55 protein-coding genes are annotated in these 56,090 nt (G+C 65.5%); 29 read left to right on the top strand and 26 right to left on the bottom strand.

Annotation, left to right across the window (positions count from 1 at the left end):
* The first annotated feature begins 398 nt into the window (after window positions 1–398).
* Window positions 399–1,244: a DUF6456 domain-containing protein gene (locus RXV90_RS16620; RefSeq protein WP_316650009.1), complete on the top strand. Its 846-nt coding sequence runs from the start codon at window positions 399–401 to the stop codon at window positions 1,242–1,244.
* A gap of 34 nt (window positions 1,245–1,278) precedes the next feature.
* On the opposite strand, the gene RXV90_RS16615 is transcribed toward RXV90_RS16620, so the two are convergent.
* On the bottom strand, window positions 1,279–2,211 hold the full coding sequence (locus RXV90_RS16615; protein ID WP_316650008.1) for a beta-keto acid cleavage family enzyme: 933 nt from the start codon (window positions 2,209–2,211) through the stop codon (window positions 1,279–1,281).
* Between the two features lie 48 nt (window positions 2,212–2,259).
* Window positions 2,260–3,789, bottom strand: coding sequence for a choline-sulfatase (gene betC / locus RXV90_RS16610; protein WP_316650007.1), 1,530 nt, complete (start codon window positions 3,787–3,789; stop codon window positions 2,260–2,262).
* 281 nt (window positions 3,790–4,070) lie between these two features.
* Here betC and RXV90_RS16605 point away from each other — a divergent pair, with 281 nt between their 5' ends.
* The 4 genes from RXV90_RS16605 to aroQ all read left to right on the top strand — a co-directional run bounded on the left by RXV90_RS16605 (window position 4,071) and on the right by aroQ (window position 8,837).
* Complete coding sequence (locus RXV90_RS16605) at window positions 4,071–5,024, top strand: ABC transporter substrate-binding protein (RefSeq protein ID WP_316650006.1); 954 nt, start codon at window positions 4,071–4,073, stop codon at window positions 5,022–5,024.
* Window positions 5,025–5,039: 15 nt separating this feature from the next.
* On the top strand, window positions 5,040–6,101 hold the full coding sequence (locus RXV90_RS16600) for a quaternary amine ABC transporter ATP-binding protein (protein ID WP_316650005.1): 1,062 nt from the start codon (window positions 5,040–5,042) through the stop codon (window positions 6,099–6,101).
* Window positions 6,098–8,173 (top strand): ABC transporter permease, encoded by a 2,076-nt coding sequence (locus RXV90_RS16595; RefSeq protein WP_316650004.1) that lies wholly within the window; start codon window positions 6,098–6,100, stop codon window positions 8,171–8,173. Before RXV90_RS16600 ends, RXV90_RS16595 begins: the two co-directional genes overlap by 4 nt.
* Window positions 8,174–8,393: 220 nt before the next feature.
* Window positions 8,394–8,837: a type II 3-dehydroquinate dehydratase gene (aroQ, locus tag RXV90_RS16590; RefSeq protein ID WP_316650003.1), complete on the top strand. Its 444-nt coding sequence runs from the start codon at window positions 8,394–8,396 to the stop codon at window positions 8,835–8,837.
* A 15-nt stretch (window positions 8,838–8,852) separates the two neighbouring features.
* Here aroQ and RXV90_RS16585 read toward each other — a convergent pair whose 3' ends face one another.
* From RXV90_RS16585 to RXV90_RS16575, 3 genes are all read right to left on the bottom strand, one after another.
* Window positions 8,853–9,569: an RlmE family RNA methyltransferase gene (locus RXV90_RS16585; RefSeq protein ID WP_316650002.1), complete on the bottom strand. Its 717-nt coding sequence runs from the start codon at window positions 9,567–9,569 to the stop codon at window positions 8,853–8,855.
* Window positions 9,570–9,641: 72 nt separating this feature from the next.
* Window positions 9,642–10,049, bottom strand: a complete 408-nt coding sequence (locus RXV90_RS16580; RefSeq protein WP_316650001.1) for a hypothetical protein — start codon at window positions 10,047–10,049, stop codon at window positions 9,642–9,644.
* Between the two features lie 138 nt (window positions 10,050–10,187).
* A complete protein-coding gene (locus RXV90_RS16575; RefSeq protein ID WP_316650000.1) occupies window positions 10,188–11,294 on the bottom strand; it encodes a Ppx/GppA phosphatase family protein in 1,107 nt (368 codons plus the stop codon).
* A 173-nt stretch (window positions 11,295–11,467) separates the two neighbouring features.
* On the opposite strand from RXV90_RS16575, the gene RXV90_RS16570 reads away from it, so the two are divergent.
* The 10 genes from RXV90_RS16570 to glpK all read left to right on the top strand — a co-directional run bounded on the left by RXV90_RS16570 (window position 11,468) and on the right by glpK (window position 22,106).
* Entirely contained in the window at window positions 11,468–11,764 is a 297-nt protein-coding gene (locus tag RXV90_RS16570) for a virulence factor (protein WP_316649999.1), read from the top strand.
* Window positions 11,765–11,790: 26 nt separating this feature from the next.
* Complete coding sequence (locus RXV90_RS16565) at window positions 11,791–12,729, top strand: methylenetetrahydrofolate reductase (RefSeq protein WP_316650080.1); 939 nt, start codon at window positions 11,791–11,793, stop codon at window positions 12,727–12,729.
* 268 nt (window positions 12,730–12,997) lie between these two features.
* Window positions 12,998–13,204: a cold-shock protein gene (locus tag RXV90_RS16560; RefSeq protein WP_316649998.1), complete on the top strand. Its 207-nt coding sequence runs from the start codon at window positions 12,998–13,000 to the stop codon at window positions 13,202–13,204.
* A gap of 125 nt (window positions 13,205–13,329) precedes the next feature.
* The gene (locus tag RXV90_RS16555; RefSeq protein ID WP_316649997.1) at window positions 13,330–14,160 is read left to right on the top strand and encodes a hypothetical protein; all 831 of its coding nucleotides are present in this window, start codon (window positions 13,330–13,332) and stop codon (window positions 14,158–14,160) included.
* A 179-nt stretch (window positions 14,161–14,339) separates the two neighbouring features.
* Window positions 14,340–15,317: a methyltetrahydrofolate cobalamin methyltransferase gene (locus tag RXV90_RS16550; protein ID WP_316649996.1), complete on the top strand. Its 978-nt coding sequence runs from the start codon at window positions 14,340–14,342 to the stop codon at window positions 15,315–15,317.
* 302 nt (window positions 15,318–15,619) lie between these two features.
* On the top strand, window positions 15,620–17,032 hold the full coding sequence (locus RXV90_RS16545) for a circularly permuted type 2 ATP-grasp protein (RefSeq protein WP_316649995.1): 1,413 nt from the start codon (window positions 15,620–15,622) through the stop codon (window positions 17,030–17,032).
* A 7-nt stretch (window positions 17,033–17,039) separates the two neighbouring features.
* A complete protein-coding gene (locus tag RXV90_RS16540; RefSeq protein WP_316649994.1) occupies window positions 17,040–17,993 on the top strand; it encodes an alpha-E domain-containing protein in 954 nt (317 codons plus the stop codon).
* A complete protein-coding gene (locus RXV90_RS16535; protein ID WP_316649992.1) occupies window positions 17,990–18,820 on the top strand; it encodes a transglutaminase family protein in 831 nt (276 codons plus the stop codon). Before RXV90_RS16540 ends, RXV90_RS16535 begins: the two co-directional genes overlap by 4 nt.
* A 122-nt stretch (window positions 18,821–18,942) precedes the next feature.
* On the top strand, window positions 18,943–20,544 hold the full coding sequence (gene glpD, locus RXV90_RS16530; protein WP_316650079.1) for a glycerol-3-phosphate dehydrogenase: 1,602 nt from the start codon (window positions 18,943–18,945) through the stop codon (window positions 20,542–20,544).
* A gap of 71 nt (window positions 20,545–20,615) precedes the next feature.
* Complete coding sequence (glpK, locus tag RXV90_RS16525) at window positions 20,616–22,106, top strand: glycerol kinase GlpK (protein WP_316649991.1); 1,491 nt, start codon at window positions 20,616–20,618, stop codon at window positions 22,104–22,106.
* Here the strand turns inward: glpK and RXV90_RS16520 are convergent, their stop codons facing one another.
* The gene (locus RXV90_RS16520; RefSeq protein WP_316649990.1) at window positions 22,107–22,712 is read right to left on the bottom strand and encodes a TetR/AcrR family transcriptional regulator; all 606 of its coding nucleotides are present in this window, start codon (window positions 22,710–22,712) and stop codon (window positions 22,107–22,109) included.
* A 260-nt stretch (window positions 22,713–22,972) separates the two neighbouring features.
* On the opposite strand from RXV90_RS16520, the gene RXV90_RS16515 reads away from it, so the two are divergent.
* From RXV90_RS16515 to RXV90_RS16505, 3 genes are all read left to right on the top strand, one after another.
* On the top strand, window positions 22,973–24,127 hold the full coding sequence (locus tag RXV90_RS16515) for an efflux RND transporter periplasmic adaptor subunit (protein WP_316649989.1): 1,155 nt from the start codon (window positions 22,973–22,975) through the stop codon (window positions 24,125–24,127).
* Window positions 24,128–24,132: 5 nt separating this feature from the next.
* Window positions 24,133–27,255, top strand: a complete 3,123-nt coding sequence (locus RXV90_RS16510; protein ID WP_316649987.1) for an efflux RND transporter permease subunit — start codon at window positions 24,133–24,135, stop codon at window positions 27,253–27,255.
* A 71-nt stretch (window positions 27,256–27,326) separates the two neighbouring features.
* Window positions 27,327–27,506, top strand: a complete 180-nt coding sequence (locus tag RXV90_RS16505) for a hypothetical protein (protein ID WP_316649986.1) — start codon at window positions 27,327–27,329, stop codon at window positions 27,504–27,506.
* Window positions 27,507–27,575: 69 nt separating this feature from the next.
* Here RXV90_RS16505 and tsf read toward each other — a convergent pair whose 3' ends face one another.
* Window positions 27,576–28,451, bottom strand: a complete 876-nt coding sequence (tsf, locus tag RXV90_RS16500) for a translation elongation factor Ts (RefSeq protein WP_316649985.1) — start codon at window positions 28,449–28,451, stop codon at window positions 27,576–27,578.
* A gap of 69 nt (window positions 28,452–28,520) precedes the next feature.
* Complete coding sequence (gene rpsB / locus RXV90_RS16495) at window positions 28,521–29,393, bottom strand: 30S ribosomal protein S2 (RefSeq protein ID WP_316649984.1); 873 nt, start codon at window positions 29,391–29,393, stop codon at window positions 28,521–28,523.
* Window positions 29,394–29,616: 223 nt separating this feature from the next.
* Between rpsB and RXV90_RS16490 the strand changes: the two genes are divergently transcribed.
* The 7 genes from RXV90_RS16490 (at window position 29,617) to RXV90_RS16460 (ending at window position 35,190) form a co-directional block, all read left to right on the top strand.
* A complete protein-coding gene (locus RXV90_RS16490) occupies window positions 29,617–30,507 on the top strand; it encodes a PfkB family carbohydrate kinase (protein WP_316649983.1) in 891 nt (296 codons plus the stop codon).
* Entirely contained in the window at window positions 30,504–31,418 is a 915-nt protein-coding gene (locus tag RXV90_RS16485; protein ID WP_316649982.1) for a pseudouridine-5'-phosphate glycosidase, read from the top strand. Before RXV90_RS16490 ends, RXV90_RS16485 begins: the two co-directional genes overlap by 4 nt.
* A 78-nt stretch (window positions 31,419–31,496) precedes the next feature.
* On the top strand, window positions 31,497–32,207 hold the full coding sequence (locus tag RXV90_RS16480; protein ID WP_316649981.1) for a DUF502 domain-containing protein: 711 nt from the start codon (window positions 31,497–31,499) through the stop codon (window positions 32,205–32,207).
* 105 nt (window positions 32,208–32,312) lie between these two features.
* The gene (locus RXV90_RS16475; protein WP_316649980.1) at window positions 32,313–32,477 is read left to right on the top strand and encodes a hypothetical protein; all 165 of its coding nucleotides are present in this window, start codon (window positions 32,313–32,315) and stop codon (window positions 32,475–32,477) included.
* A gap of 77 nt (window positions 32,478–32,554) precedes the next feature.
* The gene (locus RXV90_RS16470; RefSeq protein WP_316649979.1) at window positions 32,555–33,088 is read left to right on the top strand and encodes a tetratricopeptide repeat protein; all 534 of its coding nucleotides are present in this window, start codon (window positions 32,555–32,557) and stop codon (window positions 33,086–33,088) included.
* A 68-nt stretch (window positions 33,089–33,156) separates the two neighbouring features.
* Window positions 33,157–34,239 (top strand): flagellar motor switch protein FliG, encoded by a 1,083-nt coding sequence (locus RXV90_RS16465; RefSeq protein WP_316649978.1) that lies wholly within the window; start codon window positions 33,157–33,159, stop codon window positions 34,237–34,239.
* Window positions 34,240–34,323: 84 nt separating this feature from the next.
* Entirely contained in the window at window positions 34,324–35,190 is an 867-nt protein-coding gene (locus RXV90_RS16460) for a lysophospholipid acyltransferase family protein (protein WP_316649977.1), read from the top strand.
* A 10-nt stretch (window positions 35,191–35,200) separates the two neighbouring features.
* Here the strand turns inward: RXV90_RS16460 and RXV90_RS16455 are convergent, their stop codons facing one another.
* The gene (locus RXV90_RS16455) at window positions 35,201–35,908 is read right to left on the bottom strand and encodes a DUF1223 domain-containing protein (protein ID WP_316649976.1); all 708 of its coding nucleotides are present in this window, start codon (window positions 35,906–35,908) and stop codon (window positions 35,201–35,203) included.
* Between the two features lie 215 nt (window positions 35,909–36,123).
* Here RXV90_RS16455 and acnA point away from each other — a divergent pair, with 215 nt between their 5' ends.
* A complete protein-coding gene (gene acnA / locus RXV90_RS16450; protein ID WP_316649975.1) occupies window positions 36,124–38,874 on the top strand; it encodes an aconitate hydratase AcnA in 2,751 nt (916 codons plus the stop codon).
* 246 nt (window positions 38,875–39,120) lie between these two features.
* On the opposite strand, the gene RXV90_RS16445 is transcribed toward acnA, so the two are convergent.
* The 4 genes from RXV90_RS16445 to RXV90_RS16430 all read right to left on the bottom strand — a co-directional run bounded on the left by RXV90_RS16445 (window position 39,121) and on the right by RXV90_RS16430 (window position 42,852).
* Window positions 39,121–39,381: a hypothetical protein gene (locus RXV90_RS16445; protein ID WP_316649974.1), complete on the bottom strand. Its 261-nt coding sequence runs from the start codon at window positions 39,379–39,381 to the stop codon at window positions 39,121–39,123.
* A 62-nt stretch (window positions 39,382–39,443) separates the two neighbouring features.
* The gene (locus RXV90_RS16440; protein ID WP_316649973.1) at window positions 39,444–40,916 is read right to left on the bottom strand and encodes a carboxypeptidase M32; all 1,473 of its coding nucleotides are present in this window, start codon (window positions 40,914–40,916) and stop codon (window positions 39,444–39,446) included.
* A 3-nt stretch (window positions 40,917–40,919) separates the two neighbouring features.
* Entirely contained in the window at window positions 40,920–42,059 is a 1,140-nt protein-coding gene (ctaA, locus tag RXV90_RS16435) for a heme A synthase (protein ID WP_316649972.1), read from the bottom strand.
* A gap of 31 nt (window positions 42,060–42,090) precedes the next feature.
* Window positions 42,091–42,852, bottom strand: a complete 762-nt coding sequence (locus RXV90_RS16430) for an RNA methyltransferase (RefSeq protein WP_316649971.1) — start codon at window positions 42,850–42,852, stop codon at window positions 42,091–42,093.
* A 75-nt stretch (window positions 42,853–42,927) separates the two neighbouring features.
* Between RXV90_RS16430 and RXV90_RS16425 the strand changes: the two genes are divergently transcribed.
* Both RXV90_RS16425 and RXV90_RS16420 read left to right on the top strand, forming a co-directional pair.
* The gene (locus tag RXV90_RS16425; RefSeq protein WP_316649969.1) at window positions 42,928–43,257 is read left to right on the top strand and encodes a TfoX/Sxy family protein; all 330 of its coding nucleotides are present in this window, start codon (window positions 42,928–42,930) and stop codon (window positions 43,255–43,257) included.
* 68 nt (window positions 43,258–43,325) lie between these two features.
* On the top strand, window positions 43,326–43,955 hold the full coding sequence (locus tag RXV90_RS16420; RefSeq protein ID WP_316649968.1) for a thiamine phosphate synthase: 630 nt from the start codon (window positions 43,326–43,328) through the stop codon (window positions 43,953–43,955).
* Here RXV90_RS16420 and olsA read toward each other — a convergent pair.
* The 3 genes from olsA to RXV90_RS16405 all read right to left on the bottom strand — a co-directional run bounded on the left by olsA (window position 43,948) and on the right by RXV90_RS16405 (window position 45,889).
* Complete coding sequence (gene olsA / locus RXV90_RS16415; RefSeq protein ID WP_316649967.1) at window positions 43,948–44,784, bottom strand: lyso-ornithine lipid O-acyltransferase; 837 nt, start codon at window positions 44,782–44,784, stop codon at window positions 43,948–43,950. The genes RXV90_RS16420 and olsA overlap by 8 nt on opposite strands.
* Entirely contained in the window at window positions 44,784–45,557 is a 774-nt protein-coding gene (olsB, locus tag RXV90_RS16410; protein ID WP_316649966.1) for an L-ornithine N(alpha)-acyltransferase, read from the bottom strand. The genes olsA and olsB overlap by 1 nt, the downstream gene beginning before the upstream one ends.
* Before the next feature lie 149 nt (window positions 45,558–45,706).
* Window positions 45,707–45,889 carry a DUF3553 domain-containing protein gene (locus tag RXV90_RS16405; RefSeq protein ID WP_316649965.1) on the bottom strand — a complete coding sequence of 61 codons (183 nt, stop codon included), beginning with the start codon at window positions 45,887–45,889 and terminating at the stop codon, window positions 45,707–45,709.
* 162 nt (window positions 45,890–46,051) lie between these two features.
* Here RXV90_RS16405 and RXV90_RS16400 point away from each other — a divergent pair, with 162 nt between their 5' ends.
* Window positions 46,052–46,564, top strand: coding sequence for a histidine phosphotransferase family protein (locus RXV90_RS16400; RefSeq protein ID WP_316649964.1), 513 nt, complete (start codon window positions 46,052–46,054; stop codon window positions 46,562–46,564).
* Here RXV90_RS16400 and RXV90_RS16395 read toward each other — a convergent pair.
* From RXV90_RS16395 to RXV90_RS16350, 10 genes are all read right to left on the bottom strand, one after another.
* Window positions 46,561–47,358 carry an ABC transporter permease gene (locus RXV90_RS16395; protein ID WP_316649962.1) on the bottom strand — a complete coding sequence of 266 codons (798 nt, stop codon included), beginning with the start codon at window positions 47,356–47,358 and terminating at the stop codon, window positions 46,561–46,563. The genes RXV90_RS16400 and RXV90_RS16395 overlap by 4 nt on opposite strands.
* A complete protein-coding gene (locus RXV90_RS16390) occupies window positions 47,351–48,118 on the bottom strand; it encodes an ABC transporter ATP-binding protein (RefSeq protein ID WP_316649961.1) in 768 nt (255 codons plus the stop codon). Before RXV90_RS16390 ends, RXV90_RS16395 begins: the two co-directional genes overlap by 8 nt.
* 1 nt (window position 48,119) lies before the next feature.
* Window positions 48,120–49,127 (bottom strand): ABC transporter substrate-binding protein, encoded by a 1,008-nt coding sequence (locus tag RXV90_RS16385; protein ID WP_316649960.1) that lies wholly within the window; start codon window positions 49,125–49,127, stop codon window positions 48,120–48,122.
* Window positions 49,128–49,231: 104 nt separating this feature from the next.
* Window positions 49,232–50,497, bottom strand: coding sequence for a glutamate-5-semialdehyde dehydrogenase (locus RXV90_RS16380; RefSeq protein WP_316649959.1), 1,266 nt, complete (start codon window positions 50,495–50,497; stop codon window positions 49,232–49,234).
* A gap of 10 nt (window positions 50,498–50,507) precedes the next feature.
* Entirely contained in the window at window positions 50,508–51,605 is a 1,098-nt protein-coding gene (gene proB / locus RXV90_RS16375) for a glutamate 5-kinase (RefSeq protein WP_316649958.1), read from the bottom strand.
* Window positions 51,593–52,627 (bottom strand): GTPase ObgE, encoded by a 1,035-nt coding sequence (gene obgE, locus RXV90_RS16370; RefSeq protein WP_316649957.1) that lies wholly within the window; start codon window positions 52,625–52,627, stop codon window positions 51,593–51,595. Before obgE ends, proB begins: the two co-directional genes overlap by 13 nt.
* Entirely contained in the window at window positions 52,624–53,655 is a 1,032-nt protein-coding gene (locus RXV90_RS16365) for a GNAT family N-acetyltransferase (protein ID WP_316649956.1), read from the bottom strand. Before RXV90_RS16365 ends, obgE begins: the two co-directional genes overlap by 4 nt.
* Before the next feature lie 20 nt (window positions 53,656–53,675).
* Window positions 53,676–54,215, bottom strand: coding sequence for a GNAT family N-acetyltransferase (locus RXV90_RS16360; RefSeq protein WP_316649955.1), 540 nt, complete (start codon window positions 54,213–54,215; stop codon window positions 53,676–53,678).
* Window positions 54,216–54,391: 176 nt separating this feature from the next.
* Window positions 54,392–54,661 carry a 50S ribosomal protein L27 gene (gene rpmA, locus RXV90_RS16355; protein ID WP_316649954.1) on the bottom strand — a complete coding sequence of 90 codons (270 nt, stop codon included), beginning with the start codon at window positions 54,659–54,661 and terminating at the stop codon, window positions 54,392–54,394.
* A 6-nt stretch (window positions 54,662–54,667) separates the two neighbouring features.
* A complete protein-coding gene (locus RXV90_RS16350) occupies window positions 54,668–55,351 on the bottom strand; it encodes a 50S ribosomal protein L21 (RefSeq protein ID WP_316649953.1) in 684 nt (227 codons plus the stop codon).
* Between the last annotated feature and the right edge of the window lie 739 nt (window positions 55,352–56,090).

Here is a 56,090-nt window from a genome sequence, read left to right as displayed (position 1 = left end):
TATCCACAGGAAAGAATTATTATAATAACTTCAATGCTGTTTCTGTTCTTCGCGTTAACTATCCGGTAACACTTACAATCTTAAGTTGTTGTTAACCAGTATCAACGCGGGGTTTCGACCCACGCACGGGGGAATTGATCATGGGGGCGTATTGTGTGAAGGACCGGCATTTGCCGGTCTGGGTTCCGCTCGGAATCCGCTACTACATTGCACATACATGCGATGGCCAGTCGATGCGCGCGCTTGCACGTCAGGCCGGCTGTCCACCATCCACGGTTCTTCGCCGCATCCGGCGGATCGAGAACCGGCGCGATGACCCGTTATTCGATCATGCACTTACCCGGCTTGGGCATCTTCACCACGCGCCGGCCCGCCGGCGACGCAGAGATCGAAAAGGCATGACTGACATGAACCAGATCCTCAGACCCGACCCTTCCAGCGAAGAGGCGATGCTGAATGAAGCCTGCCGCGTGCTGCGCAGGCTGGCAGAGCCCGGCGCCTGCCTCGCGCTTGCCCCCGGCATGGAAACCGCCGTCGTCGTGCGTGAGAACGGCGAGGGCCCCGCGCTCAGAACCGCGATGGTGGCCCGCGAGGTGGCCGAAGCCATGGCGCTCAAGGACTGGATCAAAAGCTACGGCAAGGGGCGGGTTCTGCGCTATACGATCACTGCGTCGGGCCGCACGGCGCTGAGGCGCATGGTGGCAGACGCGGAAACGGCCCGCGAACGCGCCTTGCGCGATCCCGAGGCGGCGGTTGACCGGAACGATCCCCTGGCGCTGAGCGAGGAACGGCGGCGCGCGGTGCGTTACAGCCTTGCCGAGAGCCCGCTCATGGTTTTGGCGCGACGGCGCGACAAGGGGGGCGGGCCGTTCCTGACGCCCGAACTGGTGGCCGCCGGCGAAAGATTTCGCGAGGATTTCGAATTGGCGCTTATGGGCGACAGGGCCGGCAGCACCCTGCATGCCCTTCTGAGCGGGGCCTCGCCGGACACGCTTTCGTCGATCGGTGGCAGCCCGGCGACGCTGGCGGCGGTGGACCGGGTGCGCATGGCTGTGGTCGCACTTGGCCCGGGGCTGAGCGACATGGCGCTGCGGTCGCTGTGCTACCTCGAAGGGATGGAATCGATCGAGAAGGAGCTGAGCTGGTCGGCGCGCTCGGGCAAGATCGTGCTGCGGATCGCGCTGCAGCGCCTGCGCCAGCATTACGAAAGCGATTCGAGGGCGTGGTCGCCGCTGATCGGATGAGGCGGCCCGGGGGGCGAAGGGGCGGCGGCGGACCTCAGAACGCGACCCGGTCACCGCCCTTCAACCCCAGCCGTTCGCGCGCCTCGTCCGGCGTCGCGACACTGAGCCCGAGGTTCTCGATGATGCCCCGGATCCGTTCGACCTGCTGGGCGTTCGAGACCGCGAGTTCGCCCTTGCCGATGTACAGGCTGTCTTCCAGCCCGACGCGCAAGTTGCCGCCGAGCATCGCGCTTTGCGTGGCGAAGGGCATCTGGTGCCGACCTGCCGCCAGCACGCTCCATTCATAGTTCTCGGGGCCGAAGAGACGGTCGGCCGTGCGGTGGAGGTGCATCAGGTTTTCCAGATCGGCCCCCATGCCGCCAAGGATGCCGAACACCATCTGGATGAAGAAGGGCGGCCTGATCAGGCCCTGATCGACGAACCATTTCACGTTGTAGAGATGGCCGAGATCGTAGCATTCGAATTCGAACTTCGTCTGATGCGCCTCGCCAAGGTTCTTCAGCGCGTATTCGATGGTGGCGAAGGTGTTGGGGAAGATGAAATCCCGCGTCATACCAAGGAATTTGGGTTCCCACGGGTGCTTCCAGTCGGAATATTTTTCGAGCATCGGGAAGATGCCGAAGTTCATCGACCCCATATTGAGGCTGGCCATTTCGGGGCTGGCGGCGGTGGCGGCGGCAAGGCGTTCGTCCATCGTCATGCCGAGCCCCCCGCCGGTGGAGACGTTGATGACGGCCCCGGTCGATTGCTTGATCGTGGGCAGGAACTGCATGAACGTTTCGGGCCGGGGATCTGGCTTGCCGGTTTCCGGATCTCGGGCGTGGAGGTGGATGATCGAGGCCCCCGCTTCGGCGGCCTCGATGCTGGCGCGCGCGATCTCGGCGGGCGTCACCGGCAGGTGCGGTGACATCGTGGGGGTGTGGATGCCGCCCGTGGGGGCGCAGGTGATGATGACGGATCTTGCCATGTTCCTCAGAACCTCATGTGCCGGAAGCCTGCCTTCGCGTGGCCCGCATCACGCCTCTTCGACCGGCGGGTAGCGGTAGCGGGCGGCGGCCACCGTCCAGTCCATGTGATTGCGGACGTATTGCTGCGAGGCGTCAGACGGCGGGTTGTAATCCCAGTGCTCTCCCGCGCCCGCCTCCATCGCGGCGTGCAATGCGCGGCGGGATTTCTGCGTGGCGATGACATCGGCGCGGAGCTTTGCGCTGTCCCAGCGGCCGGCGACCTCTTCGGCAAAGGCCTTCGCGACCTCGGCATAGGCCGGATCGGTCGCGACGTTGTTCAGTTCCGCGGGGTCGCGGGCAAGATCGTAAAGCTGGGGCGGGTCGACATCGCAGTGGATGTATTTGAGCACGCCGCGCCGGATCATGAAGACGGGGGCCGGCGTCATCTCGGCGCAGTATTCGCCGATCGCCTCGTCCGTCGGGTCGGCCCCGCCGCGGGCGAGGGGCATCAGGCTGCGCCCGTCGATCGGCTCGGCCGCCATATCGGGGCTGCCGCCGCCCATTTCGATCAGGGTGGGCAGAAGATCGACGAGGGAGCAGGCGTTCTTCACCGTGCCTTGGGCGATGCCGGGGCCCGCGATGACGAGGGGAACGCGGGCGGAATGTTCGAAGAACGTCATCTTGTACCAGAGCCCGCGTTCGCCCAGCATGTCGCCGTGATCGGCGGTCACGATGACGATGGTGTTGTCGAGCGAGCGGGTTTCCTCGAGCGTGCGCACCAACTCGCCGATCTTCGCATCGAAATAGCTGACATTGGCAAGGTAGCCGTGGCGGGCGCGGCGCACCTCTTCCTCGGTCAGCGCCACCGTGCTGGCCTCGATCCCGTCCATCACCCGGCGGGAGAAGGGATCCTGATCCTCGAGCGCGAGCGTTGTCGCGGGCATGTCGATCTCGCTGTCGGAATAGAGGTTCCACCATTCCGGTCGGGCGACGTAAGGGTCGTGGGGGTGGATGAAGCTTGCGACCATCAGGAAGGGCGTATCGTTCCCCTGTGCCCGGTCGCGGGCGCGATCCATCAGCCAGCGGCGGGCGGCGAACCCCACCTCGTCGTCGTAATCGATCTGATAGGTGGCCTCGGCAATCCCGCTTTCCTTCACGGTGGCCATGTTGTGATACCACTTGTCGATCCGCTCGTCGGCCGCTTCCCAATCCGGCGTCCAGGCGAAATCGGAGGGGTAGATGTCGGTCGTCACCCGATCCTGAAACCCGTGCTTCTGATCGGGGCCGACGAAATGCATCTTGCCCGAGAGGCAGGTGCGGTAACCGAGCATGCGCATGTAATGGGCGAAGGTCGGCACGCTGGCGCGCAGTTCCGAGGCGTTGTCGTAGGCCGCGATCCGGCTGATGAGCTGACCGGTCATGAAGGCGAAGCGCGAGGGCGCACAGAGCGGCGCGTTGCAATAGGCCGCGTCGAAGCGCATGCCGCGCGCGGCCAGCGCGTTGAGATGCGGGGTTCTGGCGGTCGGGTGGCCGTAGGCGCCGGTGAATTGCGGCGCAAGCTGATCGGCCATCACGATGACGATGTTGGGACGGGTCATTAGATCGGGTCTCCTGAAAAGCGGGTCGGGTTCAACTTTTCAGGGCCTCCGGGGGAGGCTGGTACTGCATGGGCTTGGTTTGCCTGCGTCTCATGCGCTTCCCTTAGCACAGGACCACGGCGCTGGCGCGCGAAAATGACGTGGCGATCCTCCGGGAGCGCGCGGCCCCGATTGCCGGTGCCGGAGCCCGCGGAAAAGAATTTGGATTGCCCCCTGTTCGCTGTAGGAATTTTTCGACACTATCGGCGTCAGAAGAACGAATTCACAGGGAGCCAACATCCATGAAACGCATCGCGCTGGCGCTTGCCGCATCCACAGCCCTTGCCACGACCGTCAATGCCGCGGAACTGGGCGCCGTGGACGAGCCGATCAAGCTGGCCATCAACGAATGGACCGGGCAGCACATCACCACCCATATAGCCGGCGAGATGCTGAAGGCCGCCGGGTACGAGGTGGAATATGTCACCGCGGGCATGATGAACCAGTTCCAGGCGATCGCCGATGGCGACATTCATGCGACGCTAGAAATCTGGTCGTCCAACGTGTCGGATCAATACGCGGTGCTGGAAGGCGAGGGGAAGCTCGAGTTCCTCAATGACCTCGAGCTGGAAGCGCGCGAAGGCATCGCCTATCCGGCGCATGTGGCCGAGATGTGCCCGGGGCTGCCCGAATGGGAGGCGCTGAAAGCCTGTGCAATGCAGTTCGCCACCGCCGAAACGCTGCCTATGGGCCGCCTTGTCGATTATCCCGCCGATTGGGGCACGCCCGGCGCGGACCGGATCACCGGGCTGGAACTGCCTTACAAGGCCGTGCCCGCGGGTTCGGAAGGCGCGCTGATCACCGAAATCCGCGCCTCGACCGAGAAGAAGAGCCCGCTTCTGATCACCTTCTGGCAGCCGCACTGGGCGATGTCGGCCTATGACCTTGAATTCGTGGCCCTGCCCGCGGGCGAAGCGGCCTGTTACGAAGACGCGTCCTGGGGCCCGAACCCCAATGCCGTCAACGACTGTGATTTCCTGCCCACCACGATCTTCAAGGCCGGGTGGCCGGGGCTGAAGGACAAGTGGCCGGCAGCGCATGAGATCCTGTCCAACTACACGCTGTCGACCGATGTGCAGCAGCCGCTGATGGGCAAGATCGACGTCGATGGCATGGCCGTCGAGGATGCGGTTGCCGAGTGGATGGCCGCGAACGAGGGCGTCTGGAAGCCCGTGGTCGACGCGGCGACCCAGTAAGGGCAGGGGCCCCAGATGGACGGGGAAGCACGGCCTGCCGCAATCACCTGCAAGGGTGTGTGGCAGGTCTTCGGACAGAACCCGCGGGCGCGTCTGAAGGAGGCGCTCGCATCCACGGGCGGCGACGCGCGCGCCGCCGCCGCGAACCTGCGCGAGGCGGGGCTGATCCCCGCCGTTCAGGACGCGACCTTCGAAGTGGGCGAAGGCGAGATCTTCGTGATCATGGGGCTGTCGGGCTCCGGCAAATCCACGCTGATCCGGTGCATCTCCTGCCTGATCGACGGCACGGCGGGGGAAATCCTGATCGAGGGCGAGGATATCCTCCAGGCCTCGAACGCCCGGATGATCGAGCTCAGGCGCAAGAAAATCGGCATGGTTTTCCAGCACTTCGGGCTTTTTCCTCACATGACAGTTGCCGAGAACGTGGCTTTTCCGCTGCGCGTTCAGGGCATCCCCAAGGCCAAACGCCTTGAACGCGCGATGGAGGTGATCGAGCTTGTGGGCCTTCAGGGCAGGGACGGCTCCTACCCTCGCGAGCTGTCGGGCGGCCAGCGCCAGCGCGTGGGCATCGCCCGCTCGCTGGCCGTGAACCCCGATATCTGGTTTCTCGACGAGCCGTTTTCGGCCCTCGATCCGCTCATACGCCGCCAGTTGCAGGACGAGTTCCTGCGCATTCAGGCGACGCTCAGGAAATCCATCGTCTTCATCACGCACGACATCAACGAGGCGTTGAAGCTGGCCGACCGGATCGCGATCATGAAGGATGGCGAGATCGTGCAGATCGGCACGCCCGCCGATATCGTGCTGAGGCCCGTGAACGATTACGTGGCCGAGTTTTCCAAGGATGTGGCAAAGGGCCAGCACGCGCGCGTCGCCTCGATCATGGAAACGGGCGGGACAGGGGCGGCCGGTGCGGATGACCCGAAGCTGAAGGTAGGCATGACGATCGATGCGGCGCTGGCCTCCTGCATGAAGCTTTATGATCCCGTTCCGGTCTGGGACGAGAACGGCAATATCGTCGGCACCGTCCATCCGAAAGACCTGGCCGCGGCGCTTCAGGCCGAGGGCGAGGGGTGAGCGTCGCCGCCGCCCCGCCGGACCGGGCCGGGCCCTGGCCCCTGGGGCTGACCCAGGGCGGGTGGGCCGTTCTGGTGGCGGTGCTGACGGGGGCGGTGACGATCCTACTCGGCCCTTCGGCGGGCTGGCTTGTGACCTGGCCCGATCCGCTGACATTGCCGGCCACGCAATGGGTGGGCACCGGCCTCGAGGCGTTTCTCGAGGCGATCAAGCCCGCCGCGCGGCTGTTCTCGGCATTCATGAGCTATCCCATGGCGGGGGCGAACTGGCTTCTGAACGAGACGCCCTGGCCCCTCGTGATCGCGGCCGCGACGGCGATCGGCTGGTATGTCGGCGGGGTGAGGATGGCGCTTCTGGGGCTTCTGGGCCTCGGCTTCGTTCTGGCCTCCGGCTACTGGTCGGAAAGCATGAACACGCTGGCGCTGGTTTTCGTCTCCGTCCCGCTTGCGCTGCTCATGGGGCTTGGGATCGGGATCCTCGCCTATGAATACCCGCGCGTGAAGGGGATCGTGCAGGCCGTTCTCGACATCATGCAGACGGTGCCGACCTTCGCCTATCTGACGCCGCTTCTTCTTCTGTTCGGTTTCGGCCCGGTGGTGGGGCTGATCGCCAGCGCGATCTACGCCGCGCCGCCGATGGCGCGGAACGTGCTTCTGGGGCTCGAACGCGTGGAGAGCGACATCAAGGACGCCGCCGTGATGTCGGGCGGCACGCGGCCGCAACAGCTTTTCCTCGTCGAACTGCCCGCGGCCACGACGCAGATCATGGTCGGCGTGAACCAGTGCCTGATGGCCGCGCTGTCGATGGTGATCATCGCCGCGGTGATCGGCGGGTTCAACGATATCGGCTGGGAGGTGCTTCTGACCATGCGCAAGGCGCAGTTCGGGCAAAGCTTTCTGGCCGGGCTTGTGATCGTCGTCTTCGCGATCGTGATCGACCGGATGTCGGGCGCGCTGGCGCGAGAACGGGAACGGTATGACGGGCGCGTCTTCTGGGCCATTCTCGCGGTGGGCGCCGCGGTAAGCCTTGCGCTTTGGGGCAGGGGGCCCGACCCGGCAGGGTTTTCGGCCTTCACGTCGACGGCGGATGCCGTCGACAAAAGCCTGGGCGCCTTCACGGCCGCGAATGGGGCCGCGCTGGAAGCGTTCAAGAACGGCGCGCTGTTCTACGTGCTTCTGCCGCTCAGGATCGGGCTGGACGGCGCGGTGCTGCCGTTCACCTGGGGGTTTCAGTGGACGGCGCAGATGAGCCTGGTCTTCTACGCGGTCGCCGCGGCCCTTGCGGCCCTGGCGCTGTTTCGGGGCCGCGTGGTGCTGGCCGGGATGATCCTGATCGCCGCGATGATCCTGGAAACCGGGATCGCGGAACTGCCATGGCCCTTCGTGATGGTCGGGGCGGGTGCGCTGGCCTGGGTGTCGGGCGGGCCGCGTCTGACGGCTCTGGTGATCGTCCTTCTGTCCACCATCCTGTTTTCGGGGCTTTGGGAACGGGCGCTTCTGTCGCTGTATCTTTCCGGCGTTTCGGTCTTCGCCTGTGCCGTGGTGGGCGGTGCGATCGGGCTTCTCTGCGCCGTGAGCCCGCTTGCGTGGCGGATCGTGCGGCCGATCTGCGACATGCTTCAGACGATCCCGCTTTTCGTCTTCCTGATCCCCGTGTTGATGTTCTTCCAGATCGGCGAATTCTCGGCCTTCCTCGCGATCTGCGCCTACGCCATCGTGCCGATGATCCGCTACACCCAGCACGGGCTGGTCAACACGCCCGAGGATTTGATCGAGGCCGCCGTCGCTTCGGGCGCCACGACCTTCCAGATCCTGCACGACGTGCGCGCGCCCTATGCGGTGCCGACGATCCTGCTGGGGCTGAACCAGACGATCCTTTACGCCTTCGCGATGCTGGTGATTGCGGCGCTGATCGGGACCACGGGGCTTGGCCAGTCGATCTATCTGGCGCTTGGCCAGGCCGATGTCGGGCTTGGCATCTCGGCGGGTGCCGCCATGGCGATCCTCGCGCTCATCGCCGACAGGCTCGTTCAGGGTTTCGCGGAAGACCGCCGCAGGGCGCTCGGGCTCTGAGGCTTCATTTTGGCGCAAATACTCCGGGGGGCCGAGCGCAGCGAGGCGGGGCGGAGCCCCATTGGGCCGCACATCCGTAAGTCGCATAATATATATTATGTTAACTCATCGATTGATCGATACCCGTGTTCAGGACGATACAGCCCGATCGCGAATTATCCCGCCCCGATAGACAGTCGTATGGTCAAGCGCTAGCCAGCGAGAAGAAAGGACGCCCCTGATGTCATCAATCCTGATCCTGAATGGCCCCAACCTCAATCTTCTCGGCACACGCCAGCCCGAGGTCTATGGCAGCACGACGCTGGCCGATATCGAACGGCTTTGCCGCGAGACGGCCTCGATGCTCGGCCTCGACCTGACCTTCGAGCAATCGAACCACGAAGGCGTCATGATCGACATGATCCACGCCGCCAAGGGCGTGCATGACGCGATCATCGTGAACGCCGGGGCCTATACGCATACCTCGGTGGCGCTGCACGATGCGCTTGTTTCGGTGGATCTGCCCGTGGTCGAGGTGCACCTTTCGAATATCCACGCGCGCGAGCCGTTTCGGCACAAGAGTTTCATCGCGCCGGCGGCGATCGGCCAGATCGCGGGCTTCGGCGCGCAAAGCTATCTGATGGCGTTGCACGGGCTTGCTGAGCGCCTGAGAAAGTCTGCGTAAGTGATTGTTATGTAATCACTCTTCGGTGCGTCCGCGGAATCCGGTGGCAACGACGAACTTTTCCGAACTGTCCGAACGCGAGGCCGGCGGCTTCAGGTTCACGACCTTTTCGAACCGCTGTTTCAGCGTGGTCTGAAGCCCGGTTTCCGCGCCACCCGCCAGAACCTTCGCCACGAAGGTGCCTCCCGGTGCGAGCACGTCGAAGGCAAACTCGGCCGCCGCCTCGCAAAGCGCGATGATCCGCAGGTGATCTGTCTGCTTGTGGCCGGAAGAGGCCGCGGCCATGTCGGACATCACCACGTCGGCCTCGCCGCCGAGCCAGGCCTTCACGGTGTCGTCCGCACCGTCGTCGAGGAAATCGAGTTGGTGGATCTCGGCCCCAGCGATCGGCTCTACCTCCTGCAGGTCGACCCCGATGACGCGGCCCCGGGCCTTGTCGGTACGGTCGCCAAGCGCGTTCACGCGCTTCACCGCAACCTGACACCAGCCGCCGGGCGCACAGCCCAGATCGACGACCCGCGCGCCGGGCACGAGGAAGCGGTACTTGTCGTCGAGTTCGAGGATCTTGAAGGCCGCGCGTCCGCGATAGCCCTCGGCCTTCGCGCGCCGCACGTAGGGATCGTTCAGTTGCCGTTCGAGCCAGCGGGTCGAACTCAGCTTCCGGCCCCGGGCTGATTTGACCCGGACCTTGAGGTCGCGCTGACCCCGGCCGCTGGAATTCCGTTTCGCCATACCCGCGCCCTCCCCGGGCGTTTGATCCAGCCGATGGATAGCCCGTTAGGCGGCGCGGGGAAACAGGAGTTCTCAATCCAGTGCGGCAGCGAAACGCTGGCGGCGGATCAGAACAACTATGCCGAGCGCGGTCAGCATCAGCAGGCCGCCGCCGGGTAGCGGCGTGACGAGAATTGGCGGTGTTCCGGGGGCGTCGCCGCTGTTGCCCGGGGGGCTGTCGAAGGGGATGCGGTCGGGAGGCGGGCCGCCGCGCTGCGCATCGGGGGCCGCCTGGGTGCCGAAGCGGCTTCGGAAGAGGATAAGCGTCAATCCCCCCTGCCCCTCTGTCCGGCGCGCCCCGGCCTCGGGGCAAAGGCGCTTGACCGTCTGGCAGGCCACAGTCATGTCGAAATTCAGGACCGATGCGGAGGCTTCGTTCGGAAAGGCCGAAAAGGACGCCGTCAGCAGGAGGAGGCCGGCCACGGCACGTCTCAAATTCATCGCAATGCTCCATCTCCCTCGGCCTCACCAGCATGGCGAGGTTTCCCGGGACATGGTTAAGGATGCGTAAATGACCGGGGTTATTCCGGTAGGTTGCGCCGAAAATCTTCGGAATGCCTCATATCGGCGCGACTCGGCTCAGCCACCGTCTTCAAGCACGCCGTCGGCCGACATCTGGGCATAAAGCAGCCCCTCGCGCAGCCCCCGGTCGGCGACGGAAAGCCGATCGGTCGGCCAGACCCTGAGAAGCGCCTGAAGGATCGCCGCGCCCGACATGATAAGCGCCTGGCGATCGCGCCCGATCCGCGGGTCGTTGCGGCGCCCGGCGGGCCCGAGCGTCAGGTATTCGCGGATCACGCTGTCGATCTGATCCGATGTCATCCTCAGCCCATCGACCTTGTTGCGGTCATAGCGCTTCAGCCCGAGATGGCTTGCCGCCACCGTGGTGATCGTGCCGGAGGTGCCGATGATCTGAAACCCCTCGCGCGTCTGTTCGCTGGCATAGGGCGAGAAATCCGACAGGTTTTCTTCGAAGAACCAGCTCATCAGCGCGAAGCGCGCGGCGTCGTCGCCTACGTCGTTGAACTGTTCGCGCAGCGTCGCGACCCCGAGGGGAATCGAGATCCAGTCCACCACCCGCGCCGCCGGGAACGGCCCGTGATCGGTCGCGAAGCCGGCATGCAGGCGCATGATCGCGCGCGGCCGGTCGTGCGCGGGCACCCGGGTCAGATCGATCCAGACAAGTTCGGTCGATCCGCCACCGATATCGACGACGAGAAGCTGCTCTGTCTTCTTCGAGACGAGCGGCGCGCAGGAGATCACCGCAAGGCGCGCCTCTTCCTCGGGCTGGATGATTTCGAGCCTGAGCCCCGTTTCGCCGTGGATGTAATCGATGAACTGGGTAGCGTTCGAGGCCCGGCGGCAGGCCTCGGTCGCCACGAGCCGCATCCGGTTTACCTTGTGTTTCCGGAGCTTTGACTGGCACACGCGAAGCGCCTGCACCGTGCGCTGCATCGAACTGCGCGACAGCCGCCCGGAGGTTTCGAGCCCGTTTCCGAGCTGCACCGATTTCGAAAAACTGTCCACGACGTGAAACTGATTGTCCCGCGGCTGGGCAATCAGCATACGACAACTGTTCGTGCCCAGATCCAGCGCAGCATAAAGCTCGGCCGGATCGGGCCGCGGCGCGTCGCGCTCAACCGCTTTCGGGAACGCGTCCGCACCATCGGGACGCTCGGGCGTCATCTCGCCCTCCAATATCGAGTTGCTGACATGCTAGGGGCGGTTCCGCGGCCACGCAAGCCAAACCAACGGGGCGCGGACAGGCTTGAGGTCGGTCCTTGCGCACTAGATGTCGAAAATGCGCGCTGGATCCCGAAGGTTCCCGCGTAATGACGGTGCCACAAGAGGAATCAGCGATGCCCGACGTAACCATAGTCTACTGGCGTGACATCCCGGCCCAGGTGATCGTGGGCAAGGGACGCCGGGGCGCGAAGGTGCAACTGCCCGAGCGCTTCGAACAGGCGATCGACCGTGCGGCGATGAAAGTGGGCGCGGACGGCACCGATGATTACCTCGCAGAATGGCGGAAGGCGGCCCCCTACCCTGTCGAGGGCGAGCCCGAGGCTGTGGCGCAGGCAGAGGCCGAACGGCTCGACGCCGAATATGACACCGCGCGCATCAAGGCGCTGATCGACAATGACGGCTGGGCGTGAGCCCGGGCAAACTCTGGGAGGCCATGATGGCCCTGTTGCAGTTCAAGCGGAAAGACACTGCGGTTTCGGCGCCGGTGGCGCCCGAGGTCGAGGCCTTCCTGAAAGGCTATTCGATCGAGGTGATGCCGCGCACCGCAGAGAAGGTTGAGGATTTCCGCGCCCTCCTGCCCGAAGGCACGCGCATCTACATCGCCCATATCGACGGCACGCCGATCGAGGACATGGTGAAGACCGCCGCCCGGCTCGCGCGCGACGGCTATCCCGTCATGCCGCATTTCCCGGCGCGGATCATCAAAGACGAGGCCACGCTTGCCGACTGGATCGCCCGCTATCAGGGCGAGGCCGGGGTTGAGCAGGGGCTGATCCTTGCGGGCGGCGTTGCCGAACCGGTCGGGGCGTTCCATTCCTCGATGCAGCTTCTGGAAACCGGGCTTTTCGACAAGGCGGGCTTCAAACGGCTTCACGTTGCGGGCCATCCGGAGGGGAACCGCGACATCGATGCCGACGGATCTGACCGGAACGTGATGGATGCGCTGCGCTGGAAGCAGGCTTTCGCCGAGCGCACCGACGCCAAGATGGCGCTCGCCACCCAGTTCGCCTTCGATGCCAAGCCGATCATCGCCTGGGTGAACCGGCTTCAGGCCGAGGGGATCGCCCTGCCCGTTCATATCGGCGTGGCCGGCCCCGCGAAGCTTCAGACGCTGATCAAGTTCGCCATTGCCTGCGGCGTGGGCCCCTCGCTGAAGGTGCTTCAGAAGCGGGCGATGGATGTGACGAAGCTGGTGATGCCCTACGAGCCGACGGACGTGATCGCAGAACTCGCCGCGCACAAGGCCGCGCACCCCGATTTCGGGATCGAGGCGGTGCACTTCTTCCCGCTGGGCGGGATCAAGACGAACGCGACCTGGGCGATCGAAAACGCCGGCGCCTCGGGCGTTCCGGCGGCCCCGGCAGCGGCGTCCTGAGCAAAGCACAGATCGGCCCCCCCCCCGGGAGATCCTGCGGCGACGCCGGTCTCCCGGAGCACATGATGGGCGTGACCACGCGCATCGGTGCCGCGCGGTCCATCGCACATTTCCTTTGACTTCCGCCTCCGAACACGTCATGAGGCGCGGGCTAAGTTATTCTCTATCGACCTGCTTTCTCCTTCTAGGCGTCTGTCACTCGATCTAGCCCTGACGACGCCAAGCTGCCGCATACTGCGGGCAGCACATATCTTGAAGGAGACACGGAATGGCCAATGGCACCGTGAAATGGTTCAACACCACCAAAGGCTTCGGCTTCATCGCACCGGAAACGGGCGGCAAGGACGTTTTCGTTCATATCTCGGCCGTCGAGCGTTCGGGCCTGACCGGCCTGTCGGACGATCAGAAAGTGACGTACGACCTTGAAACCGGCCGTGACGGCCGCGAAAGCGCGACGAACCTGGCTCTGGCCTGAGATCCGCACTTTCCGAACACTGCTGTGGGGGCGCGCCTTGGTGCGCCCTTTCGCATTTCGGGGCACATTGCTTGCCCCCCGGCGCCGACCTGCAACCATCTGGCCATCCGACGAACCGTTCCGGGATGCGCGCGCCCTTGACCCCCGCCAATCGCGATCTGACCGCTGCGCTGCTTGTCGGGCTTGCCCGCCGGCTTACGGTGCTCGGGTCGCCCGTCGAGGTGGCCGGTGCGCCAAGGGAGGCGTTCATCTATCACGAGCAAGTGGGCGAGTGGGAGGATGTCTGCATGATGTTCTGGCGCATGGGCCTGTCCCGTGCCGCCATGAGAGCGGACGACCCACCGAAAAGCTGGCGGGAGACCTATCCCGACGGTTCCGACCGCCCGGCCCTTCCGATGATCTTTTCCCTGCCCCGTGCCGCGGATATCGAGCGGTGGATGAATAACGCGACGGAGGCGCCGGACGTGACAACCCTCCTTGCCTCCTACATCGCACTCGGAGCCTATGGCCGGGATGCCGACTATCTGCCTTTGGGGCGCGGAGACTGGCACAGACCCGCAAATGCCGAACAGGGTGATGTTGTCCGGGCACTCGCCGCAGCGGGATATGTCGAGGCGAAAGATGGCACGTTCCGGTGGACCGATCTCGCCTTCCCGGCAATGGCGGAGGCGGACGCCTGGACGGAGGAGGACATTCTCCCCGGCGAGATCGATGAGACCAAATGCGACGGTGCGCTTTGCGCGATCCACGCCCGGCTAACGGCCGGCGAGGCCCCCCCGGGCCAGGACGCCCCCCTTCTGCGGATCGGGATCGGGCCGCGGGCCGTCCTGCTGCGCAGGCACTGGGACGGAACGGCCTGGGTCGATGGCTCTGTCACACCGCCGCAGCTTTCCATCGGCGAGGCCCTGCGCATTTCCGCAGCCCTCTGGGACTTACCGGACCCGGGCTCCTCATGATCGTCTTGAGAAAGTTTCATCGCCTCCGCTCTCGCCCCGGAGGCACGATCTGTCTATGTGTCTTTTCCGGCCCTTCAGTGGTCGCATCCCGCTCTGACAGGTCACGCGAAAAGACCGATCAGAAGGCGTGAAACCAGCCGGGGCAGAATGCCCCGCAGGAAAGAAAGAGATCACATTCCATGACCCGCACCGTCCTCGAATCGAAATCGAAGACCGTCACCATCGGCTTCGACGAGCCGTTCTGCGTGATCGGCGAGCGGATCAATCCGACGGGCCGCAAGGTTCTGGCCGCGCAGCTCGAGGCGGGCGATTTCTCGACCGTCGAGAAGGACGCGCTGGAACAGGTGGCCTGCGGGGCGATGGTGCTCGATGTGAATGCAGGCGTCGTCTACAACTCGAACCCCGATCCGAACCAGACCGAACCGCCGCTCATGCGCAAGATGATCGAGCTTGTGCAGGGCCTTGTCGACGTGCCGCTGTGCATCGACAGTTCCGTGCCTGGCGCGCTTGAGGCCGGTCTTGCGGCGGCGGAGGGCCGTCCGCTTCTGAACTCGGTGACGGGCGAGGAAGAGCGGCTTGAAGCGATCCTGCCCCTGGTGAAGAAGTACAACGTGCCGGTCGTCGCGATCTCGAACGACGACACCGGCATTTCGGAAGACCCGGATGTGCGGTTCGCCGTTGCGAAGAAGATCGTGGAACGGGCCGCCGATTTCGGCATCCCCGCCCATGACATCGTGGTCGATCCTCTGGTGATGCCCGTGGGCGCGATGGCCTCTGCCGGTCAGCAGGTGTTCGCGCTGGTCCGCAAGCTGCGCGAGGAGCTTGGGGTGAACACCACCTGCGGTGCCTCGAACATCTCGTTCGGCCTGCCCCACCGGCACGGGATCAACGCCGCCTTCCTGCCGATGGCAATCGGTGCGGGGATGACGAGCGCGATCATGAACCCGGTGCGCCCGGTGGAAATGGAGGCGATCCGCGCCGCGAACTTCCTGATGAACCACGACGCGAACGGCAGCGAGTGGATCAAGTTCAGCCGGGTGCTTGACGAGGTGAAGGAAGGTATCCCCTTCCCCGAGGCGAGCCAGAAGGCGGCGCAGTCGGGCGGTGGCGGGCGCCGCGGGCGCGATGGCGGTGGCCGGCGGCGGCGCCCGGGCTGACACACACCCTCAAGACGGCTCCCGCCGGGCGTGTGACCGCCAGGCGGGTCCGAACCTCGGTGCGTCCCCCAGAAACTTTACCGACCTCGCACCTCGGCTTCTCCGGCTCTTGCCGAGCCGGGCGCCATTTCCGGCGCAACTCTAATTTTATCAGGCTTCTGTGGCGGCGCCTTAATGTAGATTAAACTCCAGGGCGAATTCTGCACAGAATTGCAGCAGTCGCCCCTGGCAGGACACCCGAAGCCGCCGCGTGGCGGTGCGTCCCCTTTCATCTTCCCGGGAATTCTGGTTTTCACTACGGCATGACGGGGTATTTCAACGAGATGGGGGCGACGGACGCCGTGCGCCCGCCCTACAAGGCGCTCGAGGGCTGGGCCCGGGATATGCCCGCCGAACTGCGCTCGCTTAAGCAGACGGAGGCGGAAACGCTATTCCGGCGGATCGGCATCACCTTCGCCGTCTATGGCGAGGGCGGCGACCCCGACCGGCTGATTCCTTTCGACATGTTCCCCCGCGTCTTCTCTGCCGCCGAATGGCGCAAGCTCGACCGCGGGGTGAAGCAGCGGGCCCGGGCGCTGAACGCGTTTCTCTCGGACGTCTATGGCCGGGGCGAGATCATTCGCGCAGGCCGCGTGCCCGCCCACCTCGTCTATCGCAACGAGGCCTATGAGCCTGCGGTGGCCGGGATCCGCCCGCCCCGTGGCGTCTACAGCCATATCGTGGGCATCGATCTGGTGCGCACGGGGCCTGACGAATTCTTCGTTCTCGAAGACAACTGCCGCACGCCCTCGGGCGTGTCCTACATGCTCGAGAACCGCGAGATCATGATGCGGATGTTTCCCGAACTGTTCCGCGAAACGCGGATTGCGCCGGTCGAGAACTACCCCGCCCTCCTCCGCCGCACGCTGCAATCGGTGGCCCCGCAGAAATGCAACGGCGCGCCGCGCGTGGTGATCCTGACCCCGGGGCATTATAATTCCGCCTATTACGAGCATTCGTTCCTTGCCGATGTCATGGGGATCGAACTGGTCGAGGCCGCCGATCTTTTCGTCGAGGGCGATTATGTCTGGATGCGGACGACCGAAGGGCCGCAGCGCGTCGACGTGATCTATCGCCGGATCGACGACGCCTTCCTCGACCCGCTGTGTTTCCGGCCCGATTCCATGCTGGGCGTGCCGGGGCTGATGAACGTCTATCGGTCTGGCGGCGTGACGATCGCCTCGGCCCCCGGTGCGGGCGTGGCCGACGACAAGGCGATCTACACCTTCGTGCCCGAAATGATCCGCTTCTACCTTGGCGAAGAGCCGGTGTTGCAGAATGTGCCGACGTGGCAATGCGCGAAGGCGGACGACTGTCAGTATGTGCTGGATAACCTTGCCGAACTTGTGGTGAAGGAAGTTCACGGGTCGGGCGGCTACGGCATGCTCGTGGGGCCGCGTTCCACCAAGGAGCAGATCGCGGCCTTTGCGGCGAAAATCCAGGAGAAGCCCGATAATTACATCGCGCAGCCGACACTTGCGCTGTCGACCTGCCCGACCTTCGTCGAGGAAGGGATCGCCCCGCGTCATGTCGATCTGAGGCCCTATTGCCTGGTGGGCGAGACAATCGAACTGGTACCCGGCGGGTTGACGCGGGTGGCGCTGACCGAAGGATCGCTTGTGGTGAACTCGTCGCAAGGCGGCGGTGTCAAGGACACCTGGGTTCTGGTGGAGTAGCAGGGATATGCTGAGCCGCACCGCCGCAAACCTTTTCTGGATCGGCCGCTATATGGAGCGGGCCGAGACCGGCGCGCGCCTTCTGTCGGTGGGCTCGCGCAATGCGCTGATCCCGTCGGTCGGCGGCGGCTACCGCAACGAGTGGGAATCGGTTCTGGCAGCCGGGGGGCACACCGCGGCCTTCACCGAGAAATACGGTGAGCCCCGCCAGCGGAACATCGAAAGCTTCCTGTTCTTCGATCAGGACAACCCGGCCTCCATCGCCTCCTGCCTGGATGCCGCCCGCGAAAACGGGCGAATCGTGCGCACCGCGCTGACGGGGCAGGTCTGGGACGCGCTGAACACCGCGTTTCAGGAGATGCGGGAATTGCGGCGCACCGAGCGGTCCAAGCTCGATATCAGCGACCTCGTGGAATGGACGACGCGGCGCTGTTCGCTTGTCCGGGGCGCGATCGAGGACACGCAGCTTCGCAACGACGGCTATGACTTCCTGCATCTCGGTTACGCGCTCGAGCGGGCCGATTCGACGGCGCGCCTTCTAGACGTGAAATACTATGTGCTTCTGCCGGGCCTCGATTACGTGGGGTCGGGCTTCGACAACTACCAGTGGGGCACGGTACTGCGCGCCATGTCGGCGCACCGCGCCTTCAACTGGGCCTATGGCGGCGAGGTCACGCCTGCCAGGATCGCGGATTTCCTGATCCTGAACCGGATGAGCCCGCGCTCGCTGATCACCTCGATGGAAGACATCATGATCCATCTCGACCGGCTTGCCCGCGGCTACGGGCGCAGCACCGAGGCGCAGACGAAAGCCCGCGGTCTCTATGGCGAGCTGTCGGAGCTTTCGATCGAGGACGTGTTCGACGAGGGGCTTCACGAATTCCTCACCCGGATCATCGGCGAGGCGGCGGCGCTTTCGGAAATCGTCCATGACATCTATCTGTCGGGAGAGGCGCGATGAGGCTTCAGGTCGATCACGCCACCACCTATCACTTCGATCCGCCGATGCACGGGGTCGTCCAGACCCTGCGGCTCTGGCCCACGGAATGCGAGAACCAGCAGACGCTGGACTGGCAGGTGGATGCCGGGGCCGCAGCGATCGGCGCGGGCTTTCGCGACGGGGCGGGCGACTGGGTTGAGACCGCAACACTGATGGGCGCGGTGGAAAGCCTGACGATCCGCGTCACCGGCACCGTCGAGACCGTCGATTGCGGCGGGGTTCTGAAGGGGCTGCGGGAGCGTGTGCCGCCCCAGGCCTACCTGCGCACCACCCGCGCCACACTGCCCGACCGCGCGATCCTCGATCTGGCCCGGTCCGCCACCAGCGACGTCTCGGAAACCGACGTTCTGGCACGGTCGCACGCGATCATGGACGCGGTGGAAGAGGCCATCGCCTACACCCCCGGCGAGACGGAGCATGGCACCACGGCGGCCGAGGCACTCGCCCTCGGTCATGGGGTCTGCCAGGATCACGCCCATGTCATCATTGCCGCCGCGCGATCGATCGGAATCCCGGCACGCTATGTCACGGGCTACCTCTTCGCCTCGGAGGAAGACGGCGCGCATGAGGCCAGCCACGCCTGGGCGGAGCTTTACGTTCCCGATCTCGGCTGGGTCGGGTTCGACGCGTCGAATGGCAAATGCCCCGATGCGCATTACATCCGGGTAGGTTCGGGTCTCGATGCCGACGGCGCCGCCCCGATCCGGGGTGTCCTGAAGGGGGCCGGGCAGGAAACGCTCGATGCGCATGTCTCGGTCGACCAGGTGCGCGATCAGGGGGCGCAATAGCCCCTGCCCGCCCCGCGGCCCGAAAGGAATTCCCAAGGGGCAAGCGCCCCCATGACACGTTGACACTTCCGCGCCAGACCGGAAAGTTTGCCGGAAGCGAGAACAGAAAGGACTGGCTTCGCGTGACTTCTGCGGACAGCACAGACACGAGCGATATCTTCGTCATCGGCGGCGGCATCAATGGCGTCGCCATTGCCCGCGATGCACAGGGCCGCGGGCTTTCGGTACGGCTGGCGGAGATGTCGGATCTTGCAAGCGCCACGTCCTCGGCTTCGACGAAGCTGTTTCACGGCGGGCTGCGCTATCTTGAATTCTTCGAGGTGAACCTCGTCCGGCATTCACTGGAGGAACGCGAAACGCTTCTGAAGGCGATGCCGCATATCAGCTGGCCGATGCGCTTCGTTCTGCCGTTTCATAAGGATATGCGGTTCGACACCTCGACCCCGGCGAGCCGGGTCGTGTCTACCATCATGCCTTGGCTGAAGGGCCGACGCCCGGCCTGGATGATCCGCTTCGGGCTTTTCCTTTACGATCACCTGGGCGGGCGCGAGATCCTGCCTGGCACGAAGACCCTCGATCTGACAAGCGATCCGGCGGGGGCGCCGCTCAACGACAAGTTCCGCAAGGCCTTCGAGTATTCCGATTGCTGGGTCGAGGATTCGCGCCTTGTGGCCCTGACCGCGCGGGATGCCGAGGCGCGGGGGGCCCAGATCCTGACGCGCACCAAGGTTGTCTCTGCCGAACGCGATGGCGATCACTGGGTGATCGAGACCGAGAACACCGAGGACAAAAGCCGCCAGACCTATCGCGCGAAGATGCTGGTGAACGCCGGCGGCCCCTGGGTTGAGGACGTGATCCGCAATGCGATCCGCCTCAATTCCAGCGAAGGCATCCGCCTAGTCCGCGGCAGCCATATCGTGACGAAGAAGCTGTTCGACCACGAGAAGTGCTATTTCTTCCAGGGCACCGACGGGCGGATCATCTTCGCGATCCCCTATGAAACCGACTTCACGCTGATCGGCACGACGGACAAGGAACATACCGATGATCCGTCGACCGCGCACGCGACCGAGGAGGAGCAGGATTACCTCTGCGCCTTCGCCTCGCAGTATTTCAAGAAACCGGTAACGCGCGACGATATCGTGTGGACCTACTCGGGCGTTCGCCCGCTATACGACGACGGCGCGAAATCGGCCACGGCGGCGACACGGGATTACGTGCTGTCGCTTGACGAAGACGGCCCGCCCGTTCTGAACATCTTCGGCGGCAAGATCACGACCCATCGCAAGCTGGCCGAGCAATCGGTGGAGAAGTTCCTGCACCACTTCCCCGGAACGAAGGGGGCGTGGACGGCAGGTGTTCCGCTTCCGGGCGGCGATTTTCCGGTTTCGGGCGTGGCCGATCTGATCGCGGGGCTCGAGCGGGATTATTCTTTCCTCGACACCCGCTGGGCCCGCCGCCTCGTGCGCGCCTATGGCACCGAAGCGCGCGACATTCTGGGCGGCGCCACATCGGCTGAAGACCTGGGTCAGGCCTTCGGGGGCACCCTGACCGAGGCCGAGGTGCGGTGGCTCATGGCCCGCGAATACGCGCTTCATGCCGCTGACATCCTCTGGCGGCGCTCCAAACTCGGGCTGCGGATGACCGCCGGGGAGATCGCTGCGCTTGATGACTGGATGCAGGCCGAACGCTCAAAAACCCGGGTGACGGCGGCGGCCGGATAGGCAACAAACGACAAGGAACACTTCGGGACGGCGCGCGGGCGTGAACCGCCCCGGCGACAGGGAGGCACTTCATGGGCCATATTCTTGCAATCGATCAGGGCACCACGTCGAGCCGTGCGATCCTGTTCGACGGAGCCATGCAGATCACCGCCATGGCGCAAGAGGAATTTCCGCAGCATTACCCCGCCTCGGGCTGGGTGGAGCATGACCCGTCCGACCTGTGGTCGACGACGGCGGCGACCTGCCGCGCGGCGATCGAGAAGGCGGGGCTGGGCGCAGACGATATCGCCGCCATCGGCATCACCAACCAGCGGGAAACCGTGGTTGTCTGGGAAAGAGACACTGGCAAGCCCGTGCACAACGCCATCGTCTGGCAGGACAGGCGCACGGCAGAGACCTGCCAGAAGCTGAAGGACGCGGGCCATGAGCAGATGGTGACGGCGCGCACCGGCCTTCTTCTCGATCCCTATTTTTCGGCCACGAAGCTTGCCTGGATCCTCGACCAGGACGAGGGGCTGAGGGCGCGGGCGAGGAAGGGAGAGATCCTGTTCGGCACCGTCGACTGCTATATCATCTGGCGGCTGACCGGCGGGCGGTCGCACGTGACCGACGCCACCAATGCCGCGCGCACGCTGCTTTACGACATCCACAAGGGCCGCTGGTCGAGCACGATCTGCCAGCTTCTTGATATCCCGATGGAAATGCTGCCCGAGGTGCGTGACAGCGCGTCTGATTTCGGGGTGACGCGGGCCGATCTTTTCGGCCGCGAGATCCCGATCCTGGGCGTCGCGGGCGATCAGCAGGCTGCCACCGTGGGCCAGGCCTGTTTCGAGCCGGGGATGTTCAAATCGACCTATGGCACGGGATGTTTCGCGCTTCTGAACACCGGCACCCAGGCCGTGACCTCGAAAAACCGGCTTCTGACGACCATCGCCTACCAGCTTGACGGCGAGGTGACCTATGCGCTGGAAGGATCGATTTTCGTGGCGGGCGCCGTTGTGCAATGGCTGCGCGACGGGCTGAAGATCATCCGCGAGGCGAAGGAAACCCAGCCGCTTGCCGAAGCCTCCGACCCCGATCAGGGCGTGATCCTCGTGCCCGCCTTCGTGGGGCTGGGCGCGCCCTACTGGAACCCCGATTGCCGGGGCGCGATCTATGGCCTTACCCGGAATTCGGGACCTGAGGAGTTTGCCCGCGCCGCGCTTGAAAGCGTGGGCTACCAGACGCGCGATCTTCTGCAGGCGATGCATGCCGACTGGCCCGGGAGTGCCACCGGCGAAGGCGTGCTCAGGGTCGATGGGGGCATGTCGGCCTCTGACTGGGCGATGCAGTTCCTGTCCGACATCATCGGCGCGCCGGTGGATCGGCCCGAGGTTCTGGAAACCACCGCGCTTGGCGCCGCATGGCTCGCGGGCATGAAGGCCGGCGTCTATCCCCAGATGGCGGAATTCGCGCAAAGCTGGCGGCTGGAACGCCGGTTCGAGCCCGCGATGTCGAACGAAACCCGTACGCGGAAGACCGATGCCTGGGCCCGCGCCGTCAAGGCAACGCTGTCGGTGTGATCAGGCGGGGCGCGCCTCGCTCAGAAGCCGGCGCGTCGCCTCCACCACCATCTCTTCCATGGTGAGCACCGCTTTGCCGGTCTCGCATTTCCCGTCGATCGACAGGAACGAGAGCCCGTGCACGAACGTCCAGAGCGGGAAGCCGAGGGCCAGAACGGCTTCGTCGATCTCGTCCTGCCCGAGATAGGCAGCGATCTGCCCGAGGAGGACGCCGTAGCAGCCCATGCCCGAGGCTTCCATCGCCTCGGTCTTGTCCTTGAAGGCAAACATCATGCGGAAGACTTCGGGGTTCGCCTCGGCGAAACGGACATAGGCGATGCCGATGGCGGCGATTGCCGCGAGAGAGCCCTCAGGCTTGTCCTTCAGGGCCAGGTGAAAGGCCTCCGTCATTTCCCCGAACCCTTCCATCGCCACGGCCTGAAGGATTTCGGTCCGGTCCTGGAAATGCTTGTAGGGGGCCGCCGTCGACACCCCGGCCGCCCGGCACGCCTCGGACACCGAGAAGCCGTCGGGCCCCTTCTCTTCCACGAGCGCACGGGTTGCAGTGATGAGCTGCTGGCGCAGATCACCGTGGTGATAGCGGGTTTTGGCCGTCACGTCGTTCATTGCGACCCCTGATTACGGAAAAACGCTTCCTTTGTCTTGACCCCCGAAGTTAGAGCCTCTAACTAAGTTAGCACCACTAACCATATAGGCGACGGGACCATGAATGCCAACCCACATTCAGATGCCCTCAGGCCAAGGCTCCCCCAGCCTGTGGCCGAAACGTCGCCTCTGGCCTGCCGCGCCGCGTCCCCTTCCTCTCTTGGCGGCGCGGCGGGCCAGACCGGGGTTTCCCTGCTTCTCCTTGCAGATCGGGCCGCTTCATGACCGACACATCTTCCCATAGCCTCTTGTTCCGCGTGGCGCGCCGCGCGGCCATTCTGATCGGCACCACTTCTGCCGTCGCGATTGCCGGTGCGCTGGCCTATTCGGGGGCCGGCACGCTTGCGGCTCGCGCCGATCTCGCCCCCACGGTCGCCGCCGCGCCGCCTCTGCCGGTGACCACCGCGTCCCTTGTTCTGGCCGACAGCTACACAATCCGGACAGAGTATTCGGGACGTGTCGAGGCGCGGCAGAGGACGGCCATCGGCTTCGAACAGGGCGGTACCATCGCGGCGCTTCCGCTCGACGAGGGCGACAGGGTGGCGGAGGGCGCAGTCGTCGCCCGGCTCGATACCCGCGCGCTCGAGGCCGATCTTGCCGCCCGCGTTGCGGCGCGCGATGCGCTCGCCGCCCGGCGCGATCTGGCAGAGCTGACGGCGGACCGGCAGAAGGCGCTTCTTGACGGCAACCACGTGTCGCGCCAGCGCTATGACGAGGCGCGGCTTGCGGTGGCGGGGCTCGAGGCAGAGGTACGCGCCGCCGAGGCCACGATCACCTCGATCGAGATCGCGCTCGACAAGGCAGTGATCCGGGCGCCGTTCGATGCCGTTGTGGGCGCGCGCCGCGCAGATGTGGGCGCGCGTGTGGCGGGCGGTGCGCCGGTGATCGACCTTTTCGAGGCCGCCGCGCCGCGCTTCCGCGCCGGTCTTCCGGCAGAGGTGGCCGCGCAGATTGCCCCTGGTGACGCGCTTGAGATCGAGATCGGCGGGATCACACATGCGGCCACGGTCGAACGCCTTCGCGACGATATCGACCCGGTCACCCGCACCCGCGACGTCCTTCTTGCGCTGCCCGAGGGGGCCCAGGCCGCCGATGGGGCGCTCGGCCACATTACCCTGACCCGCGAGGTTGCGGGAACCGGCGGCTGGGTCGCAACCGCCGCGCTTGGCGAGGGCATTCGCGGGCTCTGGACGCTGTACCTCGTCGACGACACCGGCGCAGGCCCCGTCGCCCGCCGCGAGGCGGTGGAACTGATCCACCTCGACGGCGACCGCGCCTTCGTGCGGGGCGCCCTGCCCGATGGCGTGCAGATCGTCGCTGAAGGCCCGCACCGCGTGGCCGACGGGCAGCGCATCGCCCCGTCCCCCGAAAGCTGATCGCCATGGACACGCTTACCTTTCGCGAACCGCGCATCGTGGCGCTGGCCCTTCTCGTGATCGTGGCCGGCGGGCTTTCGGCCTTCTTCGCGCTCGGGCGGCAGGAGGACCCGACGATCACCAATATCAACGCGGTGATCACCACGCCCTATCCCGGTGCGAGCCCGGACCGCGTGGAATCGCTCGTGACCCGCCCGCTTGAGGAGGAATTGCGCGAGATCCCCGAGATCAGCGTGATTGAAAGCACCTCGGCTACCGGCGTTTCGGTGATCTCGCTGGAGCTGATCGAAACCGTCGACCCCCGGGTGATCGAAGGGATCTGGTCGGAGGCGCGCGACAAGATTGCCGATGCGGAACGCGACTTTCCCGCGGGTGTGCTGACGCCCGAATTCGACAGCGACAGCTTCGGGGCCGCCGCCGCGATCCTGGCCCTTCGGCCATCGGGCGAGGCCGCCTCGCCCACCGTCATGGCGCGCTACGCGGAAGAGGCGGCGGAACGGCTACGCACGCTTGCGGGCACGAAGACCGTCAAGATGTTCGGCGAACCGGAGGAAGAGGTGCTTGTCCGCCTTGATGCCGATGCCGCCGCCGCGCTCGGCCTCACGCCAGATGCCGTTTCGGCGGCCATCACGGCGGCGGACGCCAAGGTGCAATCGGGCCGGCTTTTCGGCGGCGGGAGCGATCTTCTTCTTGATGTCGAAGGCGATATCGAGGCGACCGAACGTGTCGCCCGCATTGTCGTGGCCGAAAACGGCAGCGGTACCGTTACGCGGCTCGGCGATATCGCCGAGATCACCCGCGGGCCGCGGGCCCCGGCGGAAGCGCATGCCCTGTCGGACGGCAAACCGGCGATCCTGATTTCGCTGACGATCAACGACGGGCTGCGGATCGATCAGTGGCAGGGCTGGCTTGAGGAAGATCTGGCCGCGATCCGCGCCGAACTTCCCGCCTCGCTCGAGCTTGTGCAGGTCTTCGACCAGAGCGGTTACACCGCCGACCGCCTGGCGGAGGTTGCGATGAACATGGGGATCGGCGTGGCGCTTGTCGTCGGGGTGCTTCTGGTGACGCTTGGTGTGCGCGCGGCGTTGATCGTGGCCTTCGTTCTGCCCATCGTTTCCCTGGCCACGCTTGCCACGATGAACTTCATCGGCCTTCCGATCCACCAGATGTCCGTCACCGGGCTGATCGTGGCGCTGGGCCTTCTTGTCGACGCCGCAATCGTGATGACCGACGAGATCCGCCAGCGCCTTGCCCGGGGGATGGAGCGGCTGGCTGCGGTGGGCGAGGCCGTGCGTCGGCTGACCGTGCCGCTTCTGGCCTCGACCGTCACCACGGCCCTGTCCTTCGTGCCGATGATCCTTCTGCCGGGGCCTGCGGGCGATTTTGTTGGCGCGATCGCCATTGCCGTTGTGCTGATGCTCGTCTGGTCTTTCCTCGTGGCGATCACGTTGACGCCCGCCATCGCGGGCTGGTTTCTGCCCGGTGCAGGCCAGCGCTCCGGCCTTGCGATTCCGGCGCTGCCGCGGGGCTTTCACGGGCTGATCGCCTGGACGCTGCGCAACCCCGTGAAATCCGTGGCCTTCGCGCTTGTGCTGCCTGTCATGGGGTTCATGAGCTTCCCCACGCTTACCGCCCAGTTCTTTCCCGGTGTCGACCGCGACCAGTTTCACATCGAGGTGGAGCTTCGGCCGGGCACGGGGATCGACCGCACCCTTGCCACGGCGCGCGAGATCGACGCACATCTGGCCGCCACCCCCGGGATCACCAGCGTCAACTGGGTGATCGGCAAGAGCGCTCCCGCCTTCTACTACAACATCGTGGGAAATCGCGACCGGGCGCCGGACTATGCCCATGCGCTTGTCACGACGGCGGATCCCGACACGACCGCCGCGCTTCTGTCGCCCCTGCAGGCAGAGCTTGACGCGAGCTGGCCCGGCGCGCGCATCCTGGTGCGCGGCCTTGTGCAAGGCCCGCCCGTCGATGCGCCGCTGGAATTGCGCGTGGTGGGCCCCGACCTCACGACGCTGCGCGCGCTTGGGGAAGAGATCCGCACCGTTCTGCTTGCCCGGCCCGCGGTCACGATCGTGCGCGCCGATCTCGAAGGCGGGGCACCGAAGCTGGCCGTGGATATCGACGAGGCGGCGGCGCGGCTGGCCGGGCTCGACCTTGCCGGTGTCGCGCGTCAGCTTCAGGCCGGGCTTGACGGGGCGGTAGGCGGTTCGCTTATCGAGGCCGGGGAAGAGCTTGCCATCCGCGTGCGGTATGGCGCCGGGATCCGGGCCGATGCTGCGCGGATCGGCACGTTGCGCATCCTGCCCGCAGATGCCCGCGCCCAGGCCGTAGCCGGCGTGCAGCCGGGCGTGCCTCTGGCCGCCATCGCCGATATCCGCCTCGTCCCGTCCGAAAGCGCGATCCAGCGGCGTGACGGGCAGCGGGTGAACACCGTTCAGGCCTTTCTTCAGCCCGATATCCTGCCGCAAGAAGCGCTGGCCGATGCGCGTGAGGCGCTGGAGGCAAGCGGCTTCGCCCTACCCAACGGCTACACGCTGGAAATCGGCGGGGATTCCGATGCGCGTTCGGACGTCGTGGGGAACCTTCTGGCCCCGCTGGGGCTGATCGTCACCCTGTCGATCGCCACAGTCGTTCTCAGCTTCAATTCCTTCCGCCTCTCGGCCATCACCTTCGTGGTCGCGGTGCTTTCGGCGGGGCTGTCGATCCTGGCGCTTGCGGTCTTCCAGTACCCGTTCGGGATCACGGCGATCATCGGGGTGATCGGGTCGATCGGTGTGTCGATCAACGCCGCCATCATCATCCTGACCGGGTTGCAGGCCAGCCCGGCCGCGCGGGCGGGCGATACCGAGGCGATGGCGGAGGTTGTGACGGGATCGAGCCGGCACATCCTGTCGACCACGCTGACGACGGCGGGCGGCTTTCTGCCCCTGATCCTCGCCGGGGGCGGGTTCTGGCCGCCGTTTGCGATGTCGGTGGCGGGTGGCGTGTTCCTGTCAACGGTGGTGAGCTTCTTCTTCACGCCGCAGATGTTCGCGCTGCTGCGGCGTCGGGAGGCGGCGCCGGCGCCGGAGGTGTCGCCGATCCCCGCGCCCTTCCCGCGTCTGGCGGCGGAGTGAGTGAGGTTAACGGGCCGTTAACGCATCGGGTGAACACTGGCGAGGCCCCCTGCCCCTCAGGATCCCACGCCATGGCCCCACATATCCCCGTTCAGACCTCCAGGAAACGCGAATTCCCCAACCGCTACAGCGAGGCGCTGCTGAAGGCGATACGAACGGGTCAGATGATCGACGAGGCGGAGTTCGGCCTTGTGCCGGAGCCTTCGGAGCCCGAGGCGCGGGAGCGTCCGCGCATCACATTCACCTCCTGACCGGGCCTAAACGAAAAACGCCCGCACAGGCAGCGGGCGCTTTCCAGATCTGGTTCGAAAGTGGGGCGATCAGCCCTGGGCGGCCTTCGCCACCTCAGCCGCGAAGTCTTCCTCGACTTTCTCGATGCCTTCGCCGACCTCGACCCGGGCAAAGCCCGTGATCTCGATCCCGGCCTCCTTCGCGGCGGCGCCGACGGTTACGTCGGGGTTGACCACGAATTGCTGGTTGAGAAGCGTGACCTCGGAAAGGAACTTCTTCATCCGGCCTTCGATCATCTTCTCGATCACCGCTTCGGGCTTGCCGCTTTCGCGGGCGATATCCATCTGAACCGCGCGCTCCTTCTCGACCACGGAGGGGTCAAGATCGGCTTCGTTCAGCGAGGCCGGACTTGTCGCCGCGACATGCATCGCCACCTGGCGTGCCGTGGCCGCATCGTCGCCGGTGAAGGCCACGAGAACCCCGATCTGGCCCATGCCGGTCGTCGCGGCATTGTGGACGTAGGACACGACGTTCTGGCCCGTAACCTTGACGATCCGGCGGACCGACATGTTCTCGCCGATCGTCGCAACCTTGTCGGTCAGCGTGTCCTGCACCGACTTGCCGCCCATATCGGCGGCCAGAAGCGCCTCGACGCTGTCGACGCCAGTCGCGATGTCCGCAATGCTAGCGACCATTTCCTGGAACTCGGCATTCCGGGCCACGAAGTCGGTTTCCGAGTTGACCTCGACGGCGACGCCCGTGCCACCGTCCACCTGAACGGCGACGAGGCCCTCAGCGGCGGTGCGGCCCGATTTCTTCGCGGCTTTCGCAAGGCCCTTCGTGCGCAGCCAGTCGACCGCGGCTTCCATGTCGCCGTCGGTTTCCACGAGCGCCTTCTTGGCGTCCATCATGCCCGCGCCGGTCTTGTCGCGGAGCTCTTTCACGAGTGCGGCGGTGATAGCCATCTCTCGTCTCCTATCTATCCGTGATTTGCCTCTCGGGCCCGCCGGGGTAATCCCGGCGGAACACCGATACTACTCTTTGTTCTCAAGCTCGTAGGGCGCGTCCTTGGCGACCGTATCGTCCGCCACGGCCTCGTCAGAAACCTCGACAGTCTCTTCCGCGTTCGCCGGGGTTTCGGCGACGGGTTCAGCCTCGGCCACGACTTCTTCCTCGACGGCCTCTTCCAGCGCACCGACATCGACGCCGGCGGCGCCAAGCTGCGCGCTCATCCCGTCAAGCGCGGCGCGGCTCGCCAGATCGCAGTAAAGTGCGATCGCGCGGGCGGCGTCGTCATTGCCGGGAATGATGAAATCCACGCCTTCGGGCGAACAGTTCGTGTCGACCACGGCCACCACCGGGATGCCCAGCTTCCTGGCTTCGGCGATGGCGAGATCTTCCTTGTTCACGTCGATGACAAAGAGCAGATCCGGCACGCCGCCCATTTCGCGGATCCCGCCGAGCGAGGCCTGCAGTTTCTGCTGCTCGCGCTCCATGCCCAGACGCTCTTTCTTCGTCAGGCCTTCGGCGCCTTCCGCCATACGCTCGTCGATCGCCTTCAGGCGATTGATCGACTGCGACACGGTTTTCCAGTTGGTCAGCGTGCCGCCGAGCCAGCGGTGGTTCATGTAGTACTGCGCGCATTTTTCCGCCGCTTCCGCGATCGGCTTCTGCGCCTGCCGCTTGGTGCCGACGAAGAGGATGCGGCCGCCCTTGGCGACGGTCTCGCGCACGGCGTTCAGTGCCGCGTCGAGCATCGGGACGGTCTGCGTCAGGTCGATGATGTGAATGCCGTTGCGGTCGCCATAGATGAACTCGCCCATGCGGGGGTTCCAGCGTTGGGTCTGGTGACCGAAGTGTACGCCAGCTTCCAGAAGCTGACGCATGGTGAACTCAGGGAGCGCCATGCCATTTCCTTTCCGGTTTCGCGCCTCGGCAGGGCCATCACGGGATTTCTCCCAACCGGCGGATCCATGGGGATGTCTCCCCCAGGGACCCAGACCCTGCCTGTGAAGTAGGCGGGCGGATACAGCCTTTGCGCGGGCTTGGCAAGCCCACTGTGTCCTGACGGCGCCCCGGGGTTGTCAAAGCGGCTTGCACGCATCCCGCAAACGGTGAAGAAGCAGGGCGATGGCACATGCGCCCGATATCCTCTGCATCGGCTCCGTCCTCTGGGACATCATCGGGCGTGCGCCTGCCGTGATGCGCGTGGGATCGGACGTGCCGGGCCGGATCACCCGGCTTCCCGGCGGGGTTGCGATGAATATCGCCATGACCCTGCGCCGTTTCGGCCTCACTCCGGCGCTTCTGACGGCGATCGGGCGCGATGCCGAAGGCGACGAACTGATGCAGGCGGCCGAGCGGTTCGGCATGATGACGGGCTTCGTCTACCGCTCAGACGATCTGCCGACCGATACCTACATGGCGGTCGAGGGGGCGAACGGGCTGATCTCGGCCATCGCGGATGCGCATTCGCTGGAGGCGGCGGGCGCGAAGATCCTCGCCCCGCTCGAAGACGGGCGGCTGGGTTCGGCCAATGCGCCCTTCGAGGGGCTGATCGCGCTGGATGGCAACCTGACCGAGGCGCTTCTGGCCGATATCGCGAAGAGCCCGCTCTTCGCGGCCGCCGATCTCAGGATCGCGCCCGCCTCGCCCGGGAAGGCGGAGCGGCTGACCCCTATGCTCGGGATGACCGGCGCGACGCTTTACGTCAATCTGGAGGAAGCGGGGCTTCTCGCCCAGGCCCGTTTCGGCGATGCGGCAGAGGCCGCGCGGGCGCTGCACGGGCGGGGCGCGGCCCGGGTTCTCGTCACCGATGGCGGGCGCGCCGCTGCCGATTGCGGCCCCCACGGGCTGATCGAGGCCATGCCGCCGGAAGTGCTGGTCACCCGGGTGACCGGGGCGGGCGACACCTTCATGGCCGCCCATATCGCGGCGGAGCGTGGCGGGGCCGAACCTCACGCCGCGCTCAACAATGCCCTGACATCTGCGGCCAACTATGTTTCGGGAGACGTCGAATGACCCCCATCCTCTCCCCCGCCGTGGAACGGGCCCTCGACACGGGCGGGCCGGTCGTGGCACTGGAGTCGACGATCATCACCCACGGGATGCCCTGGCCCCGGAACCTCGAAACGGCGCTGGCGGTGGAAGAGGCCGTGCGCGAGGGCGGCGCGGAACCGGCGACCATCGCGGTCCTGGGGGGGGGCCTTCACATCGGGCTCGACCGCCCTGCCCTGACCGCGCTCGCCCAGGCCGAGGACGTGGCCAAGCTGTCCCGCGCCGATCTTGCCGTCTGCATGGCCGGTGGCGGGACCGGGGCGACCACCGTCGCCGCCACGATGATTGCCGCGCGACTTGCCGGGATCGAGGTTTTCGCGACGGGCGGGATCGGCGGTGTGCACCGGGGTGCGGCCGAAAGCTTCGACATCTCCGCCGACCTTCAGGAACTGGCGCAGACGCCCGTCACGGTCGTCGCCGCCGGGGCCAAGGCGATTCTCGATCTGCCGCTGACGCTGGAAGTTCTGGAAACCTTGGGCGTGCCGGTGATTGCGGTCGGTCAGGATGCGCTTCCCGCCTTCTGGTCGCGCACCTCAGGCCTCGCGGCACCGCTCCGCCTCGACACGCCGCGCGAGATCGCGCGGGCGCACCGGATGCGCGCCGCGCTTGGCCTGCCGGGCGGTCAGCTTGTGGCAAACCCGATCCCCGCCGAGCACGAGATCACGGCAGAGACCCTCGCGCCCGTGATAGAGACGGCCCTTGCCGAGGCCGAGCGGAACAACGTTCGGGGCAAGGACGTCACCCCCTTCCTTCTTGACCGGGTCTATAAGGCCACCGAGGGCGCGAGCCTCGAGGCCAATATCGCCCTCGTGCTCAACAATGCGCGCCTCGGGGCGGAGATCGCCTGTGAACTCAGCAAGGAAACAGAGCGGTGAGCCGATGGGCGCAACGCCGCATTGTAACGCCCGGCGTGACTCCTTAGATTTACACTGCTGCGCCGGACGCCGATCAAAATGACCACACCTTTCGAAGACCTGACCCCGAAAAAGAAGCGCCACCCGATTCTGGGCGGGCTTCGGGCGAGCTTTCTCACCGGTCTGATCGTGATCGCGCCCATCGGCCTGACCGCCTGGCTGATCTGGACGGTCGTTGGCTGGATCGACGGCTGGGTGCTGCCTTTCGTACCGCACAACCTGCGCCCGGAACAGTATATCGGCATCAACCTGCGCGGCGTGGGCGTGATCTTCTTCCTGATCTTCACGATTCTCGTGGGGTGGATGGCCAAGGGGCTCATAGGACGCTCGTTGATCCGCTGGGCGGAAGGGGTGGTGGAGACGCTTCCGGTCGTCCGCTCGGTCTACAGCGGATTGAAGCAGATCGCGGAAACCGTTTTCACTCAATCGGATACGAGCTTCGACAAGGCCTGCCTCGTGCAGTACCCGCGAGAAGGAATCTGGGCGATCGCCTTCGTCTCCTCCACCGCGAAATACGAGATCGACGAAAAGATGCCGGGAGAGGAGGAAAAGGTTTCCGTCTTCCTGCCCACGACGCCGAACCCGACCTCGGGTTTCCTGCTGTTCGTGCCGCGCCGCGATATCCAGGAACTCGACATGAGCGTCGAGGATGCGGCCAAGCTGATCATCTCCGCAGGGCTCGTCTACCCGTCCCAGAAGGGCCCGGTACCCGCGCCGCGCGAGATCACAGAGCGCACCGCGGCTGAGTAAAAAGGCGGCAAAGCCGGCGCATACCGGGGAAGATGTGCGATTCTCTTTTGGACGAGCCACGGATCGGTGCTACCTTAGCGGGTATCACAGATGCGGAGTGCCCTTATGACCACAAAAAAGACCGTTCTGTTCGCGCTGCTTCTCAGCGCCCTTCCCACGCTCTCCTTCGCCATGTGCTCCGGCTATGGCCACCAGGAAGCGACGATGAGCTGTGCCGACGGCAGCATCTGGGACACTGAAAAGAAGGCCTGCGTCACCGTCACGGGCTGATCGCCCGGGCAGACGACGCCTGAACGCCAGAAAGAGAGCGGCGCACTGCCGCTCTCTTGCTTATGCCGGGGATATTCATGCGCGCCAATCTGATTGCCGTCTGTCTTGCCCTGCCCACGCTCGCCTGGGCCGTGGGCGGCGACGACGCCGCTCCGCCGAAACCGACGCCCACCACGACCGAGTGCACGGGCGGCCAGATCTGGGACGCAGACAGCAAGACATGTGTCGCGCCGAAGGATGCCCGGTTTGACGACGACACGCTTTACGATGCCGCGCGCGAGCTTGCCTATGCCGGCCAGTACGGGGCCGCCATCGCCGCCTTGCAGGCGATGTCGGACCCTCAGGACGACCGTGTTCTGACCTATCTGGGGTTTGCGCACCGCAAATCCGGCGATCACGCGGCGGGCATGGCCTATTACCGTCAGGCTCTTGCCCGGAACCCCGACAACCTTCTGGCCCGCTCCTATATGGGGCAGGCCTTTGTCGAGACGAGCGATGTGCATCTTGCCCGCGCCGAACTGCGCGAGATCCGGGCGCGCGGCGGCCGGATGACCTGGGCCTGGGTTTCGCTCGACCAGGCGATCCGCAGCGGACGCGGCGTCAGCTACTGATCTGAACACGCAGGATTAACCTTCATTGGGGCATGATCGCGGGATCACTGATTCCGGATGGTCCCTGCATGGAACTTGCGCCAATTCCCATGGACCTGTCCGATCTTGGCGGGGCGGATGCGCCATCGGCCGGATCGGACGCGGCCACTGTCCAGCTTACCGGCCCGCAGAAGGCCGCCCTGATCGTGCGCCTGATCGCCAGCGGCGGCGGCGCCCTGTCGCTTCATCGCCTTCCCGAACACATACAGGCCGATCTGATCCGCGAGGTGGGTGCGCTTGGCCCGATCGACCAGGCCACGACGGAAGCCGTCGTGAACGAATTCGCCGGCCTTCTGGAAACCGCCGATCTCTTCGGACCGGGCGGCATGTCGCGCGCGCTTGATCTTCTTGGGGGCGCGGTCAGCCCCAGCGTTGCCGAAAGGGTGCGCGCGCAGGTTGGGTTCGCCGAATCCGAAGATCCATGGGCCCGGATCGTGGAACAGGACAGCGACAGCCTTCTGCCGGTCGTCGAGGCCGAAAGCATCGAGGTGGCGGCGGTCATCCTCGCCAAGCTTCCGGTCTCGACCAGCGCCGATATCCTCGGGCGGATCCCCGGTGCGCAGGCCCGGCGCATCGCCTATGCGATTTCCCGCACGGCCGCCGTCGATCCCGAAACCGTGCGGCGCATCGGCGTGGTTCTTGCCCGCCTGCTCGACATCGAACCCGAACGCGCTTTCAGCGAAGGGCCGGTCGAGCGCGTCGGCGCGATCCTGAACTCCGCCCGATCGGCCACCCGGAACGACGTTCTCGAAGGGCTCGACGAATCGGAGGCGGAATTCGCCGAACATGTGCGGCAGGCGATCTTCACCTTCGGCAACATCCCCGAACGCGTCGATCCGAGCGACGTGCCGAAGATCCTGCGCGGGATCGATCAGGCCGAAGTCGTGCGCGCCCTCGCCGCCAGCGGGGCCGAGGTGAAGGCAGCACAGGAATTCATTCTCGACAACATCTCGCAACGGATGGCCGATGCCCTGCGCGAGGAGGTGCAGGATCTGGGCACGGTGGACGAGATGACGGCGGACGCCGCCATGGGCGCGATCGTGGCCGAGGTGCGCCGGCTGGAAGAAGAAGGCGAGATCTACCTCGTCTCGAAGGACACCGAACAAGGCTGACGGGGCAGCGGGCAGGCCGCGACGGCTTGTGCGCCCGGGCGCGGCGGCCTATCTCTGGCCCCTACACCAAACCGGGGCACCCAGGTGGCCGCATCGCACAGAGACTGGACCGCGCGCATCCAGAACGCGCTTTTCCGAACGGCGCTGGGTGTCGCGGCGGCCCTGCCCTATCGGCTCCGCGTGCCGTTCATGGGCTGGCTCGTTTCCACCGTCGTAGCCCCGCTGGCGGGCTGGCGGCGTCGCGTGGCGGAAAACCTTGCCCTTGTCCGGCCGGGCATGACGCCCGCCGAGATCGCCCGCTTCCAGCGCGCCGTCACCGACAATGCCGGCCGCACACTGATCGAGAACTTTTCGGCGGAAGAGATGCTCGCCCGGGCCGGCAGCACCGAGATCACCGGCCCCGGCCTTCCTGCGCTTGAGGCCGCCCGCGAGGCGGGACGCCCCGTAATCACCGCCACCGCGCATTTCGGCAATTACGAGGCGGCGCGCGCCGCGCTACGCCACCGGGGCTTCGAGATCGGGGGGCTCTACCGCCGTCTCAGCAACCCCCGTTTCAACACCTATTACGAAAAGCGGATGGCGCCTTTCGGCCAGCCTTTCCTGCCCCAGGGCCGCCGTGGTACCGCCGCCTTCATCCGCGCGCTGAAAGAGGGCCGCATGATGGGCATTCTCTTCGACATCTACGTGCAGGAAGCCCCCGAAATCCCGTTTCTCGGCCAGCCTACGCGCACGGCGGTTTCGGCTGCCGAAATGGCGCTCAAATACGGGGCCGAGCTGATCCCGATTTTTGGCATCCGGAAGGAAGACGGGCTGAGCTTCCGCGTGCAGGTCGAGGCGCCGATCCCGCCAAGCGACCCCGAAACCATGACGCGCGCGCTGAACGCCTGTCTTGAAAGACTGATCGACGAACATCCCGAGCAGTGGTTTTGGATCCACCGACGCTGGAAATAGCGATCCGAGCTCAGCGCACCCGCGCCGCGCCGAGGATCGGCCCGTTGTCCGGCGCCTGAACAAGCACCGCTATTTCGGACGATCCGACATTCGGCACCTTCAGTTCTACCCGCGTCTTCCCGTCCCAGGTCCCGATCGGGCGCAGCTCCTCCACGATGTTGTGGTAGGTATAGGTCTTGCCCGCATTCTCGCCCCTGCGGATATCCACCGTTTCCGATGCGCGGAACAGAACAAGCTGGATCGGCCCCCCGGCCTGAGCCGCCGGGACGCGCCCCGCAGGCGCAATCTCGACCAGAAGATCCGGCCCCCGGCGCGTCAGCGTCACCTTCGCGGGTTCCGTGCTTTCGCCATGCTTCTCGATCAGCATGGCAAGCTTCATCGGCTTGTAGCCGATCACGTGATCACGCCCGCCGACGATCATCTGAGGGGTATAGATCGTCCGGCTGCCCGCCGCGGCGGCATAGGCCCGCTGGCGTTCGGTGTTCTCGTGGCTCGCGAACGCGTCTTTCCAGCCGATGTAATCCCAGTAATCGACATGGAGCGCGAGCGGCAGCACATCGTCGCGCGCGGCAAGCTCGCCCAGAAGCGCATCGGCGGGCGGGCAGCTTGAACAGCCTTGCGAGGTGAAAAGCTCGATCACCACAAGCCGGTCGGCCGACGCGGGCACCGCAAGCAGGGTCATCAAAGCTATAAGAAGGCCGATAAGCCGAGTACGCATGCCGTCACCGCAGTATTTCAGGTACCCGGGGGGTGTAGCGCGATGCGCCCCGCTCTGCCAATCAAGGTTTTGCGAGAGTGTGTGACAATGACGGTTGGCGGCGCGGCAAAGTTTCGGTGCACAATGGTATACAAAATGCCGCACCCCCCTTGCGAACCACCTTAAAGACCGTCTAGACGGGTGCCCAAGATCCCAGACATTCAAGGGAGGTTTTCATGCCCATCACCGTCGGTCAGGACTCGGCCGGAACGCGCCGCTCACTCGAAGTTTCCGGTTCTTCATACGCCTATTACTCGATCCCCGCTGCCGAAGAGGCCGGGCTTGGCAATTTCGCCAGGCTGCCCGCCGTTCTGAAGGTGGTTCTGGAAAACATGCTGCGTTTCGAAGACGGCAAGACGGTGTCGACCGACGACATCAAGGCCTTCTCGGAATGGGCCGCGAACGGCGGCAAGAACCCCCGTGAGATCGCCTATCGCCCGGCCCGCGTGCTGATGCAGGATTTCACCGGCGTCCCGGCGGTCGTCGATCTGGCGGCCATGCGCGACGGGATCGTGGCCCTGGGCGGGGATGCGGAAAAGATCAACCCGCTCAACCCCGTCGATCTTGTCATCGACCACTCTGTGATGATCGACGAATTCGGCAACCCGCGCGCCTTCCAGATGAACGTTGACCGCGAATACGAACGCAACATGGAGCGCTACACCTTCCTCAAATGGGGCCAGTCGGCGTTCGACAATTTCCGCGTCGTGCCCCCCGGCACCGGCATCTGCCACCAGGTGAACCTTGAATACCTTGCCAAGACGGTGTGGTCGGATGCCGACCAGAACGGCGAGACGGTGGCCTATCCCGATACCCTCGTCGGCACCGACAGCCACACCACGATGGTCAATGGCGCCGCCGTGCTCGGCTGGGGCGTGGGCGGGATCGAGGCCGAAGCCGCGATGCTCGGCCAGCCCATCTCGATGCTCATTCCCGAAGTCGTGGGCTTCAAGCTCACCGGTGCGATGCCCGAAGGCACGACAGCCACCGACCTCGTGCTCAAGGTCGTTCAGATGCTGCGCAACAAGGGTGTGGTGTCGAAATTCGTCGAATTCTACGGTGACGGGCTCGACAACGTGCCGCTGGCCGACCGCGCGACGATCGGCAACATGGCGCCCGAATACGGCGCGACCTGCGGCTTCTTCCCGATCGACGCCGAAACCCTGAATTACCTCACCCAGACGGGCCGCGACCGCGACACCATCGCACTGGTGGAGGCCTATGCGAAGGCCCAGGGCATGTGGCGCGAGCCGGGATATGAGCCGGTCTATTCCGACACGCTCGAACTCGACATGTCGACGATCGTGCCGGCGATATCGGGCCCGAAGCGCCCGCAGGATCACACGCCGCTTACCGAAGCTGCCGATGCCTTCCTCGATGTCGTCAGCGAGTACCGGGGTGAGGATGCGTCGAGTGCCGCCGCGGATATGGCCGCAGAAGGCCCCGCCGCCGATCCCATCGCGGGCGACCCGCGCAAATCGGCCGCGGTCGAGGGCGAGGACTACACCTTGCGCGACGGCTCGGTCGTGATCGCCTCGATCACCTCCTGCACGAACACCTCGAACCCATATGTGATGATCGGCGCGGGCCTCGTGGCACGGAAGGCGCGTGAACTGGGCCTGAACCGCAAGCCCTGGGTCAAGACATCGCTCGCCCCGGGATCGCAGGTCGTCTCCGCCTATCTCGAAGCGGCGGGGCTTCAGGAAGATCTCGATGCCATCGGCTTCAACCTCGTGGGCTATGGCTGCACCACCTGCATCGGCAACTCCGGCCCCCTTCAGCCCGAAATCTCGAAGGCGATCAACGACAACGACCTGATCGCGACCTCGGTGCTTTCGGGCAACCGCAACTTCGAAGGCCGGATCAGCCCGGATGTGCGCGCCAACTACCTCGCGTCGCCGCCGCTCGTGGTGATCTATGCGCTGGCGGGCGACATGAACATCGACCTCACGAAGGATCCGGTCGGGCAGGACAAGGACGGCAACGACGTCTACCTCAAGGATCTCTGGCCGTCGCAGAAAGAGATCGCCGATCTCGTTCAGCAGACCGTGACGCGCGAGGCGTTCCAGGAGAAATACGCCGACGTCTTCAAGGGCGACGAGAAGTGGCGCGGCGTCGACACAACTGACAGCCTGACCTATGACTGGCCGTCGACCTCGACCTATGTTCAGAACCCGCCCTATTTCCAGGGCATGACGATGGACACGAAGGCGATCGAGAACATCGAGGGCGCCAAGGTGCTGGCGCTGCTGGGTGACATGGTGACGACCGACCACATCAGCCCGGCGGGATCGTTCAAGGAAACGACGCCTGCAGGCCAGTACCTGACTGAGCGGCAGGTGGCGCCGCGGGAGTTCAACTCCTACGGCTCGCGCCGCGGCAACCACCAGGTGATGATGCGCGGCACCTTCGCCAATATCCGGATCCGGAACGAGATGCTGGATGGCGTGGAAGGCGGCTACACCCTTGGCCCCGACGGCGAACAGACCTCGATCTACGACGCCGCCATGGCCTATCAGGAGGCGGGCACGCCTCTGGTGATCTTCGCAGGCGAACAGTACGGCGCGGGTTCCTCGCGCGACTGGGCGGCGAAGGGCACGGCGCTTCTGGGCGTGAAGGCGGTGATCGCCGAAAGCTTCGAACGGATCCACCGTTCGAACCTCGTCGGCATGGGCGTCATCCCGTTCGAGTTCACGGGCGGCGACACCCGCAAATCCCTGGGGCTGAAGGGGGACGAAACCGTCTCGATCCACGGGCTAGCAGGCGTGCGTCCGCTGCAGGAAGTGCCCTGCACGATCACCTATGCCGATGGCACGACGAAAGAGATCACGCTCAAGTGCCGGATCGATACGGCGGTCGAGATCGACTACATCGAGAACGGCGGCGTACTGCACTATGTGCTGAGAAACCTCGCGCGGGCGGCGTAGGGCGCGCTCCATACTCTACTGAAACGGCCCGCTCGCGGGCCGTTTTCATTTGACATATCCCACACCGCAAGAAGCCGGGCAGGGCCCGACCGCGGGCGGGCCCACTGCCATTGATGCGGCGCGCTTTATCTCACAATCCCACATGACAGTTCCGCTGCATGCACCGTCACAATAGGGCCCGCCCGTCCGGGCGGTCGGGCCCTGCCCGGCGGGGCTGACGCCCCTCTATTCCGGGCAATCTAAGGTTCAATGCCCCCCCGGATCGTCCTCGAACCTCGGCGGTAGCGCCGGTGGCGCCGTTCCCTTTTCGATGCTGCGGATCACGGCCAGGCCCCGCCGCTCCGCCCGCCGCATCCGGATCGCCGTGTTGTAGGCCTCTTCAAATGTCGGCGAGAGCGAGGCAAGCGCATCCCCCACCTTCTTGATCACCGTTTCGTCCCCGGTTTCGTCCTCGAGATCGAGCGCCCGTTGCGCCAGATCGTCGGCAAGGTCTTCAACTTTTGGCATGGCGTCCCTGCGATCCTGTGGTTTGGCAGCCATTTAGCGTGAGCGTAACGCAAAGGCCAAGGTCAGAGCCGATAGAGCGCCCCGAATTTCTCACCGAGATATCCCAGAAGCGGCCCCACCTGCGGCGCTTGGCCCGTTGCCGCGCGGATCGTTTCGGCGGGCGTGCGAAGCGCCCCGTGCTGTTGCAGGTTCTCGCGCAGCCAGGCCGTCGCCGCGCCCGTGTCGCCCCGGGCAAGGCCCGTGTCGAGATCGGGGCAGGCCTCCCGCAGGGCGGCATACAGCGCGCCCGCATAGATGTTGCCCAGCGTATAGGTCGGGAAATAGCCGAACAGCCCGACCGACCAGTGCACATCCTGCAGGCATCCGTTCGAGGGCCGGTCCACCGCCTTCCCGAAATCCGCCAGAAACCGCGCGTTCCACGCGTCGGGCAGATCGGCCACCGCCAGATCCCCCGCGATCAGGGCGCGCTCCAGATCGAAGCGCATCATGATGTGGAGGTTGTAATGCACCTCGTCCGCCTCGGTGCGGATGAAGCCGGGCTCGACCCGGTTCACGAGGGCATAGAAGGCTTCCGCATCTTCCACCCCGAACCCGCCGAAGGCCGCCTGCATGCGCCCGAACAGCCAGGCGGTGAAGGGGGCGGAGCGGCCAAGCTGGTTTTCGTAGATCCGGCTCTGGCTTTCATGCACGCCCATCGAGGCGCCCTGCCCCAAGGGCGTCAGCAGGTAGTCGCGTGAGACGGCCTGTTCATAGGTCGCGTGCCCCACCTCGTGGATCGTCGAATAGACGCAGTTGAAAGGGTCATGCGGCGCGGTGCGCGTGGTGATCCGGACATCGAGCCCCGATCCGGAGGAAAACGGGTGCACCGCCTTGTCGATGCGGCCATGGGCGAAGTTGTAGCCGAAAGCCTGCGCAACCTCGCGCGACAGGGCGATCTGTGCCTCTTCGGGGAACTCGCGATCAAGCGCGGGGGGCGTGATCTCCGTCCCGAGGATCGCCTCGCGAAGCGACACGAGGCCCGGGCGCAGCGCATCGAATAGCGCCGCGATCTCTTCAGGCGAGGTTCCCGGCTCATACCCCGCGAGCAGCGCGGCGTAAGGATCGCCCCCGTCCGCCATCGCCGCGCCTTCCTCCCGCGCCAGCCGCACGATCGTTTGAAGCGTCGGTGCAAAGGCCTCCCAGTCTTCGTTCGCCCGCGCCTCGGCCCAGATGCCCTGCGCGAGGCTCGTTATCCGCGCGATTTCGGCGGCAAGCCGCGCGGGCACCTTGGTCTGCCGGTCATAGGAGCGGCGGATCTCGCGCAGTTGTGCTTCGGCCACCGCATCCGCAGGCTCGGCCGCCGCCAGCCACTCTCCCAGCCGCGGATCGGTGCGGCGGGCATGCAGCACGGTTTCGATCGCCGCCATCTCTTCCGCGCGTTGCACCGCCGCGCCGGGCGGCATCATGGTTTCCTGATCCCAGGACAGGCGGCCCGCGATCTGCGCCAGCGCCTCTGTCTCGCGCTGGAACGCCATCAGGTCGTCATAGGCTGTCATCGGCTACCCCCGGACGGATTGGGCGAGCGGATAACCCGCGAGGAACCGCGCCCTGAGGATCAGAACCCAGAGCGCCACGGCGCCCACCTGGTGCACGATCGCGATATGCCAGGGGGCAGAATAAAGGACGGTGACGATCCCCAGAAGCACCTGAACGCTTAGCATCGCGAAGACCGCGTTGAAGGCGAAGCGCGTGCGCCGGTTGGGCGATTTCCGCGCCCGTGCCCAGGCGAGCACGCCGTATAGAAAGAGGATGTACCCGGCGATCCGGTGCATGAACTGGACCAGCCCGTCATCCTCGAAGAAATTGCGCCAGACCGGCTGTAAATCAAACGGCTGGGGTGGGAGAAAGCCACCGGCCATCAGGGGCCAGTCGGTATAGTTCCGTCCCGCATCGATCCCCGCCACGAGCGCGCCCAGAAGGATCTGAAGCATCGCGAGATGCATGAAGCCGGTGCCTGTGACCCAGAGCTTGCGTTCCCGCCCCCGGCGGGCCTGCATCAGATCGGTTTCCCGGCGGCCGAGCGCGAAGATGTACCAGGCAATCAGCCCCAGGATCACGAAGGCGAGGCCGAGGTGTATGGCCAGCCTGTAGCTTGCCACGTCGAGCATCCCCTCGCCGAGGCCGGAGGACACCATCCACCAGCCGATCGCCCCCTGAAGCCCGCCAAGACCGCCCAGCAGGAAGAGGGGCCCCGTCCATCCCGTTGGGATCTTGCGCGTGGCGAGAAAGCCGAGGAAGCCCACGGCCCAGACAAGGCCGATCACCCGGCCAAGCTGGCGATGCCCCCATTCCCACCAGTAGATCGTCTTGAACTCCTCAAGGCTCATCCCGCGGTTCTGAAGCTGGTATTCGGGGATCGCGCGATAGGCCTCGAACTCGGCCTCCCAATCGGCGGCCGTCATCGGCGGCACCGCACCCGAGATCGGCGCCCACTCAGTGATCGAAAGTCCTGAATCGGTCAGCCGCGTCAGCCCGCCCACCGCGATCATCACGACGACCAGCGCGAAAAGCGCCATCAGCCAGATGCGGATCGCGCCGCGCGCGCCGCCGCGCGAGGCGTCGATCATGCCCCCGGCCGGCCTTGCGGCGGCGGATTTTTCGGTGCCCACCTCTTCGAAGATGCTGCGTTTTTCGGCCATGGATCGCCTCGCCTTTTCCGTTCCCCGCTACCTAAGCGTCAGGGCCCGCCTGGTCCACCCGTGAGCCGCGCTCCTTCCAGCGGACCATCTGCCGCAGGATGCCGTGCAGGATCTGCGCGTCGGCGCGCGTGAGCGGCATCCGGCTCCAGAGGTTGCGGAGCGTGACCTTCATGCCCGCGGCCTTCTCGGGCGGGAAGAAGAACCCCGCCTCGTCAAGCCGCCGTTCGTAGTGATCGGCCAGCGCCTCCACCTCTTCGTGCCGTGCCCAGTCGGTGCCCGCCATCTCTGTTTCGCGCGGCGTCACCTCCGTCGTTGCCCGCCGCCATTCATAGGCGCACAGCAGCACGCATTGCGCGAGGTTGAGCGAGGGAAAATCCGGGTTCACGGGCACGGTGATGATCGCATTGGCCTGAGCGATATCGGTGTTTTCCAGCCCGGCGCGTTCCGGCCCGAACAGCACCGACACCGGAGTGCCCGAGGCGATGAGCCGTGCAGCCTCTGCCATCGCCTCCTCGGGCGAGAAAACGGGCTTCGTCAGCCCGCGCTGTCGCGCCGTCGTCGCGAAGACGTAACCGGCATTCCTCACCGCCCCCGGAAGATCGGACGACAGGAGCGCGGCATCCAGAAGCCGCCCTGCCCCGCTTGCCATTGCCACCGCCTTCTGGTTCGGCCAGCCGTCGCGCGGATCGACAATAGCCATCCGATCCAGCCCGAAATTCCACATGGCGCGCGCGGCCGCCCCGATATTCTCGCCCATCTGCGGGCGCACGAGCACGAAACTGGGTTGAGTCATCTGGGGGCCGTTACCACTCTGAAAGCCTGTCGCGGCGTGTTACGCTTCACGCACCCACGAGGCAAGGAGGCGGCCATGGCCTATGACGAGGGACTGGCGGAAATCATGCGCGGCGATTTCGACGGGATCGACGGAGTGAGTGAGCGCAGGATGTTCGGGGGCCTTTGTTTCCTCCTGTCCGGCAACATGGTCTGCGGCGTCCATTCGGGCGGGGGCCTGTACCGCGTCGGCAAGACGCGCGAGGCAGAGGCGCAGGACGTGCCCGGAACGGGGCCGATGACCTTCACGGGCCGGCCCATGGGCGGCATGGTCGACGTCACCGACGATCTGATCGCCGACGACACGCGGCGGGGCGCCGTCTTTTCGCTTGCCCTGGCCCATGCGCAATCCCTGCCGCCCAAGTAGCTGCAACCCCTTGGCGCAGGACAAGATTTCCGGCTATAGCCCCGGGAAGCGCGAAATAGGAGCCAGCCATGGCCGGAGCCCAGGAGGCGGACACGCCGCAGATCTACCTCGTCACGCCGCCGGAATTCGAACTGTCCGAATTTCCAGCCCGGCTTGACGACGTGCTTGACGCCCATGCGGTTGCCTGCGTGCGCCTTGCCCTTGCCACCCGCGACGAGGATCGGATCGCACGTGCCGCCGACGCGGTGCGCGAGGTCTGCCACCGCGCCGACGTGGCCTGCGTGATCGATACGCATATCGGGCTGGCCGAACGGCTTGGGCTTGACGGGGTGCACCTGACCGATGGGTCGCGTTCCGTCCGCGCCGCGCGCAAGGCGCTTGGCGGCGATGCGATCGTCGGCGCCTTCTGCGGCCGGTCCCGCCATGACGGGATGACCGCAGGCGAACAGGGCGCGGATTACGTGAGCTTCGGTCCCGTCACCGCCTCGGGCCTCGGCGACGGCACCTTCGCGGAGCGCGAGCTTTTCGCGTGGTGGAGCGAGATGATCGAGGTTCCGGTTGTCGCCGAAGGCGGGATCGATGCCGACGCGATCCGTTCGCTGCGCGACGTGACCGATTTCTTCGCGATCGGGGAAGAGATCTGGAACACCCCCGATGCCGCACAGGCGCTGGCCACGCTGAAGGCCGGGCTCAGCTGAGTTCCGCGACCTCGGGAAAGGCCGAGCGCACCTGCCCTTCGGCATAGCGCGCCAGCGTCTTGCGATCCGCGAAATCGCCCACTTTCACCGGCGCATGGTAATGGATGTCGACCGCCCCATGGCGCGGGGCCCCCAGCACCTGCAACAGGTGCTCGCCAAACCCCATATCCCCCCACCATCCATAGAAGCGGGGATCGGCGCCATCCGGTGCGGTATAGACCACCGTTACCGGTTGCAGATGCATCAGATCGCGCAGCTCGTCGCTGAAGAACGCCGCAAAAAGCGTTGATTTGAAGGGAAGAACCCTCAGCCCATCCGAAGACGTGCCCTCGGGGAAGAACAGAAGCTTGTGCCCGGCCGTGAGCCGCGTGCGGAAGACGTCGCGTTGCGCCACCGCCTTCTGCGCCACCCTTTCGATAAAGACCGTACCGGTCGCGCGTGCGAGCCAGCCGATGCCGGGCCACCCCGCCACCTCGGCCTTGGAAACGAAATACACACGCTTTCGGGCATTCAGCGCGAAGATATCGAGCCAGGAGGCATGGTTCGCCACCACCGCCCCCGGTTCGGACATCCGCGCCCCGTGGGTGCGGTGCGTGATCCCAAGGATCAGGAAGGCGGCGCGGCACACGCCCTGCGTGACCCAGGGCGTCCAGGGCCGGTGCGTTCCGTGCACTGGCTTTTCGACGAAGCGAATCAAAAGAAGGATCAGAAGCCCCCCGAACACCACGGCGCCGAGCGCAGTGCCCTTTCCCGCCACCCGCGCCCAGCCCCCCGGGCCGAGCGGGGGCATTTCGGGCGGATCGGAATGCCATGTCGCCGGGCTCGGCATCAGCCCGCCGCCCCGTACCGGCCCTGCGCCGAGGCGCTGAGCCGCGCGGTATCCATCACCAGGCAGACGTCGATCGTGTTGAACGGATAGTCGATGAACGCCCCGTCCCCCACGCAGCCACCGAGCTTGAGGTAGGATTTGATGAGCGTCGGGATCGCGCGCATCGCCGCCGGACGGTCGATGTCCGCCTCGGGCACGAGATCCATCCTTTGATAGGCGCTTTCCACCGCCCTGACCCGCAATTCGGGGGGCGCCAGGTGCCGGTGGTGAAGAAGCGAGAGGGGCTCTGCCAGAGAGGCGACATCGGTGCCGTGAAAGCTTGCCACGCCGAACAGGATATCGATCCGGTAATCGCGCACATAATCCGCAAGCCCTTGCCAGAGCTGAAGCATCGCCGCCCCGTTTCGATGGCTGGCGGCCACGCAGGAGCGCCCCAGTTCCAGAAGCGAACGCCCGCTTTCCCGCAACACCCCAAGGTCGTATTCATCCTCGGAATAGAACTGCCCCGCCCGCGCCGCCTGTTCCCCTCGCATCACCCGGTAGACGCCCACCACGTGATCGAGCGTGGCCGGATCGCGCCGCGTATCGACAAGAATGATCTGGTCGAAAAAGGGATCGAACCGGTCCATCTCCAGCCGCCGGTCGTGATCGACAAGCGCGCCGTCGCCGCCCAGTTCGCTGACGAACACGTCATAGCGCAAACGGTAGGCGCCCAGCCGGTCGGCCTCCGTGGTCGCGCATTTCAGGGCTAGGTTGGGGTCGAACCGGTCCATCTGTCCCGCAGTTCTGCCGTGCAGTGCGGGCTGGTTCTAATGGCGCACCGGGACGGGCGCAACACTGTCTGCGCAATCTCCCCGTGCCGTGGCGGGTTGCGTTATCGTTTAGGTTGTATTATTGTCGGCTCGTGTTGCTGGTGGTTGTATCACGCGTCATACACGGGGATCAGATCAATGAGACGGCCGTCTATCACGACTTTCCCGGCATTCTCGAAGTTGATTGTGATGCGTCCGCCGATATTCGACTGGACCTGCCCGAGCCCCCATGCCTCTTCCGTTGGGTGGCGCACCAGCATCCCCGGTTCCAGAAGCGCGTTCATTCCCGTCATCTCACCCCCCTTCCCCCACTGGTGCGCGGTATGAGCGCCGATGGAGCAACTGGCCAGCGCCGTCGCACCGAACGGGATCTAAACGCGCTTCTGGGATCGCGAATTTGCCATGATCTCATCAGCCCACTTGGGGCGATTGGCAACGGGGTCGAGCTTTTATCCATGTCCGGAATGGGGGCCACGCCCGAAATCGCGCTGATTTCGGAAAGCGTGGAACATGCGAACGCCCGCATACGGCTGTTTCGCATCGCCTATGGCGCGGCGCCCGGAGGTGCCACGGTGCCCCGCGCGGAAGTTATCGATATCGTCACGGGGCTTGGACGCAGCGGCCGGCTGCGCTTTGACTGGCGCATCGAGGGCGATCTGCCGCGGGCGCTTGTCAAGATCGCCTTCCTCGCCCTGCAATGCTTCGAAACCGAGATGCCGTTCGGCGGCGTCATCGAGGCGCGGCTTGACGGCGCCTCCTGGGTGATCGAGGGGCGCGCGGAACGCAGGCGCGCCGAGTCACAGCTTTGGTCGATCCTGCATGATCCCCAGAGCGAGGCCGAGATTTCTCCCGCAAATGTTCACTTCGCCCTTCTTCCGCTTGCGGCTGCCGATTCCAGCGTTTCGCTTCACCTCGAGACAACGGACCATACGGTGCGCCTGACCTTCGAGGCAATCGGCCGCCCCTAGCCGCGCCAGCGGAGAAGATAGGCCTCTGCCCGGCCCACCAGCCAGTTTACGATGACACCCATGATCGACAGGATGGCGACACCGGCGAAAAGCCGCTCGAGATCGTAAAGCGATCCTGCCTCGAGCACATAGGCCCCGATCCCGTAGCGGGCCCCGATCATCTCGGCCGCGGTCAGCAGGATGATCGCGATCGCAAGCGAAACGCGCAGCCCCGACAGGATGCCGGGCATCGCGCCGGGCAGCACGATCTTTCGCACGATCGACGCCCAGCTCAGCCCGAAACTCTGCCCCATGCGAATGAGCGCCCGGTCCACATTGTCGACAGCCCCATAGGTCGCAACGACCGTGGGCGTGAACGTGCCAAGCGCGATCAGCGCGTATTTCGAACTCTCGCCGATCCCGAACCAGATCACGAAGAGGGGCAGAAGCGCGATTTTCGGGATCGGAAAGATCGCGGCGACAAGCGGCACGAGCCCGGCGCGCGCGAGGCTGAAAAGCCCGATGGCGACGCCCACGGCGATCCCGGCACCGACCCCCATGGCCGAGCCCACCAGGAACCGGCCCACCGACGGGATCAGATGTTCCCAGAGAAGCCCGGTCTTCGCCAGCGACCAGAGCGTGCCGATCACATCGCTTGGCCGGGGCAGCGTGAGGTTCGAGATCCAGCCGGCCCGCGTCCCTGCCTCGATCAGAAGAAGCAGCACGACGAAGACCGCGATGCCCACGTAGCGGATATGCCCCGGGCGAAACCCGCCGCCCCGAAACGGCACATCCCGCCCCCGCAGCTCAGCCACCGATCAGTTCCCGGTCCGCAGCCTTCGCCTCATCGCGGATCAGCGACCAGAGCCGCCGCTGATGCGCCTCAAGCTGCGGGTCGGCGGTGCGACGCGCCTCAAGCGGGGTTCTGACCTCGACGATCTCGCGCACGCGGCCCGGGCGCCGCGAGAGAACGGCGATCCGGTGGCCCAGCCGCACGGCCTCGGCCAGGTTGTGGGTCACGTAGATCGCCGTGAAGGGCGCGCGCGTCCAGAGCCCCACCAGATCGTCCATCAAAAGCTCCCGCGTCTGGGCATCGAGCGCCGAGAGCGGTTCGTCCATCAGCCAGACCGCGGGTTTCACGGCAAGGGCGCGCGCAATCGCCACCCGCTGTTTCATGCCGCCCGACAGGCTTTTCGGAAAGGCCTCGCGGAAGTCGATCAGGCCGGTGCGCGTGAGCACATCCTCTGTGATCTCGGCAATCTCGGCCCGGCTCAGCCCATGATCCTCGAGCACCAGCGCCACGTTCCCCGCGACGCTCCGCCACGGCAGAAGCGCGAAATCCTGGAAGATGTAGGTCAGCGGGTTCAGGCTCGATCCCTCGGGCTCACCCACCTGCACGACGCGCCCCGACACCGGGCGCTCAAGCCCGCCCGCGATCCTGAGCAGCGTCGACTTCCCGCAGCCCGACGGGCCGATCAGGCACAGGATCTGGCCGGACGGGACATCAAGCGATATCCCGTCCAGAACCTCCGTCTGACCGTAGGCATGCCGGATCTCTTCGAGCCGAAGCTCCACGTCAGGAGATCACCTCGACATAGGACGCATCGACAAGCATCTCGGTCGTCACGCTGTCCTTCACCAGCCCCTCGGCCTTGAACCAGTCAACCTGATCCTGAACCGAGGCCATGTTGAGCGCGGCATTCGCGTTGATCCGCATCGCCCCGTTCACGATCGAGGGCTTGGCCTTCTCATATTCGCGATCGGTGTAGACGTAGAGGTGGATGAGCTTCACCATCTCTTCGAGCGCGTCATCGCCCGCCGTCTTGTCGACGAGGGCCGCGTTGAAATCGTCGGCCCCGCGCGAGAAGGCGCGCAGGAAGGCTTCTGTCTTCGCGCGTTCCTCGGCGGCATTGGTGGTGGAGGTGAAGACAGTCGTCACCTGGTAATCGGGCAGGTAATCGGCGACCATTCCGATCGCCTGAACCGCGCCCGAGCCGGCAAGCGGCTTTGCGATATGGGGCACGATTGTCCAGGCGTCGATCTGGCCCGATTTCAGCGCACCGATCACCGCGGGCACCTTCTGAAGCGGCACGAATTCCGGCGTTACGCCCTCAGCGGCGGCGATCTTCGCCCCCATGTAATGGAAGGACGATCCGGCCTGCGTCACGCCGAATTTCTTGCCATCCAGCCCGGCGGGCGAGGTCAGCCCCGCTTCGTGCGCGGCGTTCGACGCGAGGATCATCTGGCCGTCGATCCCCTTTTCTTCCGACAGCGCCCCGCCGATCACCTTGGCCGCGCCCTTTTCGGCCAGCGAGATCAGCCCGCCGGAAATCGCGGTCACGGCGAAATCCGCATCCCCGCTCGCGATTGCCACGGCCATCGGCTGCGCGGCCTGGAAGAACTCGAACTCGACGTCGAGCCCTTCTTCGGCGAAATAACCCCGCTCATAGGCCACGAAGCTTGCCGCGTGGCTTGTGAACCTCAGCGCGCCCACCTTCAGCTTGGTGTTGGCATAGGCCGGAAGGGCGGGCGCGGCCATGGCGGCCGCCATCAAGCCCATGGACTGGCGTCTGTTCAGCGTCATCGTGATCTCCCTGTTTCGCGCGCCTCGTGGCGCGTCGTTCTTCTTCGCGTTTCAGGCGCCCAGAGAAGAGGTTTCGGGCGCCCTCGTCAATCGGCCGCGCCGGATCAGCCCCGTGTCGTGCCGTCGCCTTCGACGAGATACTTGAACGAGGTCAGCTGCGCCGCGCCCACGGGCCCGCGCGCGTGCATCTTGCCCGTCGCGATTCCGATCTCGGCCCCCATTCCGAACTCGCCCCCATCGGCGAACTGGGTCGAGGCATTCCGCATCAGGATCGCGCTGTCGAGCTCGGTGAAGAACCGCGCTGCCGCCGCGTCGTCCTCCGTCAGGATGGCGTCGGTGTGGCTGGATCCGAATTCGCGGATATGTGCGATGGCTTCATCAATGTTCTGAACGGCTTTCGCGGCGATCTTCATGTCAAGGTATTCGTGGCCCCAATCCTCGTCGCTCGCCGGATGCGTGCCATCGATGGCCTGAAGACGCGCGTCGGCCCGCACCTCCACGCCCGCATCGATCAGCGCGCGGATCACGCCTTGCCCGATGGTATCGGCCACGTCTTCGTGGATCAGAAGGCACTCGGCCGCCCCGCAGATGCCCGTGCGCCGGGTCTTGGCGTTCAGCACCACCTTAAGCGCCTTCTCGGGATCCGCCGCCTTGTCGATATAGATGTGCACGATGCCTTCAAGATGGGCGAAGACCGGTACTCGCGCCTCGCGCTGGACGAGGCCCACAAGGCCCTTTCCGCCGCGCGGCACGATCACGTCGATCGTATCGGTCATCGTCAGCATCTCTTGCACCGCCGCGCGGTCGCGCGTCGGCACCCGCTGGATCGCGGTGGGCGGCAGGTTCGCGGATTTGAGCCCGTCGACAAGGCAGGCATGGATCACGCCGGAGGAATGAAAACTTTCAGATCCGCCGCGGAGGATCACCGCATTCCCGGCCTTGAGGCACAGGGCACCCGCGTCAGCCGTTACGTTCGGGCGGCTTTCGTAGATTACGCCCACCACCCCCAGGGGCGTTCTGACCCGCCGGATATGCAGGCCCGAGGCCATATCCCACTCGGCGATCACCTCGCCCACGGGATCGGGCTGCTCTGCAACCGTCCGAAGCCCATCGACCATGCCGCGGATTCGGTCTTCGTCCAGCATCAGACGGTCGAGCATCGCCGGCGACAGGCCCTTCTCGCGGCCGTATTCCATATCCTTCGCATTGGCTTCGATGATCTCGGCCCGGCGCGCCCAGACGGCCTCGGCCGCGCCGATCAGCGCGGCGTGCTTGCGCTCGGCACTCGCGAAGGCCAGCTGTGCCGCCGCGCGTTTCGCGTTCGCCCCGATCTCGGCCATCACGGCGGGAATATTGGTCATGTCATTCATTGGCCTTGCCTCAAAGAACCATGTCATCGCGGTGGATGAGCGCCGCCCGGCCGGGATAGCCCAGAATACCCTCGATGTCACCGGACTGGTGGCCCGCGATCGCCCGCGCCTCGTCGGCGGTATAGCGTGCGAGGCCAAGCCCGATGCGGCCCTCGGGCCCGAGGATTGCAACCGGATCGCCCCGCCCGAAATCGCCGGAGATCACGCCCACACCGGCGGGCAGGAGCGATTTGCCCTGCGCCAGCGCCCGTGCCGCGCCCGCATCCACGAACACCTCGCCCCGGGGCTTCATCGCCGCGATCCACCTCTTGCGCGCGGCCTGCGGATCGGTTTCGGGCCGGAACCAGGTGGCTGCGGCGCCATTTTCCAGCGCACGCAAGGGGTTAAGCGTCGATCCTTCGGTGATCGCCATCGATGCGCCGCCCGTTGTGGCGGTCTTCGCGGCCATCACCTTCGTTTTCATCCCGCCCCGTGACAGGCCCGATCCGGCATCACCAGCCATCGCCTCGATCTCGGGCGTGATCCGTGTAACCTCGTCCAGCCGCGTCGCGTCCGGATCATCCTTCGGGTTCGCGGTGTAAAGCCCGTCGACATCGGACAGAAGCACCAGCGTATCGGCCCCAACCGTCACCGCGATCTGCGCCGCCAGCCGATCGTTGTCGCCGAACCGGATCTCATCGGTCGCCACCGTGTCGTTCTCGTTCACGATCGGAACCGTGCCGAAGCCCAGAAGCGTCTCGAGCGTCGCGCGTGCATTGAGGTATCGCCGCCGGTCGGCACTGTCTTCCAGCGTCAGAAGCACCTGCGCGGCCTTCAGGCCGTGGGGTGCCAACGCCTCTTCGTAGGCCCGTGCGAGCCGGATCTGCCCCACGGCGGCCGCAGCCTGCGACTGTTCGAGCGCCAGCGCCGGGCCTGAGAGGCCAAGAATTCCCCGTCCGAGCGCGATGGAGCCCGAGGACACGAGGATCACCTGCGCGCCGCCGCCCGCAAGCCAAGCCACGTCTTCACAGAGTGCGCGGAGCCAGTCGCCCCGAAGCGTGCCACCCTCGACAAGAAGCGAAGAGCCGATCTTGACGACCAGCCGTTTCGATCGGGTCAGGGCCGCCACGGCGCCGGATCCTCGGTGGCATCCTTCTCGGCCCGGCGATGGGCATCGATCTGCCGGCGCAGCGCGCGCAGTACATCCTCGACGCCTTCCTTCGACACGCCCGACATCAGCCGAACCTCGCCCGCGACCTCCGCAAGCTCTGCCCGCTTCGCCCCGCGCTCCTCCTCGGTCAGCGCGTCGATCTTGTTCAGCGCCGTGATCCGCGGTTTTTCCGCCAGCGCGCCGCCATAGGCCTCAAGCTCGGTGATGATCGTTTCCCAATCGCCCGCCACATCCTCCGACGTGCCGTCGACAAGGTGCAGAAGCACTGCGCAGCGTTCCACATGGCCCAGGAACCGGTCGCCGATCCCCCGCCCCTCGTGCGCGCCCTCGATCAGCCCCGGGATATCGGCCACCACGAATTCAACTTCGTCGACGCCCACGACCCCGAGATTGGGGTGCAGCGTGGTGAAGGGGTAATCCGCGATCTTGGGCCGCGCGTTCGAGGTTGCGGCCAGGAAGGTCGACTTTCCCGCATTGGGCAGGCCCAGAAGGCCCACATCGGCAATCAGCTTCAGCCTCAGCCACAGCGTCCGCTCCACCCCCGGTTGCCCGGGGTTCGCCCGCCGCGGCGCCTGGTTCGTGGATGTCTTGAAATGCAGGTTTCCGAACCCGCCATTCCCGCCCTTGGCCAGAAGCACACGTTCGCCCACGCCGGTAAGATCGGCGATCACCGTTTCCTCATCCTCATCGAGGATCTCGGTTCCCACCGGCACTCTGAGCACGATATCGGCGCCGGACGCACCCGTCTTCTGGCTTCCCTGCCCCGGACGCCCGTTCTTGGCGAAGAAGTGCTGCTGATAGCGGAAGTCGATCAGCGTGTTCAGCCCCTCAACCGCCTCGGCCCAGACATCGCCGCCCCGGCCGCCGTCGCCGCCATCGGGCCCGCCGAATTCGATGAACTTCTCGCGCCGGAACGAGGTGCACCCGTTTCCGCCGCTGCCTGACCGGATATAGACTTTCGCGAGATCGAGAAATTTCATGGCGCTGTCCTGAAGGCCTCCCGCGAGAGGCGATAGAGGACATTGGGCGCGCGCTCAACCCGCGCCTTCGACGCGCCAAGCCCGGTTCCGGTTTTCTCGAAGCCAAGTTTCCGCAAAACCGCTCCCGAGGCGGGGTTGTCGGCGAAATGATCGGCCTCGATCACGTCGATTTCGGGAAACCGCGCAAAGAGATCTGCCAGGAAGGCCCGAACCGCCTCGCTTGCATAACCTCGGCCCCAGAACCGCCTGTCGATCATGTAGTTCAGCGAATGATCGGGCCCGAACCCCACGGATCCGATCAGCCCGCCGTCGTTCCGCTCGACGGCAAGCCGGTAGCCGGGCCGCCCGCGGAAGGCCGAGGTGGCGATCCACTGGCGCACCGCGGCCTCGGGCCAGGGGACGGTCAGCATCAGCATCATCCGCGCCACTTCGGGCACGCCCCCCAGCTTCTGCATCTGCCGCCAGTCGGCATCGCGCAGGGGCCGCAAGGTCAGCCGTTCGGTGCGGATCAGGATGTTACGCCGGGCCTCCCACGCGTCCCGTGTGAGCAAGAGTTCGTGCCCCTCGACCGTCTGCGCCAGCGCCTGCGCCTGGACGGGCCGCCGGCCGGTATAGACGAAGCCCAGCTTCCGCAGGACGGTGGCCGAGCGGTGGTTGCCCGGATAATGCCCCGACAGAAGGCTTTCCGCCGCCGGATCCGAGAAATGCGCATCCAGCACCGCGTCGCAGGCTTCGGTGGCATAGCCCTGCCCCCAGGCGGTGCGCGCCAGCCAGTATCCAAGTTCGCCGTCGATCCCTATTCCGCCGACAAGCCCCTCACGGTCGTAGATGAACCACACCTTGCCCACGAGATGCGCGTTCGCGGCCATGAACGCCTCTGCATCCGCCGGGCGATAGGGGTACGGCACACGGCCCAGCCAGCGGGCGACGTCGTAATTCCCGATCGCCTCGGCCACTTCCACCGGGTCGCCATCGCCCACCGGGGTCAACCGAAGCCGCGGTGTCGAGATATATGCGTGATCCGACACCGCCATGGCCGCGCGGTCCTTCAGGAGAGTTTGAGGATATAGGTCCAGGTGGGCAGGTTGGCGCCGCGGGCGACCGAGAAGGTTTCGGCATCCCCGATATATTCGAAGCCCGCATTGGTCAGAACGCGCGCCGAGGCCGGGTTGTCCTGAAACACGCTCGCGAAATAGGCGTCGTCGCCATTGGGGTTCGCGTCGATCAGGGCCCGCACGGCTTCCGAGGCAAGCCCGGTGTTCCAGAAGGCCGGCGCGATCCAGTAACCGATCTCGGATTGCGCCCGGTCCATCTTCTTCAGCCCGACCGTGCCGAGAACCTCGCCATGTCCCGCGCTCGATCCGTCGATGATCCAGACGTCCTCGGCCCGGTCCTCCGACATCGCGCGTTCGATGAACGCCTCCGTCGCGCCGGGCGGAAGCGGGTGCGGGATGGAGCGCGTCATGGTCGCGATCCGGGCATCCGAGGCATACATACTCAACAGACCGGCATCCGAGCGGCGCACGGGCCGCAGCGCGAAGCGTTCGGTCTCGATCGTCGCCTGGTTGACGATCAGATCAATCTTCATCGGCTTCCTCCTCCAGAAGCGCTGGTATTGCGGGGCCCGGCTTTCCCACCTCAATCAGGTGGGCATCTCGCGCTTGCCTCGCAAGATGACGCGGGCCCTGGGCTCAGAAAGACCAAGGGGGACCGGCGGTCTGCCGATCCCCCTCTTCTGGTTTTCTCGAACCCGGGTTCTATCGGCTACTCCGCGGCCTCCGCCGTTGGGAGGACCGAGATAAATGTACGGCCTTTCAAACCTTTATGGAAGGTCACGGCGCCTTCAACCGTTGCGAAGATCGTATGATCCTTGCCGATGCCCACGCCTTCGCCCGGCCAGAACTTCGTGCCGCGCTGGCGCACGATGATGTTACCGGGAATGGCCGACTGCCCGCCAAAAAGCTTCACGCCAAGGCGACGGCCGGCACTGTCGCGGCCGTTACGGCTGGAACCGCCTGCTTTCTTGTGTGCCATATCCGGTTACTCCTTTTCAGCGGCGAGTGCTTTGGCCTGCTCGACCCAGCCTTCGCGTTCGATGCGGCCCTTGAAGGACAGCTCTTCGTCGAATTTCGCGATATCGTCTTCCGACCACGCGGCGATCTGCGCAAAGCTCGTGATGCCCGCGGCGTGAAGCTTCTTCTCAAGCGCCGGGCCCACGCCCGAAAGCTGCTTCAGATCGTCCGCACCCGCGGCGTCCGCCTTCGGCGCAGCCTTGGGCGTTTCGGCCTTCTTGGCTTCGGCTTTCGGCGCGTCCTCTTTCTTCTTCGAGGTGGCGGCGGCAACGGCGGCGGTCGCGACGACACCGGCGGCGACGGCCGCGGCGGCCCCGAGCGCGATCTTCACGCCGGACTTGTCGCCACCCTTTTCGAGGATGTCCGTCACCCGCAGAAGCGTCAGCTGCTGGCGATGACCCTTCGTGCGCTTCGAGCCGTGCTTCCGGCGGCGCTTCACGAAGTGGATAACCTTGTCGCCCTTGATCTGATCGATCACCTCGGCCTGCACGGCCGCACCGTCAACGAACGGCGTGCCCACGGTCGAGCCGACCATGAGAATATCGTTGAACTGAACTTTTTCGCCGGCATCTGCTGCGAGTTTCTCGACGCGGAGCACATCGCCCGCCTGAACCCGGTATTGCTTGCCGCCGGTCTTGAGGACCGCAAACATCTTGATCTTCCTTCGTTTCCCGCGTCCTGTGGCCCCCTTCCGGGTGTTCCGGCTTCCGCCGCCTCGGACAGCGCGCCCCGCTGAGGGCGTCATGATGTCAAAACAGAGCGAGGCGGGATAAGCCCGCCTCAGGGCCGCGCTTATCGGTGGAAGCGCATCGCAAGTCAAGCCCTGTCTGGGGCTGGAATACGGGCTGCACCTTCTCTGGAACCGGCCCCTGTTTTCCGGTGAACCAACCCAAGCAACCACTGCGCTCTGCGTAGCGATCGCTCGACTGATGGAAAACCGGTTCCATGCGCGCGACCAGTGTCGTCCCACGCCCCGTCGCGGATGCAAAGGGTAGGCGCAGAGCTTCGGTCCAAGGCACACCACGCCTGGCAATATCGCCTCGTCATTGCCTCGAGCGCGGAAGCGGAAACATGAAGCTCGAAGCTTTGGCCAACGCTCCATCTGCTTGGTGAAAGACTTGGTGAAAGATGGAAACACTCCGGCAAGGCCAACCCCGACTCATCCCACCCAGCATTGGCCTGAAGGCCCCCCCCACGCCGCATACGTGGAAGCGCAGGAAATGACATGCAAACGCGTTCTGGCCATGAGGAATACCGGACACCCGGATTCCAGAGGTCTTCCGATAATTTCTCCGTCGTTGTAAAATAAGGCTTTAAAGCATCCGGCCTTTAACCTGAGACATATCCGGCAGCCCTGAAGTAGTTCCAACACTCTTCGGGTGAGTATAGAT

It is taken from the genome of Ovoidimarina sediminis (genome assembly GCF_032586175.1).
Taxonomy (GTDB): Bacteria; Pseudomonadota; Alphaproteobacteria; order Rhodobacterales; family Rhodobacteraceae; genus Ovoidimarina; species Ovoidimarina sediminis.
The sequence above is the reverse complement of the archived record's forward strand: the minus strand, read 5'-3'. Positions and strand labels throughout refer to the sequence as shown.

Coding starts and splice junctions, on each gene's coding strand:
- obgE (WP_316649957.1), bottom strand. CDS start 52,627: ATGAAATTTCTCGATCTCGCGAAAGTCTATATCCGGTCAGGCAGCGGC.
- RXV90_RS16380 (WP_316649959.1), bottom strand. CDS start 50,497: ATGAATGACATGACCAATATTCCCGCCGTGATGGCCGAGATCGGGGCG.
- RXV90_RS16470 (WP_316649979.1), top strand. CDS start 32,555: ATGCGCGCCAATCTGATTGCCGTCTGTCTTGCCCTGCCCACGCTCGCC.
- RXV90_RS16425 (WP_316649969.1), top strand. CDS start 42,928: ATGGCCTATGACGAGGGACTGGCGGAAATCATGCGCGGCGATTTCGAC.
- RXV90_RS16440 (WP_316649973.1), bottom strand. CDS start 40,916: ATGACAGCCTATGACGACCTGATGGCGTTCCAGCGCGAGACAGAGGCG.
- RXV90_RS16445 (WP_316649974.1), bottom strand. CDS start 39,381: ATGCCAAAAGTTGAAGACCTTGCCGACGATCTGGCGCAACGGGCGCTC.
- acnA (WP_316649975.1), top strand. CDS start 36,124: ATGCCCATCACCGTCGGTCAGGACTCGGCCGGAACGCGCCGCTCACTC.
- RXV90_RS16535 (WP_316649992.1), top strand. CDS start 17,990: ATGAGGCTTCAGGTCGATCACGCCACCACCTATCACTTCGATCCGCCG.
- RXV90_RS16405 (WP_316649965.1), bottom strand. CDS start 45,889: ATGACGGGAATGAACGCGCTTCTGGAACCGGGGATGCTGGTGCGCCAC.
- rpmA (WP_316649954.1), bottom strand. CDS start 54,661: ATGGCACACAAGAAAGCAGGCGGTTCCAGCCGTAACGGCCGCGACAGT.
- RXV90_RS16420 (WP_316649968.1), top strand. CDS start 43,326: ATGGCCGGAGCCCAGGAGGCGGACACGCCGCAGATCTACCTCGTCACG.
- RXV90_RS16360 (WP_316649955.1), bottom strand. CDS start 54,215: ATGAAGATTGATCTGATCGTCAACCAGGCGACGATCGAGACCGAACGC.
- aroQ (WP_316650003.1), top strand. CDS start 8,394: ATGTCATCAATCCTGATCCTGAATGGCCCCAACCTCAATCTTCTCGGC.
- olsB (WP_316649966.1), bottom strand. CDS start 45,557: ATGGACCGGTTCGACCCCAACCTAGCCCTGAAATGCGCGACCACGGAG.
- RXV90_RS16585 (WP_316650002.1), bottom strand. CDS start 9,569: ATGGCGAAACGGAATTCCAGCGGCCGGGGTCAGCGCGACCTCAAGGTC.
- RXV90_RS16605 (WP_316650006.1), top strand. CDS start 4,071: ATGAAACGCATCGCGCTGGCGCTTGCCGCATCCACAGCCCTTGCCACG.
- RXV90_RS16575 (WP_316650000.1), bottom strand. CDS start 11,294: ATGACGCCCGAGCGTCCCGATGGTGCGGACGCGTTCCCGAAAGCGGTT.
- RXV90_RS16430 (WP_316649971.1), bottom strand. CDS start 42,852: ATGACTCAACCCAGTTTCGTGCTCGTGCGCCCGCAGATGGGCGAGAAT.
- RXV90_RS16560 (WP_316649998.1), top strand. CDS start 12,998: ATGGCCAATGGCACCGTGAAATGGTTCAACACCACCAAAGGCTTCGGC.
- glpK (WP_316649991.1), top strand. CDS start 20,616: ATGGGCCATATTCTTGCAATCGATCAGGGCACCACGTCGAGCCGTGCG.
- RXV90_RS16565 (WP_316650080.1), top strand. CDS start 11,791: ATGGCCCTGTTGCAGTTCAAGCGGAAAGACACTGCGGTTTCGGCGCCG.
- RXV90_RS16580 (WP_316650001.1), bottom strand. CDS start 10,049: ATGAATTTGAGACGTGCCGTGGCCGGCCTCCTCCTGCTGACGGCGTCC.
- RXV90_RS16510 (WP_316649987.1), top strand. CDS start 24,133: ATGGACACGCTTACCTTTCGCGAACCGCGCATCGTGGCGCTGGCCCTT.
- RXV90_RS16540 (WP_316649994.1), top strand. CDS start 17,040: ATGCTGAGCCGCACCGCCGCAAACCTTTTCTGGATCGGCCGCTATATG.
- RXV90_RS16475 (WP_316649980.1), top strand. CDS start 32,313: ATGACCACAAAAAAGACCGTTCTGTTCGCGCTGCTTCTCAGCGCCCTT.
- RXV90_RS16505 (WP_316649986.1), top strand. CDS start 27,327: ATGGCCCCACATATCCCCGTTCAGACCTCCAGGAAACGCGAATTCCCC.
- RXV90_RS16385 (WP_316649960.1), bottom strand. CDS start 49,127: ATGACGCTGAACAGACGCCAGTCCATGGGCTTGATGGCGGCCGCCATG.
- RXV90_RS16490 (WP_316649983.1), top strand. CDS start 29,617: ATGGCACATGCGCCCGATATCCTCTGCATCGGCTCCGTCCTCTGGGAC.
- RXV90_RS16400 (WP_316649964.1), top strand. CDS start 46,052: ATGTCCGGAATGGGGGCCACGCCCGAAATCGCGCTGATTTCGGAAAGC.
- RXV90_RS16550 (WP_316649996.1), top strand. CDS start 14,340: ATGACCCGCACCGTCCTCGAATCGAAATCGAAGACCGTCACCATCGGC.
- RXV90_RS16615 (WP_316650008.1), bottom strand. CDS start 2,211: ATGGCAAGATCCGTCATCATCACCTGCGCCCCCACGGGCGGCATCCAC.
- rpsB (WP_316649984.1), bottom strand. CDS start 29,393: ATGGCGCTCCCTGAGTTCACCATGCGTCAGCTTCTGGAAGCTGGCGTA.
- betC (WP_316650007.1), bottom strand. CDS start 3,789: ATGACCCGTCCCAACATCGTCATCGTGATGGCCGATCAGCTTGCGCCG.
- RXV90_RS16520 (WP_316649990.1), bottom strand. CDS start 22,712: ATGAACGACGTGACGGCCAAAACCCGCTATCACCACGGTGATCTGCGC.
- RXV90_RS16350 (WP_316649953.1), bottom strand. CDS start 55,351: ATGTTTGCGGTCCTCAAGACCGGCGGCAAGCAATACCGGGTTCAGGCG.
- RXV90_RS16620 (WP_316650009.1), top strand. CDS start 399: ATGACTGACATGAACCAGATCCTCAGACCCGACCCTTCCAGCGAAGAG.
- RXV90_RS16515 (WP_316649989.1), top strand. CDS start 22,973: ATGACCGACACATCTTCCCATAGCCTCTTGTTCCGCGTGGCGCGCCGC.
- ctaA (WP_316649972.1), bottom strand. CDS start 42,059: ATGGCCGAAAAACGCAGCATCTTCGAAGAGGTGGGCACCGAAAAATCC.
- RXV90_RS16465 (WP_316649978.1), top strand. CDS start 33,157: ATGGAACTTGCGCCAATTCCCATGGACCTGTCCGATCTTGGCGGGGCG.
- RXV90_RS16555 (WP_316649997.1), top strand. CDS start 13,330: ATGCGCGCGCCCTTGACCCCCGCCAATCGCGATCTGACCGCTGCGCTG.
- RXV90_RS16485 (WP_316649982.1), top strand. CDS start 30,504: ATGACCCCCATCCTCTCCCCCGCCGTGGAACGGGCCCTCGACACGGGC.
- tsf (WP_316649985.1), bottom strand. CDS start 28,451: ATGGCTATCACCGCCGCACTCGTGAAAGAGCTCCGCGACAAGACCGGC.
- olsA (WP_316649967.1), bottom strand. CDS start 44,784: ATGCCGAGCCCGGCGACATGGCATTCCGATCCGCCCGAAATGCCCCCG.
- RXV90_RS16480 (WP_316649981.1), top strand. CDS start 31,497: ATGACCACACCTTTCGAAGACCTGACCCCGAAAAAGAAGCGCCACCCG.
- RXV90_RS16570 (WP_316649999.1), top strand. CDS start 11,468: ATGCCCGACGTAACCATAGTCTACTGGCGTGACATCCCGGCCCAGGTG.
- RXV90_RS16600 (WP_316650005.1), top strand. CDS start 5,040: ATGGACGGGGAAGCACGGCCTGCCGCAATCACCTGCAAGGGTGTGTGG.
- RXV90_RS16545 (WP_316649995.1), top strand. CDS start 15,620: ATGACGGGGTATTTCAACGAGATGGGGGCGACGGACGCCGTGCGCCCG.
- RXV90_RS16455 (WP_316649976.1), bottom strand. CDS start 35,908: ATGCGTACTCGGCTTATCGGCCTTCTTATAGCTTTGATGACCCTGCTT.